The 55,353-nt window shown below is 69.3% G+C and carries 53 protein-coding genes and 3 pseudogenes (1 of these 56 only partly in view); 25 read left to right on the top strand and 31 right to left on the bottom strand.

What is annotated here, in order from left to right; genetic code table 11:
- Positions 1–2,206 carry the 5' portion of a catalase/peroxidase HPI gene (gene katG, locus ACIPWY_RS34280; RefSeq protein WP_393702373.1) on the bottom strand. 26 nt of this gene lie to the left of the window's left edge, so 2,206 of the gene's 2,232 nt are visible here — the first part of the coding sequence; its start codon is at positions 2,204–2,206; the stop codon falls past the left edge of the window.
- A 520-nt stretch (positions 2,207–2,726) separates the two neighbouring features.
- Between katG and ACIPWY_RS34275 the strand changes: the two genes are divergently transcribed.
- Entirely contained in the window at positions 2,727–3,137 is a 411-nt protein-coding gene (locus ACIPWY_RS34275; protein WP_362907951.1) for a Fur family transcriptional regulator, read from the top strand.
- On the opposite strand, the gene ACIPWY_RS34270 is transcribed toward ACIPWY_RS34275, so the two are convergent.
- Positions 3,107–3,592: a Ser-Thr-rich GPI-anchored membrane family protein gene (locus tag ACIPWY_RS34270; RefSeq protein WP_393702371.1), complete on the bottom strand. Its 486-nt coding sequence runs from the start codon at positions 3,590–3,592 to the stop codon at positions 3,107–3,109. The genes ACIPWY_RS34275 and ACIPWY_RS34270 overlap by 31 nt on opposite strands.
- A 224-nt stretch (positions 3,593–3,816) precedes the next feature.
- Here ACIPWY_RS34270 and ACIPWY_RS34265 point away from each other — a divergent pair, with 224 nt between their 5' ends.
- The 3 genes from ACIPWY_RS34265 (at position 3,817) to ACIPWY_RS34255 (ending at position 5,787) form a co-directional block, all read left to right on the top strand.
- Complete coding sequence (locus tag ACIPWY_RS34265) at positions 3,817–4,596, top strand: SDR family NAD(P)-dependent oxidoreductase (RefSeq protein ID WP_393702369.1); 780 nt, start codon at positions 3,817–3,819, stop codon at positions 4,594–4,596.
- Between the two features lie 140 nt (positions 4,597–4,736).
- Positions 4,737–4,973, top strand: a complete 237-nt coding sequence (locus ACIPWY_RS34260; protein ID WP_362907954.1) for a chaplin — start codon at positions 4,737–4,739, stop codon at positions 4,971–4,973.
- Positions 4,974–5,115: 142 nt separating this feature from the next.
- On the top strand, positions 5,116–5,787 hold the full coding sequence (locus ACIPWY_RS34255; protein WP_393702366.1) for a TetR/AcrR family transcriptional regulator: 672 nt from the start codon (positions 5,116–5,118) through the stop codon (positions 5,785–5,787).
- Here ACIPWY_RS34255 and ACIPWY_RS34250 read toward each other — a convergent pair.
- Complete coding sequence (locus tag ACIPWY_RS34250) at positions 5,784–6,410, bottom strand: TetR/AcrR family transcriptional regulator (protein ID WP_393702364.1); 627 nt, start codon at positions 6,408–6,410, stop codon at positions 5,784–5,786. The genes ACIPWY_RS34255 and ACIPWY_RS34250 overlap by 4 nt on opposite strands.
- A gap of 84 nt (positions 6,411–6,494) precedes the next feature.
- Between ACIPWY_RS34250 and ACIPWY_RS34245 the strand changes: the two genes are divergently transcribed.
- A complete protein-coding gene (locus ACIPWY_RS34245) occupies positions 6,495–7,439 on the top strand; it encodes an aldo/keto reductase (protein ID WP_393702362.1) in 945 nt (314 codons plus the stop codon).
- A gap of 116 nt (positions 7,440–7,555) precedes the next feature.
- Here the strand turns inward: ACIPWY_RS34245 and ACIPWY_RS34240 are convergent, their stop codons facing one another.
- Positions 7,556–8,656 (bottom strand): HAD family hydrolase, encoded by a 1,101-nt coding sequence (locus ACIPWY_RS34240; RefSeq protein ID WP_362907957.1) that lies wholly within the window; start codon positions 8,654–8,656, stop codon positions 7,556–7,558.
- A gap of 565 nt (positions 8,657–9,221) precedes the next feature.
- Here ACIPWY_RS34240 and ACIPWY_RS34235 point away from each other — a divergent pair.
- On the top strand, positions 9,222–10,094 hold the full coding sequence (locus tag ACIPWY_RS34235) for a class I SAM-dependent methyltransferase (RefSeq protein ID WP_393702521.1): 873 nt from the start codon (positions 9,222–9,224) through the stop codon (positions 10,092–10,094).
- 39 nt (positions 10,095–10,133) lie between these two features.
- Here the strand turns inward: ACIPWY_RS34235 and ACIPWY_RS34230 are convergent, their stop codons facing one another.
- A complete protein-coding gene (locus ACIPWY_RS34230) occupies positions 10,134–10,820 on the bottom strand; it encodes an SDR family oxidoreductase (protein ID WP_362907958.1) in 687 nt (228 codons plus the stop codon).
- Positions 10,821–10,952: 132 nt separating this feature from the next.
- On the opposite strand from ACIPWY_RS34230, the pseudogene ACIPWY_RS34225 reads away from it, so the two are divergent.
- A pseudogene (locus ACIPWY_RS34225) lies at positions 10,953–11,295 on the top strand (hypothetical protein).
- Between the two features lie 31 nt (positions 11,296–11,326).
- Here ACIPWY_RS34225 and ACIPWY_RS34220 read toward each other — a convergent pair.
- Positions 11,327–11,809: a MarR family winged helix-turn-helix transcriptional regulator gene (locus ACIPWY_RS34220; protein WP_393702359.1), complete on the bottom strand. Its 483-nt coding sequence runs from the start codon at positions 11,807–11,809 to the stop codon at positions 11,327–11,329.
- 118 nt (positions 11,810–11,927) lie between these two features.
- On the opposite strand from ACIPWY_RS34220, the gene ACIPWY_RS34215 reads away from it, so the two are divergent.
- Positions 11,928–12,530 carry a non-oxidative hydroxyarylic acid decarboxylases subunit B gene (locus ACIPWY_RS34215; RefSeq protein ID WP_393702357.1) on the top strand — a complete coding sequence of 201 codons (603 nt, stop codon included), beginning with the start codon at positions 11,928–11,930 and terminating at the stop codon, positions 12,528–12,530.
- Positions 12,531–12,581: 51 nt separating this feature from the next.
- A complete protein-coding gene (locus ACIPWY_RS34210; RefSeq protein ID WP_393702355.1) occupies positions 12,582–14,090 on the top strand; it encodes a UbiD family decarboxylase in 1,509 nt (502 codons plus the stop codon).
- A 73-nt stretch (positions 14,091–14,163) separates the two neighbouring features.
- On the opposite strand, the gene ACIPWY_RS34205 is transcribed toward ACIPWY_RS34210, so the two are convergent.
- The 7 genes and pseudogenes from ACIPWY_RS34205 to ACIPWY_RS34175 form a co-directional block, all read right to left on the bottom strand.
- Entirely contained in the window at positions 14,164–15,192 is a 1,029-nt protein-coding gene (locus ACIPWY_RS34205; RefSeq protein WP_393702353.1) for a S66 peptidase family protein, read from the bottom strand.
- A 161-nt stretch (positions 15,193–15,353) separates the two neighbouring features.
- Positions 15,354–15,515: pseudogene (locus tag ACIPWY_RS34200) on the bottom strand (cytochrome P450); the annotation flags it as partial.
- Positions 15,455–15,949, bottom strand: coding sequence for an Ada metal-binding domain-containing protein (locus ACIPWY_RS34195; protein WP_393702530.1), 495 nt, complete (start codon positions 15,947–15,949; stop codon positions 15,455–15,457). The pseudogene ACIPWY_RS34200 and the gene ACIPWY_RS34195, both read right to left, overlap by 61 nt.
- Positions 15,946–16,677 carry a 2OG-Fe(II) oxygenase gene (locus ACIPWY_RS34190; RefSeq protein WP_393702351.1) on the bottom strand — a complete coding sequence of 244 codons (732 nt, stop codon included), beginning with the start codon at positions 16,675–16,677 and terminating at the stop codon, positions 15,946–15,948. The genes ACIPWY_RS34195 and ACIPWY_RS34190 overlap by 4 nt, the downstream gene beginning before the upstream one ends.
- 103 nt (positions 16,678–16,780) lie before the next feature.
- Positions 16,781–17,290, bottom strand: coding sequence for a methylated-DNA--[protein]-cysteine S-methyltransferase (locus tag ACIPWY_RS34185; RefSeq protein ID WP_362907964.1), 510 nt, complete (start codon positions 17,288–17,290; stop codon positions 16,781–16,783).
- A 109-nt stretch (positions 17,291–17,399) separates the two neighbouring features.
- A complete protein-coding gene (locus ACIPWY_RS34180; protein ID WP_393702349.1) occupies positions 17,400–18,194 on the bottom strand; it encodes a 2OG-Fe(II) oxygenase in 795 nt (264 codons plus the stop codon).
- A gap of 226 nt (positions 18,195–18,420) precedes the next feature.
- The gene (locus tag ACIPWY_RS34175; RefSeq protein WP_393702347.1) at positions 18,421–19,074 is read right to left on the bottom strand and encodes a maleylpyruvate isomerase N-terminal domain-containing protein; all 654 of its coding nucleotides are present in this window, start codon (positions 19,072–19,074) and stop codon (positions 18,421–18,423) included.
- Positions 19,075–19,436: 362 nt separating this feature from the next.
- Between ACIPWY_RS34175 and ACIPWY_RS34170 the strand changes: the two genes are divergently transcribed.
- A complete protein-coding gene (locus tag ACIPWY_RS34170; RefSeq protein ID WP_393702345.1) occupies positions 19,437–20,345 on the top strand; it encodes a serine hydrolase in 909 nt (302 codons plus the stop codon).
- A 103-nt stretch (positions 20,346–20,448) separates the two neighbouring features.
- On the opposite strand, the gene ACIPWY_RS34165 is transcribed toward ACIPWY_RS34170, so the two are convergent.
- Positions 20,449–20,799 (bottom strand): hypothetical protein, encoded by a 351-nt coding sequence (locus ACIPWY_RS34165; RefSeq protein ID WP_362907968.1) that lies wholly within the window; start codon positions 20,797–20,799, stop codon positions 20,449–20,451.
- A 205-nt stretch (positions 20,800–21,004) separates the two neighbouring features.
- Between ACIPWY_RS34165 and ACIPWY_RS34160 the strand changes: the two genes are divergently transcribed.
- Both ACIPWY_RS34160 and ACIPWY_RS34155 read left to right on the top strand, forming a co-directional pair.
- Positions 21,005–21,481, top strand: a complete 477-nt coding sequence (locus ACIPWY_RS34160; protein WP_362907969.1) for a carboxymuconolactone decarboxylase family protein — start codon at positions 21,005–21,007, stop codon at positions 21,479–21,481.
- A gap of 107 nt (positions 21,482–21,588) precedes the next feature.
- Positions 21,589–22,392: a VOC family protein gene (locus ACIPWY_RS34155; protein ID WP_393702340.1), complete on the top strand. Its 804-nt coding sequence runs from the start codon at positions 21,589–21,591 to the stop codon at positions 22,390–22,392.
- A gap of 17 nt (positions 22,393–22,409) precedes the next feature.
- Here the strand turns inward: ACIPWY_RS34155 and ACIPWY_RS34150 are convergent, their stop codons facing one another.
- Positions 22,410–23,342, bottom strand: a complete 933-nt coding sequence (locus ACIPWY_RS34150; protein ID WP_393702519.1) for an NADP-dependent oxidoreductase — start codon at positions 23,340–23,342, stop codon at positions 22,410–22,412.
- A gap of 126 nt (positions 23,343–23,468) precedes the next feature.
- On the opposite strand from ACIPWY_RS34150, the gene ACIPWY_RS34145 reads away from it, so the two are divergent.
- Complete coding sequence (locus tag ACIPWY_RS34145) at positions 23,469–24,470, top strand: GlxA family transcriptional regulator (protein WP_393702338.1); 1,002 nt, start codon at positions 23,469–23,471, stop codon at positions 24,468–24,470.
- 22 nt (positions 24,471–24,492) lie between these two features.
- Here ACIPWY_RS34145 and ACIPWY_RS34140 read toward each other — a convergent pair whose 3' ends face one another.
- Together ACIPWY_RS34140 and ACIPWY_RS34135 are read right to left on the bottom strand one after the other, a co-directional pair.
- Positions 24,493–25,248, bottom strand: a complete 756-nt coding sequence (locus ACIPWY_RS34140; RefSeq protein WP_362907972.1) for a dienelactone hydrolase family protein — start codon at positions 25,246–25,248, stop codon at positions 24,493–24,495.
- A 13-nt stretch (positions 25,249–25,261) separates the two neighbouring features.
- Positions 25,262–26,278 (bottom strand): hypothetical protein, encoded by a 1,017-nt coding sequence (locus tag ACIPWY_RS34135; protein ID WP_393702335.1) that lies wholly within the window; start codon positions 26,276–26,278, stop codon positions 25,262–25,264.
- Positions 26,279–26,661: 383 nt separating this feature from the next.
- Here ACIPWY_RS34135 and ACIPWY_RS34130 point away from each other — a divergent pair, with 383 nt between their 5' ends.
- On the top strand, positions 26,662–27,036 hold the full coding sequence (locus tag ACIPWY_RS34130) for a DnaJ C-terminal domain-containing protein (RefSeq protein ID WP_393702517.1): 375 nt from the start codon (positions 26,662–26,664) through the stop codon (positions 27,034–27,036).
- A 191-nt stretch (positions 27,037–27,227) separates the two neighbouring features.
- Here the strand turns inward: ACIPWY_RS34130 and ACIPWY_RS34125 are convergent, their stop codons facing one another.
- Positions 27,228–28,694, bottom strand: a complete 1,467-nt coding sequence (locus tag ACIPWY_RS34125; protein ID WP_393702333.1) for a chlorohydrolase family protein — start codon at positions 28,692–28,694, stop codon at positions 27,228–27,230.
- Between the two features lie 347 nt (positions 28,695–29,041).
- On the opposite strand from ACIPWY_RS34125, the gene ACIPWY_RS34120 reads away from it, so the two are divergent.
- The 6 genes from ACIPWY_RS34120 (at position 29,042) to ACIPWY_RS34095 (ending at position 36,250) form a co-directional block, all read left to right on the top strand.
- A complete protein-coding gene (locus tag ACIPWY_RS34120) occupies positions 29,042–30,049 on the top strand; it encodes an ABC transporter permease (RefSeq protein WP_393702515.1) in 1,008 nt (335 codons plus the stop codon).
- A gap of 90 nt (positions 30,050–30,139) precedes the next feature.
- A complete protein-coding gene (locus ACIPWY_RS34115) occupies positions 30,140–31,858 on the top strand; it encodes an ABC transporter substrate-binding protein (protein WP_393702331.1) in 1,719 nt (572 codons plus the stop codon).
- Positions 31,859–31,920: 62 nt separating this feature from the next.
- Positions 31,921–32,922 (top strand): ABC transporter permease, encoded by a 1,002-nt coding sequence (locus ACIPWY_RS34110; protein ID WP_362907977.1) that lies wholly within the window; start codon positions 31,921–31,923, stop codon positions 32,920–32,922.
- Positions 32,922–33,944 carry an ABC transporter ATP-binding protein gene (locus tag ACIPWY_RS34105; RefSeq protein WP_393702329.1) on the top strand — a complete coding sequence of 341 codons (1,023 nt, stop codon included), beginning with the start codon at positions 32,922–32,924 and terminating at the stop codon, positions 33,942–33,944. Before ACIPWY_RS34110 ends, ACIPWY_RS34105 begins: the two co-directional genes overlap by 1 nt.
- Positions 33,941–34,945, top strand: a complete 1,005-nt coding sequence (locus ACIPWY_RS34100; protein ID WP_393702327.1) for an ABC transporter ATP-binding protein — start codon at positions 33,941–33,943, stop codon at positions 34,943–34,945. The genes ACIPWY_RS34105 and ACIPWY_RS34100 overlap by 4 nt, the downstream gene beginning before the upstream one ends.
- A gap of 93 nt (positions 34,946–35,038) precedes the next feature.
- On the top strand, positions 35,039–36,250 hold the full coding sequence (locus tag ACIPWY_RS34095) for an amidohydrolase (RefSeq protein WP_393702513.1): 1,212 nt from the start codon (positions 35,039–35,041) through the stop codon (positions 36,248–36,250).
- Between the two features lie 17 nt (positions 36,251–36,267).
- Here ACIPWY_RS34095 and ACIPWY_RS34090 read toward each other — a convergent pair whose 3' ends face one another.
- The 6 genes and pseudogenes from ACIPWY_RS34090 to ACIPWY_RS34065 form a co-directional block, all read right to left on the bottom strand.
- Positions 36,268–36,906: a GntR family transcriptional regulator gene (locus ACIPWY_RS34090; RefSeq protein ID WP_401536361.1), complete on the bottom strand. Its 639-nt coding sequence runs from the start codon at positions 36,904–36,906 to the stop codon at positions 36,268–36,270.
- A gap of 63 nt (positions 36,907–36,969) precedes the next feature.
- Positions 36,970–37,665, bottom strand: a complete 696-nt coding sequence (locus ACIPWY_RS34085; RefSeq protein ID WP_401536359.1) for an alpha/beta hydrolase — start codon at positions 37,663–37,665, stop codon at positions 36,970–36,972.
- 283 nt (positions 37,666–37,948) lie between these two features.
- Complete coding sequence (locus ACIPWY_RS34080; RefSeq protein ID WP_362907982.1) at positions 37,949–38,443, bottom strand: hypothetical protein; 495 nt, start codon at positions 38,441–38,443, stop codon at positions 37,949–37,951.
- A 170-nt stretch (positions 38,444–38,613) separates the two neighbouring features.
- Positions 38,614–39,852 (bottom strand): hypothetical protein, encoded by a 1,239-nt coding sequence (locus tag ACIPWY_RS34075; RefSeq protein WP_401536357.1) that lies wholly within the window; start codon positions 39,850–39,852, stop codon positions 38,614–38,616.
- Positions 39,853–40,142: 290 nt separating this feature from the next.
- A pseudogene (locus tag ACIPWY_RS34070) lies at positions 40,143–40,703 on the bottom strand (GNAT family N-acetyltransferase); the annotation flags it as partial.
- A 107-nt stretch (positions 40,704–40,810) separates the two neighbouring features.
- Positions 40,811–41,236, bottom strand: a complete 426-nt coding sequence (locus ACIPWY_RS34065) for a hypothetical protein (protein ID WP_362907984.1) — start codon at positions 41,234–41,236, stop codon at positions 40,811–40,813.
- Positions 41,237–41,377: 141 nt separating this feature from the next.
- On the opposite strand from ACIPWY_RS34065, the gene ACIPWY_RS34060 reads away from it, so the two are divergent.
- Positions 41,378–42,115 carry a class I SAM-dependent methyltransferase gene (locus tag ACIPWY_RS34060; RefSeq protein WP_401536355.1) on the top strand — a complete coding sequence of 246 codons (738 nt, stop codon included), beginning with the start codon at positions 41,378–41,380 and terminating at the stop codon, positions 42,113–42,115.
- Between the two features lie 73 nt (positions 42,116–42,188).
- Here the strand turns inward: ACIPWY_RS34060 and ACIPWY_RS34055 are convergent, their stop codons facing one another.
- Positions 42,189–43,478 (bottom strand): amidohydrolase, encoded by a 1,290-nt coding sequence (locus ACIPWY_RS34055; RefSeq protein ID WP_362907986.1) that lies wholly within the window; start codon positions 43,476–43,478, stop codon positions 42,189–42,191.
- 130 nt (positions 43,479–43,608) lie between these two features.
- On the opposite strand from ACIPWY_RS34055, the gene ACIPWY_RS34050 reads away from it, so the two are divergent.
- Together ACIPWY_RS34050 and ACIPWY_RS34045 are read left to right on the top strand one after the other, a co-directional pair.
- Complete coding sequence (locus ACIPWY_RS34050; RefSeq protein ID WP_401536352.1) at positions 43,609–44,658, top strand: Lrp/AsnC family transcriptional regulator; 1,050 nt, start codon at positions 43,609–43,611, stop codon at positions 44,656–44,658.
- A gap of 221 nt (positions 44,659–44,879) precedes the next feature.
- Positions 44,880–45,668, top strand: a complete 789-nt coding sequence (locus ACIPWY_RS34045) for an oxidoreductase (protein ID WP_393702313.1) — start codon at positions 44,880–44,882, stop codon at positions 45,666–45,668.
- Between the two features lie 110 nt (positions 45,669–45,778).
- Here the strand turns inward: ACIPWY_RS34045 and ACIPWY_RS34040 are convergent, their stop codons facing one another.
- A complete protein-coding gene (locus ACIPWY_RS34040) occupies positions 45,779–47,269 on the bottom strand; it encodes a hypothetical protein (RefSeq protein ID WP_401536435.1) in 1,491 nt (496 codons plus the stop codon).
- Between the two features lie 156 nt (positions 47,270–47,425).
- On the opposite strand from ACIPWY_RS34040, the gene ACIPWY_RS34035 reads away from it, so the two are divergent.
- Positions 47,426–48,019, top strand: coding sequence for a DinB family protein (locus ACIPWY_RS34035; RefSeq protein ID WP_393702311.1), 594 nt, complete (start codon positions 47,426–47,428; stop codon positions 48,017–48,019).
- A 112-nt stretch (positions 48,020–48,131) separates the two neighbouring features.
- On the opposite strand, the gene ACIPWY_RS34030 is transcribed toward ACIPWY_RS34035, so the two are convergent.
- The 5 genes from ACIPWY_RS34030 to ACIPWY_RS34010 all read right to left on the bottom strand — a co-directional run bounded on the left by ACIPWY_RS34030 (position 48,132) and on the right by ACIPWY_RS34010 (position 54,855).
- On the bottom strand, positions 48,132–48,911 hold the full coding sequence (locus ACIPWY_RS34030) for an SDR family NAD(P)-dependent oxidoreductase (RefSeq protein ID WP_393702309.1): 780 nt from the start codon (positions 48,909–48,911) through the stop codon (positions 48,132–48,134).
- A 56-nt stretch (positions 48,912–48,967) separates the two neighbouring features.
- Positions 48,968–49,501, bottom strand: a complete 534-nt coding sequence (cpt, locus tag ACIPWY_RS34025; RefSeq protein ID WP_362907992.1) for a chloramphenicol phosphotransferase CPT — start codon at positions 49,499–49,501, stop codon at positions 48,968–48,970.
- A gap of 145 nt (positions 49,502–49,646) precedes the next feature.
- Positions 49,647–51,959, bottom strand: coding sequence for an FdhF/YdeP family oxidoreductase (locus tag ACIPWY_RS34020; RefSeq protein WP_362907993.1), 2,313 nt, complete (start codon positions 51,957–51,959; stop codon positions 49,647–49,649).
- A gap of 343 nt (positions 51,960–52,302) precedes the next feature.
- Entirely contained in the window at positions 52,303–53,304 is a 1,002-nt protein-coding gene (cydB, locus tag ACIPWY_RS34015) for a cytochrome d ubiquinol oxidase subunit II (RefSeq protein ID WP_362907994.1), read from the bottom strand.
- 12 nt (positions 53,305–53,316) lie between these two features.
- Positions 53,317–54,855 carry a cytochrome ubiquinol oxidase subunit I gene (locus ACIPWY_RS34010; protein WP_401536348.1) on the bottom strand — a complete coding sequence of 513 codons (1,539 nt, stop codon included), beginning with the start codon at positions 54,853–54,855 and terminating at the stop codon, positions 53,317–53,319.
- A 199-nt stretch (positions 54,856–55,054) separates the two neighbouring features.
- On the opposite strand from ACIPWY_RS34010, the gene ACIPWY_RS34005 reads away from it, so the two are divergent.
- Complete coding sequence (locus tag ACIPWY_RS34005; protein ID WP_362907996.1) at positions 55,055–55,273, top strand: DUF1918 domain-containing protein; 219 nt, start codon at positions 55,055–55,057, stop codon at positions 55,271–55,273.
- Positions 55,274–55,353: the final 80 nt, after the last annotated feature.

The following is a 55,353-nucleotide window of genomic DNA, read 5'->3' as shown; positions in this document are numbered from 1 at the left end:
TCATGACCTTGTCCCACGTGGCGACGAAGTCCTTCACGAACTTCTCCTTCGCGTCATCGCTCGCGTAGACCTCCGCGACCGCGCGCAGCTCCGAGTTCGACCCGAAGACGAGGTCGGCACGGGTGCCCGTCCACTGGACCACACCCGCGGAGTCACGGCCCTCGAAGGTGTTCGCGTCGCCGGCCGTCGCGCTCCACGTCGTGTCCAGGTCGAGGAGGTTGACGAAGAAGTCGTTGGTCAGCGACCCGGGAGTCCTGGTGAGGACACCGTGCGTCGACTGCCCGTAGTTCGCCCCGAGGACGCGCAGGCCTCCGACGAGGACCGTCAGCTCGGGTGCGCTCAGGTCGAGCAGGTTGGCCTTGTCGACGAGCAGGTACTCGGCCGGCAGGCGGTTGCCCTTGCCGAGGTAGTTGCGGAACCCGTCGGCGGACGGTTCGAGCGCGGAGAACGACTCCACGTCCGTCTGCTCCTGCGTGGCGTCCGCACGTCCCGGTGTGAAGGGAACCTGGATGTCGGAGCCCGCGTCCTTCGCGGCCTTCTCGACGCCCGCGGCACCCGCGAGCACGATCAGGTCGGCGAGCGAGATCTGCTTGCCACCGGACTGGGCGCTGTTGAAGGTCTGGCGGACCCCCTCCAGCGTGCGCAGCACGGCCGCCAGCTCGTCGGGCTGGTTGACCTCCCAGCCGCTCTGCGGCTGGAGGCGGATGCGCGCACCGTTCGCGCCGCCGCGCTTGTCGCTGGCGCGGAAGGACGAGGCCGAGGCCCATGCCGTGGACACGAGCTGAGACACCGTCAGGCCCGAGGCCAGGATCTGGTCCTTGAGGGTGGCGACGTCAGAGGCGTCGACGAGCGGGTGCGTCACCGCGGGCAGCGGGTCCTGCCACAGCAGCTCCTCGCTCGGGACCTCCGGGCCGAGGTAGCGCACGATCGGGCCCATGTCGCGGTGGGTCAGCTTGAACCACGCGCGGGCGAAGGCGTCCGCGAACTCGGCCGGGTTCTCGTGGAACCGGCGCGAGATCGGCTCGTAGGTCGGGTCGAACCGGAGCGAGAGGTCGGTCGTGAGCATCGTCGGGGCGTGGCTCTTCGACGCGTCGTGGGCGTCGGGTACGGTGCCCGTTCCCGCGCCCTCCTTCGGCCGCCACTGGTTGGCGCCGGCGGGGCTCTGGAAGAGCTCCCACTCGTAGCCGAAGAGGATGTCGAAGAAGGTGTTGTCCCAGGTGGTCGGGGTGTTCGTCCAGATCCCCTCGAGACCACTGGTGATCGCGTCGTCACCCTTGCCGGTTCCGAACGTGTTCTTCCAGCCGAGGCCCATCTCCTCGATGGGGGCTGCCTCGGGGGCCTCGCCGACCTCCTCCGCGGGGCCCGCGCCATGGGTCTTGCCGAAGGTGTGGCCGCCGGCGATCAGGGCGACGGTCTCCTCGTCGTTCATCGCCATCCGGTGGAACGTCTCACGGATGTCGCGGGCCGCGGCGATCGGGTCCGGGTTGCCGTTCGGGCCTTCCGGGTTGACGTAGATCAGCCCCATCTGGACCGCGGCGAGCGGGTTCTCCAGCTCACGGTCGCCCGTGTAGCGCTCGTCGCCGAGCCAGGTGGTCTCGGGGCCCCAGTAGACGTCGTCGTCGGGCTCCCAGGCGTCGACGCGTCCGCCGCCGAAGCCGAAGGTGTCGAAGCCCATCGTCTCCAGGGCGACGTTGCCCGTGAGGATCATGAGGTCGGCCCACGACAGGTTCTTGCCGTACTTCTTCTTGACCGGCCACAGCAGACGGCGGGCCTTGTCGAGGTTCCCGTTGTCCGGCCAGCTGTTGAGCGGGGCGAAGCGCTGCTGACCGGTGTCGGCGCCACCGCGGCCGTCGCTGATCCGGTAGGTACCGGCGCTGTGCCACGCCATGCGGATCATGAACGGGCCGTAGTGACCGAAGTCGGCGGGCCACCAGTCCTTCGAGGTGGTCAGCACCTCGGCGATGTCCTGCTTGACCTCGGCAAGGTCGAGGGTCTTGAACGCCTCGGCGTAATCGAAGTCCTCGCCGAGGGGGTTGGCCACGGCGGGGTTCTTGGCAAGGATCTTCAGGTTGAGCCGCTGCGGCCACCACTGGCTGTTCGCGCCGTTGCCCTGCGTCGGGTACGGGGCGCTCCCGTGCACGACCGGGCAGCCTCCTCCGTCCTCTGTTTTCGCGTCTGTGACGATCGCATCTTGGTTCTCAGACATGGGGAATCCTTCCGGACGGGGCGGATCACACTGCTCAGGAACTACGGCGGTGGAGCGGGTGGGGCGTGGGCCCCGTGGATGGCCTCAGCCTCATCGATCCAGGCAATCCAGGCACTCGAGTCAATCTCGGCGATCGCCTCGATCTGCTGGACCCGGTCGATCGGGACGCGGGTGCCGGTCGAGCGGACCGCGTCGATCGCGAGGCCGCGGTCTTCCGGGACGGGTCGACACTACGGCTCAGAGTGCGGCGTAGCGGCACGAATCCGGTCGCGCCGCGGGCGCGGAGGGCCTCGCGCGGCGTGCGGAGAACAACGACCGACGCACGATCGCGCGCCCCTCGGAGGTGATCAACTTCTGTCTCCTGCCGCACTGGAGTCTTCCTGTCCCTTGGCTATCGCCATAACCGATCCTACGATGGACAGAATCCAAGTCAAGAAGTGCACCAACCACATTTCCGATGGGACCGGGAGCGCGCCGGTCAACCTCGGGTATCCCACCGAACCTGAAAAGGTGAACCGATATGAGTGGCCTGCTTGAGCGACTGCGGGGGCGTGGCTGGCGGATGACCTCTCAGCGGCGCGTAGTGGCGGAGGTTCTCGACGGTGATCATGTGCATCTCACGGCCGACGAGGTGCACGCCCGCGCGGTGCAGCGGCTGCCCGAGATCTCCAGAGCGACCGTCTACAACGCCCTGGGCGAGCTGGTCGCTCTGGGTGAGGTCGTAGAGGTCTCCACCGACGGCCGGGCGAAGCGCTACGACCCGAACGCGCACCAGCCGCACCAGCACTTGGTGTGCTCCAACTGCGGAATCATCCGCGACGTCCATCCGACCGGCGACCCGCTGTCCGGCCTCCCGGCGCAGGAGAGGTTCGGCTTCAGGGTGTCCAAGGTCGAGGTGACCTACCGCGGGCTGTGCCCGTCCTGCGCCTGAACCCGGCTGAGCGGCGCGGTGGCCTTTTCGGAGCCGGTGCCGGTGCGGACGGCCGGATCATCGTCTGGAACCGGGCCCACCCCGAAGGGGGCGCTGTACCCCCGTACGCCCGTCTCCCGGGTCGTGACCTCCACTGTGTAGTCGGCGCCGTCCGGCACCGAGGGCACCGCCGTGACCAGTTCACTCGTCGGCTTGCTGCTCGCTTTCGAGGCCAGCTTGAACAGGCGCTGCATCCCGCCCTCACCGTCCTCCTGGGCCAGCCATACGTCGACCTCCTGCCCGGTGTCGTTGCGCCACCCGACGAACAGACTGCTGTTCACGGGGTGCACGGAGTCGGCGGCCGGAGAGGTGACGGTGACCGTGGCAACGGGCGGTTCGGAGACCGCCGGGGCCGTCGAACCGAGCCAGACGAGCAGCGATGCGGCGGTGACGGACACGAACCTGGTGCGGAGCATGTGACGACCTCGTTCCGGTGGCGGGAGTACGGCCATAGCCCTCCCACATGTCCTCGGCGGTCAACGGGCGGGCCGCAAGCTTCACCCCATGGGGTGTGCCGCTCCGAGGAACGATCTGCCGGTGCGGCGATGAGTTCCGGGTACGGCGATGAGTTCCGGCGGACGATGAGTCATATGAAGCAGCGGACGCGCGCGGCGTCCGGCCGAGGAAAGGACGACGCCCGATGCTCACGGATGCGCTGAAGGACAAGGTCGCGGTCATCTACGGCGGAGCCGGCTCCCTGGGGGCGGGTGTGGCGCGGGCGTACGCGGACGCGGGCGCGCGGGTCTTCCTGGCGGGGCGCACGGAGGACACCCTGCGGAAGGCTTCGGCCGAGGCGGGCGCGGAATACGACGTCGTCGACGCCTTGGACGAGGCGGCCGTGGAGGCTCACGCGGACGCGATCGTCGAGCGGGCCGGCCGGATCGACATCTCCATCAACCTCGTGCCACGAGGCGACCTGCAGGGCATCCCGATCACGGACATGTCCGTCGATGACTACACGCGGCCGGTCGTGCAGGGCATCTCCTGTCAGTTCATCACCGCGCGAGCCGCCGCCCGGCGCATGGTCATCCAGGGCGGGGGAGTGATCCTCTCCCTCGACAGCGGCTCCAGGAACGGCACCCCGATGCTGGGCGGCACCGGCGCCGCGGACGGCGCGATGGACGCGCTGATCCGCCAGCTCGCCCAAGAGCTCGGCCCGTCCGGCGTTCGTGCCGTGGGCATCTGGACCGCAGGTGTCGCCGACACGCTGACGCCGGAGAAGCTGGCCGGGGCCGGGGCACCGGACATGGACGAGGCGGCCCTGCAAGGGGTGCTCGCGCACCTCGACAGCTTGCGCATGACGAAGCGTTCGCCACGGATCGCGGACATTGCCGCGCTCGCCACGTTCCTCGCATCCGACGCCGCCTCCTCGATCACGGGTACGTGGATCAACGCGACGGCGGGGATGTTCCCGAGCTGACCGCCCGGCCGCCTGAGCGCGAGCCGTCACAACTCCCTGAGGCCCGTCGCTACGCCCCTTATGGGTGTAATGAATAGCGTGTGCGGGGTGATAAGGGTGTTATTGGTCCGGAAGTAACGTCATCTCACTTGAGGAGAAGAATGCGTATCCGGACCTATATCGCCACTGCCGCCCTGGGTGCCGTCACCGTCCTCGCAGGGGCCGGCGTGGCCAGCGCGGACGACGATACGGACGGCCTTGCCGCCAACTCGCCCGGCGTCATCTCCGGCAACCTCGTTCAGGTACCGATCGACCTGGACGCCAACGTCTGCGGCAACTCGATCAGCGTCATCGGCCTGCTGGACCCGGCGCTCGGCAACGGCTGCTCCAACGGCTGATCGGACGCCGGAGCGCCACTGCTGGGCCCGCCCGGGAACCCCGGGGTGGGCCCAGCCCCGTACCAGTAGGGCCTCAGTCGGGCGACCTGGCCGCTTCCGCGTAAACTGGACCAGCAGGTCCACAGTGGTAGCGAGGGAATCCATGGTCGCCAGCGGGACGACAGCAGCGCGCCTGACCGCGAAAGGCGCCGCGACCCGGCTGCGCATCGTCGAGGGCGCCGCCGCGGAGATCAGGGAGCGGGGCGCCGCCACGACCACGCTCGACGACATTCGCGCCCGCACCCAGACCAGCAAGAGCCAGATCTTCCACTACTTCCCCGGCGGCAAGGACGAACTGCTCCTCGCCGTCGCCGCCCTGGAGGCGGACCGGATCCTGGCGGACCAGCAGCCCCACCTGGACGACCTCGGCAGGCTGGACACCTGGCAGGCGTGGCGCGACTGGCGCGACGCCGTTGTCCGGCGCTACGAACGGCAGGGCGTCAACTGCCCCTTGGGTGTGCTCATGACCGAGCTGGGCCGCAGAACGCCCGCATCGCAGCAGCTCACCGGGCAACTGCTCGCCCAGTGGCAGACCGCGCTGAGGGACGGAGTGCGGTGCATGCAGGAAAGCGGGCGGATGGACCCCGCGCTGGACGCCGACCGCACTGCGGCCACCCTGGTCGCCACGGTGCAGGGTGGGGTGAGCGTCCTCATGGCCACCGGCAGCGTCGCCCATCTGGAGGCGGCTCTGGACACGACGTTGAAGCTGCTCGGCAACTCCGAGGCGGATCCCCTGCGGAGTGACGATCCGGCCGGTGGCCCGCGCCTCCCCTAATGCTGCGACTTCGGGCGCACGGCATCGACGACGAGGTCGAGCAGTCGGCCGGTCTGTTCAGGCGTGCCGATTGCGGCAGTCGACAGGAACGTTCCGAGGACGATCGCGGTGACGTCGTCCGGGTCGACGTCACCGCGGAGTGAACCCGCTTCGGCTCCCGCGGTCAGGATCGTGCCGATCGCGGCCGTGATCCGTTCGCGCGTGGCCGGGGTCGTGATCCGCCCCGAGGCCCAGCCGGCCCGCAGCGCGTCGATCATTCCGCGCTTCGTAGCCGTGAACTTCGCGTACTTGTCCAGCCAGGCGCGGAGCGCGACATCGGGCGGGAGCTCTTCGAGCAGAGCGGGAGCGCTCGTGGTGACGGCGTCGAGCTCGGCGGCGTAGACGGCTTCGAGGAGCGCCTCGCGGGTGGGGAAGTGGCGGTAGAGGGTGCCGATCCCGACGCCGGCCTCGCGGGCGACGGCCTCCAGGGCGACGGAGCCCTCGGCGGCGGCGAAGGCTGCCCGCGCGACCGTCACGAGGTTCTCGCGGTTGCGCTGCGCGTCCGCGCGCAGGGGGCGTTCGCCGCGGTCGGCGGGTGGCTCGTCTGCGGGGGCGCCGGTGGGCGTCGGTTCCGGCGGAGTCAAAGCGGAGGTCCCTCCGGTAGTGGTACGGTCGATAGAGCGGAGGTTCCTCCGCTTACGCCTATCGTCCCACAGGAGCGACTTCCTATGACGACCACCGGCACTCCCCCCTCCGACCTCACGGCCACGGGCGCGAAGCGCCCCGGCGGCCCGGGACAGCTCGCGGGCCGCACGGTCTCTCGCGTCGGCTTCGGCGCGATGCAGCTCGAGCGCCTGCGCGACGACCGCCGCGGCGCCATCGCCCTCCTGCGCCGCGCGGTCGAGCTCGGTGTCGATCACATCGACACCGCTCATTTCTATGGCAACACCCTGGTCAACGGACTCCTGCGCGAGGCGCTCCGCCCCGAGGACGGCGTACTCGTCGTGAGCAAGGTCGGCGCCGACCCCGATCCGGGCGGTCGCATCCGCCTGCGCCCCGCTCAGCGGCCCGAGGAGCTCCGGGCGAGCGTCGAGGACAACCTCAAATCGCTGGGTGTCGACCAGGTCCCGGTGGTGAACCTGCGGCGGCTCGACTCCGGACCCGGGCTCCGGGCCGAGGCCGACCAGGTGGTCGACATCGACGACCAGCTCGCGGCCATGACCGCGATGCGCGACGAGGGCATGATCGGCGCGATCGGGCTGAGCAGCGTGACGGCCGAGGGTCTGCGCCGGGCGATTCCGGCGGACATCGTGTGCGTCCAGAACGCGTACAGCCTAGTGGCGCGCGACGACGAGACCATGGTGGAGATGTGCGCCGCCGAGGGCATCGCCTGGGTGCCCTACTTCCCGCTCGGCGGCGCGTTCCCGGGCATTCCCAAGGCGACGGAGGAGCCTGCGGTGCAGGCTGTCGCGCGGTCCCTCGGCAGCACGCCGTCGCAGGTCGGTCTGGCCTGGCTGCTCCACCACTCCCCGAACACGCTGCTCATCCCGGGGACCGCGGACCCCGGCCATCTCGAGGCCAACATCGCCGCCGGCGCGATCGTGCTCGACGAGGCGATGCTCGCCTCGCTCGACGCCGTTCCGTCGCGCTCGGCGGACGTGCGCCTCGGCTGACCGACGCACGCCCCGTCATCGGGCCACCGGACACCTGGGGCGAACTGCCGCGCCGCGACCACCGGTAGCTCTCGTGACGGCGCGCGGCACCGCAGAAACAGCAGAACGCGCCGGCGTCAGTGGATCTGTTCCGGCGTCACCGTCAGCCACTGCTTGTCCGCCGTGACCTTCTGCCCCAGCTCCTTCTGTCGTTTCGCCCCGGCGGCCTTCATGCCGTCGATCTCCTTCATGTAGCTGTCCTTGCGGTTGACCCACACGCGCACGCCGCCGTGTTCCACGTCCGTCGAGCGCAGCAGCATCGGGCCGTCGCTCTTCGGGGTGTCGCCCGCGGCCAGGATGGGCTTCCGCCAGGCGTCGATGTACGTGCTGATCGCGGCGGGCTTGCCCTCGTACCAGGTGGCCGGTGCCCAGAGGGTGGGCGTCAGTTCGTGGTCGGCCAGCTTCGCCTGGTCGTAGTGGCCGGCGGCGATCTCCTTGCGGGAGCTCGTCACTTCACCCGTCTTGCGGTCCTTGAGCAGGGCGGAGACGCCGAGTACGTTCTCGGGCCGGACGCCGTAGCCGTACTGGGGATCGGCGAGCACCATCCGTACGAGGTCCTCGCTCGCGGCGCTCACCACGTACACCTTGATGCCGTGCTTGCTCAGCGTGCGGTAGAGCTCCTGCATGCCCGTCGAGAACTGCGGCGGCTTCACCCCGCCCGGCAGCGGCTTGTCGTAGGCCAGCAACTCATCGATGTAGCCCTTGAGTTGCTTCAAGGTGAATCCGGAGAAGATCTGCGCGGCCCACGGATACGAGACCTGGTCGTCGATGTCGCACAGGCGGGTGTAGTACTCGGTCAGCGTCTCCTTGTGCGTGGCCGTGTCCTTGAAAGGAATGATCTTCAAGGACGGGTCCATGGTGTCGCGCGTCAGGACGCCCTTCATCTCCAGGAAGGGGAGCAGAGCCTCTTCGAGGTCGTTGCGGTACGTGGTGTTGTCCGCGTCGAAGACGGCGTACGCGCCCTGGTGGTCATGCGCTGCGATGACCTTCGCCAGCTTCTTCGCCGCGGGCGCCGGCCAGTGCTTGAGCTCCGCAGCCACGGCGCGCTGTTGTGCGCCGTCCGCCGCCGCCGTGGCCTCGGCGTCCGGCCACATGGCGCCGGCTGCGACCACCGTGCCGGTGAGGGCGCCCGCCACGCCGAGGAGGACGAGCTTCTTGCGCATCGGGTGTCTGTTCACGGCCCGCAATGCTAGGGGGAAGCGCTGGGATCACCCATGATCGAAATCATGGATTGGGGATGTGGGGTGGGGGTAGGCGCGATATCAGTTTCGCGGTGGTCAAGGGAGTTGGCGCAGCGGCTGCCACTCGCAGTCACGATGAACGCTCCCCAGGCCCGCCGGGCGGGCTCGTCGGCGCGCAGGTAGGCGCGAAACAGGGGCGCGTAGAGGGCGCCTACGCCTGCGCTCCCGGAGCTGGACATTGCAGGCCCTGGCGCCGACCGGAGGTGCGACGACGAGTTTGCGGCGCGGGATCCCGCCCGCCTCCGTGCGGTTCCACGGCTCGGGCCGACACCGGAAGCCGATCGCCGAGAGCAGGGCGACCTACCGCGCCTCGTCGATCGAAGGCACCCGGATCTGGATGTCGAAGCCGGCATGTGACGGCACGCCACCGTCCGGTCGTACGGCCCTCGCCTGTCAGGACACGAAGACCTCATCCTGTGTTCCGACGCTCCACCTGATCAAGCCGTGGAATCATCGGGCCGGCGAACAGGTGCCGGAACTCCGTGACGGGCGGTGGGTGGGGATGGGTGGCGGCTGGGAGTGGGACGACACCCTGTTCGCCGGGACGGCTCGCCACTACCGGCGCGGGCGACTGCCGTACGCCCCTGGGCTGGCGGACACGCTCGCCGACGTTCTGAAGCTTGACGGGCGGGGGCGGCTCATCGACGTCGGATGCGGCCCGGGCGTCATCGCCCTGACCTTGGCCCATCTGTTCGGCGAGATCGTCGGCGTGGACCCGGACCGGGGGATGATCGCCGAAGCCACGCGTGAAGCCGCCGAGCAAGGCGTGAGCGGGAAGACGCGGTGGGTCCAGGCCCGGGGCGAGGATCTGCCGGACGGCCTCGGCGCGTTCGACGTGGCGACCTTCGCCCAGTCCTTCCACTGGATGGACCGCGACCTGGTCGCGGCAACCATCAAAGGCATGCTCAGGTCCGGCGGGGTGCTCGCTCACATCTCCGACGTGAAGACGGAGACGGAAGCGGAAACGAAGACGGAGTCGCTGACCCGAAGTGTCGAGGGCCTTCCGTATCCGGCGGTGCCCTATACGGCCATGGACCAGCTGGTGAAGCAGTATCTGGGACCGGTCCGCCGGGCCGGCCGGGGAGTGCTGCCGCACGGGACACCGGGCGGTGAGGCCGCGGTGCTCACCAGGGCGGGGTTCTCCGGTCCGCAGCGCCATGTCGTGCCCGGTGGACAGCCACTGCAACGCACTGCTGACGATCTGGTCGCCGGGGTGTTCTCGATGTCGTTCTCGGCGCCGCCCCTGTTCGGCACGCGCCTCGACGTGTTCGAGACGGACCTGCGCCGACTGCTGCGGGAGGTCTCCCCGGCAGGCCGATTCTCCGAACGCCGGCCGAGCACCGAGGTCTTCATCTGGCGCAACGGCCCCCGCTGAGCGCGCGTCCCTGACCCCACACCACGTCACCTCTGGGACTCAGGCCGGATTCAGCGCCGTGGCCAGCCCCCTCTTGACCTGGCGGGTCACTTCGTCGGCGAGGATCTCGGGGAGGCCGTCCTCGACGGCGTTGAGCGCCTGAGCTGCCACATCCGCGGGGTCGACCTTCTGGTCGGCGGGAACGCGGGCGGCCATGTCGGTGTCCATGTACGCCACGTGCAGAGCGGTCACCGTGATGCCGTGGGGTGCCAGTTCCTCGCGGACCGCGTTCGTCTGCGCCCATGTGGCGGCCTTCGTCGCCGCGTAGGACCCGAGACCGGCCGGGTGCAGCCAGGAGAGCGCGGAGAGCACGTTCAGCACCGCGCCTGGACCATTGGCCTCGATGACCGGGGCGAAGGCCCGAGTCAGGGCGAGCGGCCCGAAGAAGTTCGTCTCCAACTCGAGCCTTACGGCGTCCAGTTCGCCGGTGATGAGCGTGGTGCCGGTGGAGATCCCGGCGTTGTTCACCAGCAGGGTCGCGTCCGATGCGACGCGGGCCGCCTCCCGGATCGACTCCTCGTCGGTCACGTCCAGACGGAGCGGGGTGACGCCCGCCAGGTCCACGGTCTCGGGGTGCCGCGCCGCCGCGTACACCTTGGCTCCACGCTGTACGAGCTGCTCGGCCAGATGGCGGCCCAGCCCTCGGTTGGCCCCGGTGACGACCGCGACCGCGCCCTTGAGTTCCATGTCCGCTCCCAGCGATTCGGGGACCCATCCGATCGGGTCGCCAATTAGATTACTAATATAATCTAAACGGAGCCTGGGGTAGATGGCAACCGACGTCCATGCCGGCAGCCCACGGGGAGAACGGGGGGGGCGATGGGCCGCGTAGCGCAGGCGCAGGCGCTGCTGAACCGCAAGCGCGTCGTGGAGGACGCCACCCGGCTGTTCCGGGAGCAGGGAACGCACGTCGGCGTCGCCGAGCCCATGAAGGCGTCCGGCCTGACCCATGGCTCGCGAGTCGGGCGACCGTGAGGCCCGCCGCGTGCGCGGCGAGGGGGTCGGCGACTTCGCCGACTGGCTTGCCGTCGACGATCGGGGCGGCACGGCCCGGCTGTGCACGATGGTCGGTGCACTCGCCCTGGCGTGCGCCGCCAGGGGATTCCCGCTGTCCGAGGAGATCCTGACCGCCGCGCGGGATGCTCTGAGGTCAGGCGATTGAGGGGGGGCTGGGGGAGTGTCGGGGAGCTGGGCTACTGCTGCGCTCCCTCTACGGCGCGCCGCAGGAGGCTCAGGAACTGGTCCCGCTCGACGGGATTGAAGTGGGCCAGGATCTCTTCGCTGACGGCGACGACGGCGGGGGCGAGGGCTGTGGCCAGCTCGCGGCCCTCGTCGGTGATGGTGACGAGCTTGCGCCGGCGGTCCTTGTCGTCCTTTGTGATCGCCACGAGACCGCGGCGCTTGAGGCGTTCCAGCATCGGAGCGGCAGTCGACTTGTCGAGGCTGGCGAGGGCGCCGAGCGTGCCCTGATCCATGGGGCCGTGTGTCCGGAGCAGGCCGAGGGCGGTGAACTGAGGGCCGGTCAGGTCCTGGTGGACCTGCTCGTGCCACAGGCGGGTGTGGATCTGGCCGAGCTGGCGCGCCAGGGGGCCGAGTCCGTCGAGCGCGGCGTGGATGGTGGCGGAGGTGCCGGACGTGACGGACGTGCCTTCGGTCGGAGTGTCGTTTCCGTTCATCGCTCTGCGCTGCCCTTCCGGATTGATTAGGACGTACACGTACTATACGCTCGAAGAAATAGGGCGTGTACGTCCTTATTTTCTGGCGGGAGTGCAGGCGCGGGACGGAGGTGGCGACGTGCGACTTGTCGTCGCGATGACAGGGGCGACCGGTGCGCCGTTCGGTGTACGGCTCCTGGAGGTACTGGCAGAAATGGGCGTGGAGACGCACCTGGTCGTCAGCCGCTGGGCCCGGGCGACTCTCTCCCAGGAGACCGGGCTCGGCGTGCGCGAGGTGCAGGCGATGGCATCGGTGTGCCACAGCCCCGACGACCAGGGGGCGTCGATCTCCAGCGGGTCCTTCCGGGTGGACGGCATGGTCGTCGTGCCGTGCAGCATGAAGACGCTGGCCTCCATTCGCACGGGATACGGGGAAGGGCTGATCGGGCGCGCGGCGGACGTGATGCTCAAGGAGCGGCGGCGCCTCGTCCTGGTGGCGCGGGAGACCCCGCTGTCGGCCGTACACCTGGAGAACATGCTCGAGTTGACCCGCATGGGCGCCACTGTCATGCCGCCGGTGCCCGCGTTCTACAACCACCCCGCCACCATCGCGGACCTCGTCGACCACATCGTGGCACGCGTCCTCGACCAGTTCGACCTGGACATGCCCGCCGCCAAACGCTGGCAGGGCATGGGAACGGCTGCGCCGAGTGCGCCCGTTCGGGACGCGACAAGCGTCTGAGGTGCCGCGCCGGTCACCACCCCAACTCACGTATACAGAAGAGGATGTCTCATGACTCAACGCGGCAGCGCGCTCAACTTCCGTGACTTTGTGCAGGAGTTGCTCGACACCGGAGACGCGGTCGACATCCAGGCGCCGGTAAGTCCGACCCTTGAAGTCGGTGCCGTCACCCGCCGCGTCTACGAAACCCGCAGTGCGGCCCCGCTGTTCGGCAACCTCACCGAGGGAGACGCGGGATTCAGGATCCTCGGCGCGCCCGCCGGTCTGAGCCCCCTCAAGGGTGGCGTCTACGGTCGGATCGCCGCGCACTTCGGACTGCCGCGCGACACGACCCCCCGCGCCCTGCTGGAACATCTCGTCTCCGCCATGCACGCCGACCCCGTCACCCCACGCGTCGTGCAGACCGGCCCCTGCAAGGAGAACGTGGTGCGCGGACGCGACGTCGACCTCCGTCGCTTCCCGGTTCCGCTGCTGCACGAACAGGACGGCGGCCGTTACTTCGGCACGTACGGCTTCCATGTGGTGCGCACGCCCGACGGCCGGTGGACGAGCTGGTCGGTCGCCCGCACCATGCTCAACTCCCCTGACACGCTGGTCGGCCCGGCCATGCCGCAGCAGCACATCGGAATGATCCACCAGATGTGGCGGGAGAGGGGCGAGCCCACCCCCTGGGCGATGGTGCTCGGCGCCCCGCCCGCAGCGCTCGCCGCCGCGGGCATGCCGCTGCCCGCCGGGGTCGACGAGGACGGCTACGTCGGCGCGCTGACCGGCAGCCCCGTCGAGGTGGTCCGTACCGAGACCAACGGCTTGTACGTACCGGCCAACGCCGAGATCGTCCTGGAAGGCTGGATCAGCCACGACGAGACGGCCCCCGAAGGGCCCATGGGGGAGTACCACGGCTACTCCTTCGCCGACAGCAAGCCGCAGCCCGTCTTCCACGTCGAGGCGGTGACCCACCGGAACGAGGCGATCCTGCCTGTCTGCGTGGCGGGTCTGCCCCCGGAGGAGAACCACACCATCTGGGGCACGATGATCTCGGCCACGTCCCTGGACGTCCTGCGTTCCGCCGGCCTGCCCGTGTCCATGGCCTGGTGCTCGTACGAGGCCGCGACCTGCTGGATCGCGGTGTCGATCGATACGCGGCGACTGGCGGCGACGGGGATGGGGGAGAAGGAGCTGGCGGACGCCGTGGCCGGGGTTCTCTTCGGCTCGCACACGGGCTGGCTGGTGCCCAAGGTCGTCCTGGTCGCGGACGACATCGACATCACCGACCTCGACCAACTGGTATGGGCCATGGCGACCCGCTACCACCCCGGCACGGGCGAGTACGTCTACCCGCAGGCGCCGGGGATTCCGATGGTCCCGTATCTCACGGAGGAGGAGGTGCGCACGGGCAAGGGCGGCAAGTCCGTCATGAGCTGTCTGCTGCCCGGACAGTTCGAGGGCCGGACCCCGGGCATCACGGCCTCGTTCGCGAACTCGTTCCCGGACGAGGTGCGGCAGCGGGTGATCGACAACTGGACCAACTACGGTTTCGGACGGTTGACGAGTGATGGGTGACCGATGACGGGTGACGGGTTGACGAGTGGCGGGTGTGCTGGGCCGAGAAGCCTGGGCCGTCCCGCCGACGTCGTCAGGCCAAGGTCTGTGTCAGCTCGCTCCGGGTCTGCGTGTGGACGATGCGGCCGAGGGCGCCGTTGACGATCGGCATGTAGGGCGGGACGTGGCCGCACTCCAGGTCGGCGACGATCGGCACGTTCAGGGAGCCGAGTGCGTCGAGCACGGCCTCGTGCTGGGTGAGGGTGCGGCGGTCCGGCGCGTACGTCCGGCCGACGAGGATCGCGTTCGCCCGGTCGAAGAAGCCCGCGAGCTTCATGCCGTGCAGGTTCCGGCAGATGGTGAAGGCGTTGTCCTCGCACGCCTCGACGTAGACGAGGAGTCCGTCGGGGGACTCGCTGCGGGTGAAGGCCGAGGCGTCGAGGTAGGGGGTTCCCGCGAGATTGCACAGCGTCTCGATGCAGCCCCCGATCAGCCGCCCCTCGGCCTCCACGTCACCGCTGCCGTCGAGCCGGGTCCAGGTGCCCGGGACGTCCAGCGTGTACTCGCGGATGTCCGGGAAGACGGCGAAGTCGTCGAAGCCTCCGGAACGGTGGTGTCCGGGCGGAGTCTGCGTGAAGCGGTGACCCGGGGGAGCGGCGACGATGTCGAGCCACGTCAGCAGCCCCTCGGGGACGCGATAAGGCGTGTCCATGAGGTTGTTGCCGTGGACGGTCGCCATGCCGGTGAGCAACGTCAGCGGTGTGATCAGGGACGAGACGTCGGAGAACCCGACGAACCAGGTGGGCTCGGCGTCGCGCAGCCTGGCCCAGTCGAGCAGCGGGAGCAGATCGATCGCGGTCTCTCCGCCCCACGGCGGGACGACCGCCCTGATGGTGGGATCGGTCAGCATCGACATCAACTCGCCCGCACGATCGGCGGCCGAGGCACTCATGTGCCGGGAACCGTCCATGCACTGCCCGACGACGACCTCGTACCCACGGGCCTGCACCTCGGCAACGGCGACCTGGAGGCGCGCACTCAGCTCCTTCGAGACACCGCTCGACGGAGAGGTGACACCGATACGGTCACCGGGACGCAGGGGGCGCGGGTATCGAAGGGGCATGCGCGGATTCTGGCATGAGGTACGGCGCGGGTGACAGTGATTTGCGAGCCTGAAGTCGCCTGCCAGGGCCGGGAATTGGCGCGTGAGTCGGGTGCTGCGGCTGCGCGGGTCGGCCGGTCTCGCGCAGCGCCTCGGTGGCTGACGGCAGGGGCGGCTCCTCGGGCGAGCGTGACTTCCACGGGCAGCTTCCTGATTCCGTTGACGAAGTTGGAGCGGACGCGTGGGACGTCGCCGGTGAGGCGGATGCCGGCCAGGCGCGGGATCAGCTCCTCGAACCTGATGCGGATCTCGGTGCGCGCGAGCAGGGTGCCCAGGCACAGATGAGCCCTATCAGGGCGGTGAGTTCGGGATCGGTGTGCGGCAAGGGCCGCGGCAGGTCGTCCTGCGCGGCCAGGTCCGCGGGGTTGATCAGGGGCGAGGGGGGCGGGTCGCGGTCGGGCAGGTTGTTCATGGCGTGGTGCCTGCTCTCTCGATCGGCTCTCCAGCGGGCGTACTCCTTGGGCAGGCAGACCGCACACGGTCGGTATCCGGCCGCGACGGCGGTGGCCTCGTCGGCGAAGAACACCCGGTGCTTCACGTAGTGGCCGCGGGAAATGGCCCGCAGCGCGGACGGGCAGTCCAGGCGCCCGTAGAGGCGCCCGCGACGATGCCCGCCCAGCGCTCCCGGAGTGGCGCTCAGGTAGGGCGTGCCGTCCAGGCCGAGCAGTGTGTAGGTGCGCCGGGGCCCGTGCGGGGCGGCCGGGCCGACCGGGCTCATGCCGCGTCGTGGAAGACGAGCCCGAGGGTGCGCCGCCGCCCGGAGCGCACGGTGCTCACGCCGTGCCGCATGGGAGCGTTGGACCAGCCGCGCTTGGAGGCGACGGGCCGGTCGCGGGTGGTGAAGATCAGCCCGTGGCCCTGGGGAAGGGTCGTGGACGATCCCCTCGACTGTGCGCGGGCGCGCTGTTCGGTCATCAGGAACTCGCCACCCGTGAAGTCCGTTCCCGGCACGTCGAGGCCGATGACGACCTGGAGCGGGAAGAGCATGTCGCCGAACACGTCGCGGTGCAGCGCGTTCCAGTCGCCGGGCCCGTACCGCAGCAGAATCTGCGCCGAGCGATCCTGTCCTGCCGCATGGCACATCGCGATCCACTCGTCGAGCGAGTCGGGCCAGGGCGCGGGTTGGCCGAGTTTTCCGGCCCAGTCCCGGGCGATGGGCAGCAGCCGCGGATAGAAGGAATCCCGCAACTCGCGTACGACATCCGGCAGTTCATGCGTGAAGTAGCGGTACTGCCCGGAGCCGAAACGGTGGCGGCCCATGTCGATGGTGGTGCGGAAGCGTTCGGCGTCGTCGTAGAGGTCCGCGATCCGCCGGCACTCCTCGGGTGTGAGGAGCCGGCCGGTCGGGGCGCTCCCGTAGGTGTTGAGCTCGCCGGCCAGGGCGCCCCACTCCTCGTGGGCGACGCGGTCCGTGACCGGGCCCGTCAGGCGGGTGGTGTCCAGCATGGTGGGGATCCTCGGGTCGTTGGTGGTGTCACCCCGGCTCGGACGGAACGGGTGCCGTCGGAGCCGGGGGAGGGGGGGCGGGCGTTGCTGGCGTCGTGGGAGTTCAGGCGGTCTGGTGCCGGCTCTCCAAGTCCAGGAGCTGCTGCTTGCGCTCGAGGCCACCCGCGTAACCCGTAAGGGTGCCGTTGGCGCCGATCACGCGGTGGCAGGGGCGGACGACGAGCAGCGGGTTCGCGCCGATCGCCGTACCCACGGCGCGTACTGCGGCCTTAGGGGCGCCGATGTGCGCGGCGACGTCGCCGTAGCTCAGGGTGCTGCCGTAGGGGATCGTTTCCAACGCCTGCCACACCCGCTGCTGGAATTCCGAGCCGCCGCTGCCGGTGTACTCGATGTCGAAGTGTGTGAGTCTGCCGTCGAAGTAGGAGCGCAGCTGCGCGGCGATCTCGGCGAACGCATCAGCGTCCTCGGTCCAGTCGTCCTTCACGACTGCGCCGTTCTTGTGGCCCGGCACGGTCAGCGCGGCAAGTGCGGTGCCGCCCGTCGCGGTGGCCGACTCCTCGCCCACGAGCAGCAGTTCACCCAGCGGGCTGTCGAGCGTCGTGTAGACGGTCATGGGTCTGTTCCTTCCAGGTCTCCTCGTACGGTGATGTCCTACTGACGACTCTGCGCCTTTTGCGCCGCTATGTCTGGCGGGTTTCGGACACCGCCCTGGCGTGGGGCGGTCAGCGGGCGTTGTGGAAGATGAGGCCGAGGGTGTTGCGGTGCCCGGACTCGACGGCGTTCGTGCCGTGCCGAACGGGGTGCCGGCGGAAACCGTTCCTGCCGCGGATCGGGCGATGCCGGACCGGGAAGATCATTCCCTGGCCGAGCTGCGGCTTGACCACCATGGCGCGGGACTGGAAGCGGGGGCGCTGCTCGACGAACACGTTCTCGCCGCCGGTGAAGTCCTCGCCGGGCTGGTTGAGCATGATCGCGATCTGCAGGGGGAAGACGATGTCGCCGTAGATGTCCTGGTGAAGGCAGGCGTAGTCGCCCTTGCCGTACTGCAGGATCAGCGGGGTGGGCCGCTTCTGCCCGTTGTCCGCGCACTCGTCGACCAACTCGTCCAGCGTGCCGGGGAAGGTGCGCTCGCCGAGCTGCGGCGCCCACTGGTTGGCCATCCACGCCATCGGTGGGTAGAGCAGTTCGCGAAGGGTCTGGACGAGCGGTACGGCTGCGGGGTCGGCGTAGTACTTGTAGGTGCCGTGGCCGAACTGGTAGCGCTGCATGACCACGGTGGACCGGAACAGTCCGGGCTCGTCGAACGTGTCGATGATCTCCTGGCACTGTTCGCGCGAGAGCAGTGGCGGCGTGACCGCTACACCTTCGTCGTTCAACTGACCGTACAGATCAGCCCAGTCGAGTTCGCCGAGCGCCGGGACGCTCGCGTGGTGGGGGATGCGGGGTGCCGCGTCGGCGAGCGCCTGGTCGCTGAAGAGTGTGTCCGGGGCGGGGGTGTGCTGGTTCAGCTGGTTCAAGGCAGGGGTCTCTCGCGCGGCGGTACGGGGCGGGCCCGAGGTGCTGCCCCGTGTGGCGCGGCCGAGCCACGTGTGGCGGCAGGCCGGCACCTTCGGTGTGACCGATGCTCGCCGCCTGCGTGAGCCGACGCCGGCGGGATTCGGACGTCGCGTTGGCGCGAGCCCATGTCTTCCTGGAGCGGTGCGCGCTGCCGGATCCGGCAGCGCCGGTCGCGCAAACTCTCGCTCAGCCGATGACGAGCGGGAGCCTCGCGGCGAAATCGCCCAGGGCGGCCCGCTCCTCGTCGGTCGGCGAGCGGCGTCCGGTGCCGACCAGGAGCGCGTCCTTGTCGGAGAACGAAGCGGGGAACGGGGTCCCGGCGATCTTCTCCAGCGTCGCGCGAACCGCCGCGAGCGCCTCGGCGGGCGGCTCGGCGGCCGACGGCAGGTGCGCGATCAGGTCGAGGTGGTGCAAGGTCCATTCGAGGACGTAGGCGGACAGGAAGTCGCCGACCGTCAGCGTCTCGTCGCGCGTGCTGACGACGGCGGCGGGATCGGCGAGTTGGGCGGCGCGACCTGCGGCGGAACCGACGTCGTCGAAGTGGAACTTGAGCCACCGCGGCTCGCCGTACGCGGCGGCCAGCCGGGGGACGAGCGCGTCGAGCGGGTCCTCGCCGGTCGGGGGTTCGACGATGCCCCAGTACGTGACCCCGTCCACGGTCGGTTCGGAATCCGAGGGCGTGACCAGGGTGATCAGTACGTCCTGGGCGCCGATGACCAGGTGGCACACCAGATCCCGTACACGCCAGCCCGTACAGCCGCAGGGCCGCTCGAAATCCTCGTCCGGGACTTCGGCGACGGCTGTGCGCAATGCCGTCCATGAGCGCGAGAAGAGATCCACCGCTGCACGGTAATGCGGTCAGGGAACGGTGGACAAGCGAATCCGGGCGGGTAGTGCGTGGGCGGGTCGTAGGTGTGGAGCTAGCGCAGGCACGGTGACGAATTCATTGATTTCACGGATGAACAACATCACACGTCACCGCAATGCCCATAAGGGACATAAAGACCCATTCTCAACCCGGCCGGCGCTTCCGGCCCTGTAGCGTCGCCGTCATTCGGGACCCGGGTCGCTCGTCCGGCGCGATGCCCCTGGTACGCAACATCGGCCGAAGCCCCGGCCGCGCCGTAAGACGTCGACCTCGCTGTCGACGGCGAGCGGCGCCTGCCGATTCGACCGCAGACACAGAGCAGGACGGAGCCTCCATGCTGGGAACGCACATGCCGCTGCCGCGACGCGCCAAGCAGGGGTTGGCCGCGGCCCTGGCCGTCGGCTCGGCACTCACCGCCTTCGCGGCCGCCACCCCCGCACAGGCGGGCACCGCGGGTGCGAGCCCGGCCGCCACGAGCGTCGCAGGCTCCCCGGTGGCGTGCACCTCGCAGTGGCCCGGACTCGCGGACCGGCTGGAGCGCGACATAGCCACCGCGCTCCACGGGCACGGCAAGGCCTCGGCACTCGCGCTCTACGACCGCACCACCGCCACCTCGTGCACGTTCCGGGCGAGCGCGGCCTTCGACTCGGCGAGCGTGGTCAAGGTCACGATTCTCGGCGCCCTGCTGCGCCAGACCGCGGAGGAGCACCGCCTCCTGACCTCGCGCGAGGTCGACCTGACCACCGCCATGATCACCAAGTCGGACAACGCCGCCACGAACGCCCTGTGGCACCAGATCGGCCATGCCGGCATCCAGCACTTCCTGAACCTGGCCGGAATGCGGGACACCGTCCCCGGCCCGAAGCACACGTGGGGTCGAACCCAGATCACGGCCGGCGACCAGGTGAAGCTGCTCCGCCTGCTCACCTCGGACAACCAGGTCCTCGGCACACGCGCCCGGACCTACGCTCTGCGCCTGATGAACGATGTCGTCCCGGACCAGCGCTGGGGAACGCCGGCCGGCGCGCCCGGGACGGCGACCGTTCACGTCAAGAACGGCTGGCTGCCGCTTTCGAAGAACGGCTGGCGCGTGCACAGCGTCGGCGTCTTCACGGGCGGCGGTCACGATTACGGGATGGCCGTGCTCTCCCACGACAACCGCACGATGAAGAACGGCGTCGCGACCGTCGAGCGCGCGGCCCGCGCCATCAACCGCGACCTGAGCCTGCCGAAGGCTTCCTAGCCCGCGGAAGGTTTCCTAGCCTGCGGAAGGTTTCCTGGCCTGCGGAAGGTTTCCTGGACGCTTGAGGTCCACGTCCCACGCGCCACTTTCGTGCCTGCCGGGCTCACAGCCGGCGCTGTGCCGCCTCGACGCTGTCGCCACCGCTCGTGTTGAACACGATCGCGGCCTGGGGCGCATGGCGACGGATCAAGTTCACGATCTCCTCGAAGAGCGGAAGTAGCTGCTCCGTCTTGCGGATCCCGCCGCCGACGACGACCACGTCCCAGGGACGCTCCGTCAGCGCCGCGACGAGGACGGACTCGGCGGAATCGCCGAACACGACCAGCGCCATGGCCGCATCGATGCCGTGCTCGCCGAACCGGTCCAACTCCTCGTCCAGAGCCTTGCGCAGGGCTCCCTTGTCGACGCCGGGAATCGCCTCCGGGTCGTAACCGACAACAAGTGCAGAGGGCATACGGCCAACCTACCGGGATCCGACCGGGTGCGGTCTGCCCTGCCCTCCTCGTGATCAGCGTTCCCGTCATGCGACACCTGGGCCGGACGTGCAGACTGCCTAACTGGAAGGACTGTGTGGCGCGCATCACATTTGGACTCGTCACATCTTGCCGAGCCGCTCCGTCAGAGGGATGTAGCCACCATCACGAACCCAGGAGCCCGCCATGGAAGAAGCACGCCTCAACCTTTTCGCCAACCACGTCGCGGCCAAGGTCCTGAAGCACATCAACTCGGGCGGCAAGGTGGTGACGGACTCGACGCTGCCGGCTGCCACGCAGGAGCTGGTGAAGATCCGCTCCAGCCAGATCAACGGCTGCAGCTTCTGCACCGACATGCACACCAAGGACGCCACGGCGGCGGGGGAGGACCAGACGCGCCTCAACATGGTCGCGGCGTGGCGCGAGGCCAAGGTGTTCACCGACGCCGAGCGTGCCGCCCTGGAGCTGACCGAGCAGGGCACCCGTATCGCCGACGCCGGCGGTGGTGTCTCGGACGAGGCCTGGGCGAACGCCGCCAAGTTCTACGACGAGGACCAGCTCGCCGCGCTGGTGTCCCTCATCGCCCTGATCAACGCCTACAACCGTGTGAACGTCCTCGTCCAGCAGCCCGCCGGCGACTACCAGCCCGGCCAGTTCGGGTAGCAGGCACGGCCTGTGACCTGCGGGGACCGTGCTCCGCGCGGCGATTGTCAGTGGGGGCTGCCATGCTGCGTTGCATCGGGATTCGTCAGTACACGAAAGGCCTGATCATGCTTTCGACGACGTACGTACCGGGCGCGCCGAACTGGCTCGACCTTGGTGTGCCGGATGTGGACGCGGCCGCCGCGTTCTACGGCGGCGTGTTCGGCTGGACGTTCCAGTCCGCCGGGCCGGAAGGCGGCGGCTACGGGTTCTTCCAGCTCGACGGGAAGAGCGTGGCCGCCGCCGGTCCGCTGACCGAGGAGGGCGCCTCCCCCTCCTGGACGGTCTACTTCCACACCCCGGACGCCGACGGTGTCGCCAAGGCGGTCGAGGCTGCCGGGGGCACGGTCCGCGTTCCGCCGGGCGATGTCTTCACGTCCGGACGGATGGCCGCGTTCACGGATCCGGCCGGCGCGCAGTTCGCGGTCTGGCAGCCCGGTGACGTCCAGGGGCTCGAGACAGTCATGCGGCCCAACGCCCTGTGCTGGACCGAGCTCTACGCGACCGACGCCGGCGCGGCCAAGGACTTCTACCGCCAGGTGTTCTCCTGGCAGTACCAGGACATGCCGACGGGCGACGGCGGCCCCCCGTACACCGTCGTCGCCCCGGCCGGTTCCGCGGACGTGGGCGAGGCGGGCCACGGCGGCATCATGCAGCTCCAGCAGGAGAACCTCGATGCCGGATCCGGCGCCGAGTGGCATCCGTACTTCGGTGTCGAGGACTGCGACGCGACCTACGCGGCCGCCGTCGAGCGCGGCGCCGCGACGCTCTTCCCGCCCATGGACGTGCCCGGCGTCGGCCGCCTGGCCATGGTGAAGGACCCGTTCGGCGCCGCCTTCGCCCTCATCAAGGGGGACCCGACCATGGGCTGACGGCGGCGCGGACGCGATCACCGCACGACGAGGACCAGCTTGCCGGTCGTACGGCCGGTCTCGCCCAGCTCGTGTGCCTTGGCCGCCTCGGCGAGCGGGAAGGTGTCGGCGATCGTCGCGCGGAGCCGGCCCGTGGCGATCAGGTCGGCGATCGCGTTCATTCCGGCGTGGTCTGCCTCCACAATCATCTCCGCGCCCCGCACGCCGAGCCGCTCGGCCTCTTCGGCCAGCTCCGTGGTGCCGGTCGGCAGGATGGAGACGAGCAGGCCGCCCGGGCGCAGCGTGGGCAGGGACCGGGTGCGGTAGTCGCCGCCGATGGTGTCCAGAACGACGTCGACGTCGCGGACGGCCTCGGTGAAGTCGGTCGTCCGGTAGTCGATCAGTTCGTCGGCGCCCAGACCGCGCACGAAGTCGTGCTTGGCCGCACTGGCCGTGCCGATCACGTACGCGCCGCGCGCCTTGGCGATCTGCACGGCGAGATGGCCGACGCCGCCGGCGGCCGCGTGGATCAGGACGCGCTGCCCGGGCTGCACCTGCGCGGTGTCGACGAGGGCCTGCCAGGCGGTCAGGGCGGCGAGCGGAATGGCGCCCGCCTGCACGTGGTCGACCTGGGACGGCTTGTGCGCGAAGGCGCGGGCGGGCGCGGTGACGTACTCGGCGTGCGAACCCACGCCGTGCGGGTACGGCAGCATGCCGAACACCTCGTCGCCCGGCTTGAACAGGCTCACTCCGAGGCCTGTCTGCTCCACGACCCCGGACACGTCCCAGCCGAGGACGAACGGCGGTTCGCCGAGGAAGATGCCGAGCTCCCGGTGCTTCCAGTCGGTCGGGTTGACGCCTGCGGCGTGGACCTTGATCAGCAGCTCGTTCAGACCCGGGGCCGGGCGTTCGAGTTCGACCTCTTTGAGTACCTCGGGGGCGCCGAGGATGTCCTGGCTGACGGCCCGCATGGTGGGGGCGGTGGGCTTGATGGGCGTGGTGGGTGCGGTGCTCTCTGATGTGCTCACGGATCCAGCGTGCCGTGGCCGGCCGCTCAAGAAAATGGCATGACGGCCACCATTCGATAGGATCGTGCCATGAGTGGTGGCGGTAGTAGCAGTGGCTGTGGCGGTAGTGGCTTCGGGGACGTCAGCGGTGTGCACAGGGTCGTGGTTCTGGCACTCGACGGGGTGCACCCGTTCGAGCTGGGCATCCCGCAGCGGATCTTCGGTGCCGCGGACGGCCGGTACGAGATCCGCACCTGCAGTGTCGACGGGGGCCCGGTCCGCACGGACGCCGACTTCCTGATCACCGTCGAGCACGGCCCCGAAGCGCTGGCCGAGGCGGACACCGTGGTGATCCCGCCGGTCGACGAGTACCCGCCGAACGGCACCACGCTCCCCGGCCAGGTGGCCGACGCGCTCGCACACATCCCGCCCGGCACCCGCATCATGTCCATCTGCACCGGCGCCTTCGTCCTCGCCGCGGCCGGTCTGCTCGACGGCCGACGGGCGACCACGCACTGGGTCCTGGCCGACCGTTTCCGACGCCTGTTCCCGCAGGTGAAGCTCGACCCCGATGTGCTCTTCGTCGAGGACGGCGACATTCTCACCTCGGCGGGCGCCGGAGCCGGCGTGGACGTCTGCCTCCACGTCGTACGCCAGGACCACGGCGCCGAGGTGGCCAATCAGGTGGCGCGCAAGTGTGTGGTGCCGCCCTGGCGCGAAGGGGGTCAGGCGCAGTACATCGAGCAACCCGTCCCCGAGGCGTCCGCCGCCGGTACGGCCGCCACGAGGGAGTGGGCGCTCGACCACCTCGACCTGCCGCTGACGCTGGCCGAACTCGCGGACCACGCGCAGATGAGTCTGCGGACGTTCGCCCGACGGTTCCGGGACGAGGCCGGGATGAGCCCTGGTCGTTGGCTCACCCAGCAGCGGGTCGCCAGGGCGCGTCATCTGCTGGAGTCCAGCGACCTGCCGGTGGACCGGATCGCCGGTGAAGTGGGCTTCGCGACGGCCGCGTCACTGCGGCAGCATCTGCACGCCGCGATCGGCGTGTCGCCGCTCGCGTACCGGCGCACGTTCCAGGCGACGCGCTAGGTGTGTGCTGCTCGGCGCGGATTCAGAGGTTGCGGCCCAGCAGGCCGAGCAGCGCGTCCCAGTGCCGTTCGGCCGCCTCGGCGTCGAAGGCGGTGGTGTCGGCCATGGTGAAGCCGTGGTGGGCGCCGGTGTAGACCTCGGAGTGGTGGCGGACGCCCGCCGCGGTGAGTGCCTTGTCGAGGCGTTCGATCTGCTCGGGCGGCATGGACGGGTCCTGGTCCGCGTGACCGAAGCAGAGCTCCGCGGTGATCCGGCCGGCGAGCAGGTGGGGGCTCGTGGGGTCGTCGGTGGCCAGGGCCGCGCCGTGGAAACCGGCCGCCGCCGCGACCCTCTCGGGGTGGTTGCCCGCGGTGAGCAGAGCCAGGCGGGCGCCCATGCAGTAGCCGGTGACCCCGACGGGTCCGGCGGCGGCCGCGGGGCTGTCGGCGAGCCAGGACAGGTAGGCGGCGGAGTCGCGTGCCACCGCGTCCGCGGTCAAGTCGCCCATGAGGGGGACGATCCGCTCGAACAGCGCCGGTCGCTCGGCGTCGGTGATGAAGTCGGGCAGGGGCACGACCGGTGCCCGGCCGTGACGGTAGAACACGTTGGGGACGAGCACGGTGTAGCCGGCCGCCGCGAGACGGTCGGCCATCGCCCTGAGCTGGGGACGCAGTCCGAAGGCGTCCATGTAGAGCAGGACGGCCGGGTGGGCGGCGTCGTCGTCGGGGTGCGCAAGAAAGGCGTCGGCCGTGCCGTCGCCGGTGGGGATCTCGACAGTGGTGCTGCGTGTGGCGATCATGACGTGCAGTCTCTCAGGTAGAGGCGTGAGGGACGTCACCCAGAGCGAGCCGATACCAGTTCTTGCCGGACAGGACGTGCAAGTCCGCGCCGCGGCCGATCACTTGTGTGCGCTCAGGGAGGGGCTGACCGTTCGGCAGCACGATCCGGTATTCGGCCGTGATGCGGAGGTCCTCGCTGCCGAGGGTGCCCACGCACAGCCGGTCGCGGTGTGGTCCGTAGCCGCCGAACAGGGCGACGCGTGAGTCCTGGACGGCGAGGGCCGTGGCTCCACCCACGCTGTTGCGCCATGCCCTCACCGCGCCGTCGCGTACGCGGACGACGGGGAAGTCCGTGTAGTAGCAGGCCCAGGCGGTGTCACCGTCGATGTTGAGTGCGTAGCAGTCACTGATCGCTCCCCACGGCTCGGACGTGTGTGACGGGAAGTGCCACTCCGCCTCAAGACCGGGGGAGAAGCGGGTCAGGCCGTACTCCCCGATGGGCGCCGGTGTGCCGGGGCTGCCCCAACCGAGGTTGCCGTAGACACCTTCGTCGAAGTAGCCCACCCAGATGGCGCCGGTGCGCGTGGTGAAGACGTGCGAGATCCCGTCGCCGAGGGTGGCCTCCGCGACCACGCTGCCGTCGGCGTCGTAGACGATCGCATTACGGTCGGCGCCCTCCGGCCGCCACCTGGCTCGGGCGCCCACCACGAGCGTCCGCTGCTCGGGCAGTGGCTGAACGGTGACGTGGGCGAGCTCCACGCCAGGGAGTTCGACGGAAGCCGTGAGATGCGGCGCGTGCACCGACACGCGGGCGTCCACAGCTGTCGCCGCGCGCGGTTCAGGGAACGTCGCGCCTCCGGCGTTGGTCGTGGTGGCCGAGAACCCGGGCAGATCACGGGGCTTGGACCACAAGGCGATGACCTGCCCGTCCGGACCGACGGACGCTGCCACCTGCTCTTCACCGGCGTCGCCCGCGATGACGGCGTGATGCCGGAGCTCCAGCGTGGGCAGTGCGAGCACGGCGGCCCGGCTCTCCTTGTCTTCGTTCATGCTCACACCCCACCAGGGGGTGGCGAGCCGCGCCAGCGAATATCGACGGGGGACCGGGTAGAAGACGCGGGGCACGAGTCGGTTCGAAGCGGTGGTCCCTGTCAGGCGCTGCTCATCAACAGAGCGGCGCCTCGGGGGGATTGGGGTGGGGCTCGTGGGGTTCGGTCAGTGGGCGGGTGGCTTGTTCGGATGGTCCGGTCGTCCGCCGCGTGCTCCCGTGGGCGCCGCGCACCACGCCGAGGGCACCGTGGTCCTGACCGCCGCCGAGGCGGTGACGGGCGTGACCAGGACGGTCAAGGTGAGGGCCCGACGGCTCTGCACGCGGTGTCAGGGGCGGACCCGGTGGCAGGGCGCACGGTGCCGTCGCTGCGGGGGCCACCGGCCTGGGCCGGACGGACCGCCGGACCCTGACCCTGCGCATTCCCGCCGGGACACGGGACGGCACCACCGTGCGGGTGAAGCGTAAGGGCACGCCCGGCGTCGCCGGTGTGCGGCCGGCCGGAGACCTGCACGTGCTGGTGCGCCTGCGCGGGACCGTCGAGCCCTCCCCGGTGCCGCCTCCCGGTCGCCCTACCACCGACGTCGCAGCAGGTGGCACAGCAGGCCCCCTTCAGAGCGAGCACGTGATCGTCACCGCGAACGCTCCGGATTCGAGGTCAGGCAATGCCGCCGGGTGGGCATCTGGGACACTGAACTCGCGCTGTTCTGGCCGGAGTTACGACGCCTGTCCTTCGATACCGCGCCACACGACAGGGTGATCGCTCCGTATGCGGGGACGACCGACGGCCGCCGTCGCTACGCCTTCGACGCCGGTCACCTCACGCGTCCCCAGTGGGGCACCCTGGCTGCGTACGTCGAGCAGGCATCCGGCGGCACCGTCCCACTCGACCTCGCCAGCCGCGATCACCCGTACCCAAGACGCCGGTGTTGCAGTGGGTGGCCAGACGCCCTACCTCCGCGGAAACACCGGAGGGAACAGTTCGTCCACCGGGCGACGCCGATGGTCCCGCTCGGGGTACGCGGCGCGCATCACGTCGAAGAGCTGCTGCCCCGCTCGCCTCAGCGCAGGCAGGTCGACGCCGGGGATCGAGCCGTCGCGCATGACCACCTTGCCCGCGACCATCGTCAGGACCGCGTCGCGCGCTGTGCCGTTGAGTACGAGGGTGCGCAGCGGATCCTCGGTCACGCCCATGCGGATGTCGTCGAGTGCGAACGCCGAGAGGTCGGCGGCAGCCCCCGCGGCCAGGCGGCCGAGGTCCGGCCGGTGCAGGGCGGTCGCGCCACCGGTCCAGAGCGCTTCGAAGTAGCCCGCGAGATGGCCCTGCCCCAGGTCACCGGCCTGGATCTTGGCGACCTGGGTACCCACGTCGATCCCGCGGATCAGGTCCGGCGGGAAGGAGTCCGTGCCGAGACACAGGTTCACCCCCTGCGCCCGGTAGCCGGCGAACGTGTGCAGGTTGTGGGCGTACCGGGCGTTGGTCAGCGGGCAGTGCACGATCGAGACACCCGCGTCGGCGAGCTCCGCGACATCCCCGGTGTCGGCACCGGACACTTCGGGGTGCACGTCCAGCACCACGCCGTGCGGAATGATCAGCCGGTCCGACAACATCCCTGATTCTGCGATGAGTTGAAGCGGCGTACGCCCGTAGGTGTGCTGGATGAAGTCGCGCTCGGAGATACCTTGCAGGGCATGCAGGCGTACCAGCGCGCCGCGTCGGTGCGCGGCCTGTGCGACGTCGCGGAGCAGGTCGGGAGTGAGGGTTTCGATCCGGCAGGGGAGCAGGACGCCGGTCACCAGCGGATCGGCGAGCTGCGTGGTGTGGTCCAGGAAGCGCAATGCGTCCGCCAGGCCGCGCCGGCCCGCTTCCTCGTCGAGCCGCACCGTGCGCTTGCCGTCCGCGCCGATCACGTTGACCCCGGACCGGAACGACGGCCCGAGGAAGGCACGTAGACCCAGCTTCGTGGACACCTCGGCCATCGCCACGAAGTCCTCGTACGTCTCGGCCCAGTCGCTGTGCACCTCGGACGCGATCGGCATGTAGCTGGTGACGCCGTGCAGGGCGAGCTGGGTCAGCGCGTACTCGCGCACCGTACGCCGTTGCGCGGCGTCGAACACCGCGCGGGGCGCGTCGAAGTGGTCGGTCGACCAGGTGAAGCCCGAGGCCAGATCCGGGGATGCCCAGGAGTCGAGGATCAGGTGGTCGATGTCGGTGAGGGCGTCCAGGTCGATGAGGCCGGGGGTGATCACCGCATCGCCGAGGTCGATGTGTTCGTCGGCCTGGTGGCGGGCGAGTTCGGCGCGCGCACCCACGTCGACGACGGTGCCGCCGTCGATCAGCACGGCGCCGTCAGGGAGCTCCACGTGTGAGCGTCCGTCGTGGGCGATCACCCAGGAAGCGGTCACCAAGGTTCTCATCGACATCCCTCTCAGATTTGGTACACCAAGTGCGCGAATCGGCCACAGGTGCCCCGGAGTGCGGGTGGCCGTGACGCAAGGCGGGCGAGTCACCCGGCACGGGATCGCACACGCTCGGCACGACCATAACCCGTCAATGACAAGGGAAGTAGGGGTGATTTGTGGTCTGTGGAACGGTGATGCGCCGGATGTCACTTCGCCCTGGTGGAAACCGCGATTCTTGGTATACCGTTCCGGCCACCCACACCCCCGAGCGCCGAAGGACCGACGTGCCGGATCCGTATGAGTCGTCGAGTCGGACGCGCCGCTCCAGCGCGCCGGAACCCTCCGAAGGGCAGGTGGCCACCCTGCCCTCACCGGAGTCCGAGGCCGCACCTACCGGGCGCGAGCCGACCGCCGAGGTCGCCACCGCGCGATCGCTGCTCGGCACGGCATGGCTTCGCATTCGGCGCAGCCGGATCGCCGTCGCCGCGCTGGTCGTGGTGGCCCTGATGGTGCTGTTCGCCGTCCTGGCCCCGGTGCTGGCGGCCATCGAGGGCTCCGACCCCTTCACCGCCAGGACCGGGCCCGACTTCCTGGACGACTTCGACACACCTGGTCTGCCGCTGTCGTACTACCGCTTCCCGTCCGGCGAACACTGGCTCGGACTCGAACCAGGGCTCGGGCGCGACATCTTCGCCCGCATGGCCTACGGCGCGAGGATCTCCCTCACCATCGCGCTGCTGTCCACGGTGGTGTCGGTGGTCCTCGGCACCGTGCTCGGCGCGGCCGCCGGATACTTCGGCGGCAAGGTCGACATGGTGATCAGCCGCGTGATGGACCTGTTCCTGGCCTTCCCGCACCTGCTGCTCGTCCTGTCGCTGACCCCGATCCTGCAGTCCCGGCTGCGGGGCACGGCCCTCGACTCGGGCAGCCTGGTGCCGATGGCCTCACTGGTGATCATTCTCGGCTTCTTCGGCTGGGCATACCTGGCGAGAGTCGTGCGTGGCCAGGTGCTCTCGATCCGGCAGCAGGAGTTCGTCGAGGCCGCGCAGGCCTACGGTGCCTCGCACCGGAGCATCATCTTCCGGCAGATCATCCCGAACGTGATGGGGGTGGTGCTGGTCTACGCGACGATGATGATCCCCACCAACATCACCGCGGAAGCGGCCCTCTCGTTCCTCGGCGTCGGGGTCAAGGACCCCACGCCCTCCTGGGGCCAGATGCTCAACGCGGCCCAGTCGGGGAACTGGTACCTCTCCGATCCATGGTTCCTGGCCGTCCCGGCCGGCGCACTGGTGATCACCGTGCTCGCCTTCAACCTGCTCGGCGACGCGGTCCGGGATGCCCTCGACCCCAAGTCGTCCCGAAGCTGAACCAGTTCCACCCCTCTCCGGCACACACGCGATCCGCCTCGGATCGGCCCTTGACGTGCGCCATCCCTTTCCCGTCCGCAAGGAGACGCAGTGAATCGAAGCACCAAGGCGGCGCTCGCCCTGACGGTGAGTGCCGGGCTGGCCCTCACCGCCTGCGGCGGACCCAAGCCCACCCCCGGTGACAGAGCCGGAGCCAAGGCGGACGCCTATGCGCCGGTGACGGTCGGCAAGGGCTACACCACCAAGGGCGGCAACATCAACGTCCTGATGTCCTCCGACTTCCAGACCCTGGACCCCGGCAACAGCAACTACGTACAGACCGCCAACGTCGGGCAGCTGTACTACCGCACCCTGACCATGGCCAAGGAGACCGCAGGCCGGCCGCCGACCATCGTGCCGGACCTGGCCACCGACCTCGGCAAGGCCTCCGCCGACGGCCTCACCTGGACCTACACCCTCAAGAAGGGGCTGAAGTTCGAGGACGGCACGCCGATCACCAGCAAGGCCGTCAAGTACGGCGTCGAGCGCACCTACGCCCGCGACGTCTACACCCAGGCCCCGCAGGAGCTGAACTCGGCCCTGGCCGACGACGGTTACAAGGGCCCCTACGCCGGCGGCGACTTCAAGGCGATCGACACCCCCGACGACCACACCGTCGTCTTCCACCTCAAGCAGCCGTTCGCGGAGTTCCCCGCGCTGGTGTCGCGGTCCAACACGGCGCCGGTGCCGAAGGCCAAGGACACCAAGCTTGACTACACCAACCACCCGGTCTCATCGGGCCCGTACAAGATCAAGTCGTACGACCGCGGACGCTCGATGAAGCTGGTGCGCAACGACCGGTGGGACCCGGCCACCGACCCCAACAGGCCCGCTCTGCCTGACACGTTCACCTTCTCCCTGTCCACGGCCCAGGCCACCATCAGCCAGCAGCTGCTCGCCGACTCGGACCCGACGGCGATCACGCTGGACAGCAACGGCGGACTGCAGGCGTCCGACGCCGCCAAGCTCAACGACCCGAAGGTCAAGGCGCGCACCGCCGCCGGTCTCCTGGGCTGCACCGACGTGCTGAACTTCAACACCGAGACCATCAAGGATCCCGACGTCCGCAAGGCGATGGCACTCTCCATCGACCGGGGCGCCATCCAGGTCCAGTACGGCGGCGCACGCTTCGGCAAGGTGGCCCAGTCGTACATCAACCCGGCCCAGCGCGGATACGTGGCGCAGCACACCGACCTGGACCCCACGGGCAAGCCGAAGCTGGACGAGGCCAAGAAGCTCCTGAAGGGCAAGAAGGTCCCCGGGAAGCTGGTCTACGGCTACGCGGACACCAACGCCCGCTACAAGAACGTCGGCACGGTGCTCCAGCAGAACTTCAAGAAGCTCGGCATCGACCTGCAGCTGCGCCCGATCCCGGCCGCCAACTACTACACCGTGCTGGCCGGCGACCAGATGCCCGACATCGCCCGCAGCGGCTGGTGCGGCGGCGCGGACAGCGGTTCGGTGCGTACCACCGTCGACCCGAACGTGGGGCCGAGCCTGGACGGCAAGACCTACGGCTTCTCCAACATCCCGCGCTTCCACGACCCGGAGATCTCCCGCGCCATGTACAAGCTCCGTGGCACCAACGGGACCAGCGAAGAACTGGGCAAGAAGTGGGCCGCGCTCTTCGACCGGACCATGCAGACCTACCCCCTGGTCCCGTTGGTGCGCAGCTACACGAGCAGCGTGGTCGGTTCCAAGGTCAAGGGCGCCCAGATGGGGTACTTCTTCGGCGCCGTAGACCTGTCGACCGTCGGCGCCGAGCACTGACGCCCGCTGCACAAGAGAGGTAATCGAACGGTGAGTTCATCCCGAGCCGGCAGGTCGCACCCATGACCAGTTTCCTGATGCGGCGCTTCGTCGCGATGATCGTGCTCTTGTTTGTCATCAGCTTCGTGACGTTCAGTCTGTTCCAGCTCGGCCCGGCGGATCCGGCCGCGGCGGCCTGCGGCCAGGAGTGCACACCGCAGCGCATCGCCGAGGCCCGCGTCGCGCTCGGGATGGACAAGCCGTTCCTCACCCAGTACTTCACGTACATGTCGGGGCTGGTCGGCAGCCACACGGTCGGCGCGCCCGGCGCCGAGACCCTGTGCAACTGGCCGTGCCTCGGCAAGTCGTTCCAGACCAACGAGGACGTCACCACGATCATCGGCCGGGCGCTGCCGTACACACTGTCGGTGGCCAGCGGTGCGATCGTGCTGTGGACCATCGCGGGTGTCGGCCTCGGCCTGCTCGCGGCGCTCCGCAAGGGCCGGTTCACCGACAAGCTGATCGTCGGCGGCGCCTCCGTCGGCGTATCGCTGCCCATTCCGGTGACGGGCCTGTTGCTGCTGCTCCTGTTCGTCAGCACGCTGGACCTGCTGCCGTTCACCACCAACGAGATCGCCACGCCGTTCGACGCGGCGGGGCCCGGCGGCTGGTTCCTCAACTATCTCCTGCCGTGGGTGGCGCTGGCCGTCCTGTTCAGCGCGCAGTACATCCGGGTCACCCGCAGCAACATGCTGGAGACCTTCGGCGAGGACTTCATGCGCACCGCCCGCGCGAAGGGACTGTCCCGGCGCAACGTCGTGTTCAAGCACGGCGCGCGGGCCGGCATCACCCCGGTGGTCACCATGCTCGGCCTCGACATCGGCGGTCTGCTGGGCGGCGCCGTACTCACCGAGCAGATCTTCTCGGTGCCGGGCGTCGGATTCACCGCGGTGCACGCCGCACAGGCCGGCGACCTGCCCGTCACCATGGCCATCACCATGATGGCCGCCTTCTTCATCATCGTCGCCAACGTCCTGGTCGACATCGCCTACGCGGTGATCGACCCCCGAGTGAGGGTCGCCTGATGACCACGCCCGAAGCCGCGCCCATGCTGGAAATCCGCGATCTACGGGTGTCCTTCCCGACCGACGACGGCGTGGTGCACGCCGTCAACGGGATGGACCTCACCCTGGCGCGCGGGGAAACCGTCGGAATCGTCGGCGAATCCGGCTCCGGCAAGACCGTCACGTCCCAGGCGCTCATGGGCCTGCTCAAGGACACCACGGCCGCCGTCACCGGACAGATCCTCCTCGACGGACAGGACCTCAACACCCTTACCGAGACGCAGATGCGCGCCTACCGCGGCAAGAAGATCGCGATGATCTTCCAGGACCCGCTGTCGGCCATGCACCCGTTCTACCCCGTCGGCGCCCAGATCGCCGAGGCCTACCGGGTGCACAACGACGTCTCCAAGAGGGCGGCGGCACAGGCTGCCGTCGACATGCTCGGCCGGGTCGGGATCCCCGACCCCAAGCGCCGCTACTCGGCATTTCCGCATGAGTTCTCCGGCGGCATGCGGCAGCGCGCGATGATCGCCATGGCCCTTGTCTGTGAACCCGAGCTGCTGATCGCCGACGAACCCACCACCGCGCTCGACGTCACGGTGCAGGCCCAGATCCTCGACCTGCTCAACGAGTTGCAGGACGAGACCGGGACCTCGGTGATCCTGGTGACCCACGACCTCGGCGTGGTCGCCGAGGTGTGTCACCAGGTCGTGGTGATGTACGGCGGGGAGTGTGTGGAGCGGGCGACCGTGGCGAACCTGTTCAAGGACCCGCGACACCCCTACACCCAGGGACTGCTCGCATCCATGCCGTCGCTGGCCGGCCGGTCCGAGCGGCTCAAGCCCATCCCGGGCTTCCCGCCGTCATTGTTGGCGCTGCCCGACGGCTGCCTCTTCGCCGACCGCTGCCCGAAGACACACCTGGTGCCCGACGACGCCTGCCGTACGCGCCGCCCGATACTGACCGGCCTCGACGGGCACCCGTCGCGGTGCCACCTAGAGACGCACGAGACGCTGCAACCGACCGGAGAGGTGGCCCGATGACGCCGCTGCTGGAGGTCACCGACCTGACCAAGCACTTCCCGATCCGCTCCCGTGGCTTCAGGCCCGGCGGCGGCGCGATCAAGGCCGTGGACGGCGTCAGCTTCTCGGTCGGCGCCGGACAGACGCTCGGCCTGGTGGGGGAGTCCGGCTGCGGCAAGTCGACCACCGGTCGCCTGCTCATGCGCCTCCTCGAGCCGACGTCCGGGAGCGTCCGGCTCGACGGCCGGGAGATCGCCGAACTGCGCCGTTCGGAACTGCAGGAGTACCGGCGCCGGGTGCAGATGGTGTTCCAGAACCCCTCGTCCTCGCTCAACCCCCGCCAGTCCGTGGGCAGCGCGATCGCCGCACCGCTCCTCGCCCAGCGGATCACTCCGGCCGGCGGGATCAAGGCCAGGGTGCGGGACCTGATGGACCGGGTGGGGCTGCGCCCCGACCACTACAACCGCTTCCCGCACGAGTTCTCCGGCGGCCAGAAGCAGCGCGTCGGCATCGCCCGGGCGCTCGCCCTGGACCCCCAACTGATCATCTGCGACGAACCGGTGTCCGCACTGGACGTCTCGGTGCAGGCGCAGGTCATCAACCTCCTGGAGGACATCCAGCGGGACACCGGGGTTGCCTACCTCTTCATCGCCCACGACCTGTCGGTGGTCCAGCACTTCGCCGACCGCATCGCGGTGATGTACCTCGGCAAGATCATGGAATATGGCGACACCGCACGGGTTTTCGGCGCTCCGGAACACCCGTACACGCGGGCGCTGCTGTCCGCCGTACCGCACCCGGACCCGGCGGCGGACCGGAGCGGGCGGATCCGGCTGAAGGGCGATCTGCCGAGCCCGGCCGACCCTCCGCCTGGCTGTGTGTTCCAGTCCCGGTGTCCCGTGCATGCGCAACTTGACCCACAGCGCCGCCAGTTGTGCACGGACAGTGTGCCGGGCGGCGACATCGCCTGCCACCACACCGACGTCACCGCCGAGACACTGGCCACGACGATGACCCGGTAACCCGGTTCCCAGCTGCATGAACAGCAGTACCGCGACCAGCGCACCACAAAGCACAAAGCACAAAGCACAAAGCACAACAGAGAGGTGACAGCAGTGTTGATCCGTGACGTCCGTCCGTGGGGCGGCGAGCGCAGCGACGTCGTCCTGTCCGGCGACCGCATCGCGGCGATCCGTCCGCACGACCCGGCCGCGCAACCGGCCGGCGAGGTGGTGGAAGGCCGCGGCCGGCTGTTGCTGCCGTCGTTCAGTGACGTGCACGTGCACCTGGACTCGACCCGCATCGGCCTGCCGTTCCGGCCGCACACCGGCGGCCCGGGAGTGTGGACGATGACCATGAACGACCGGGAGAACTGGCGCTCGGCGGAGGTCCCGCTCGTGGAGCGCGTCGCGGGCACGCTGGAGCGGATGATCGCGCGCGGCACCACCCGCGTGCGGTCGTACGCCCAGGTCGACGTGGACTGCAAGCTCGAGAAGTTCGAGGCGGTCGTGGCCGCGAAGGAGAAGTTCGCCGGTCGGACCGAGGTCCAGATCATGACGTTCCCGCAGGCGGGCATCCTCCGCGAGAAGGGCACCGTCGAATACCTGGAGGCCTCGCTGAAGGCGGGCGCCGACGTGATGGGCGGCATCGATCCCTGCACCTTGGACCGGGATCCCAAGGGGCACCTGGACGTCGTGTTCGGGCTGGCCGAGAAGTACCAGGTCGAGGTGGACATCCACCTGCACGAGCCCGGGGAGCTGGGTGTGTTCTCCACCGATCTGATCCTCGAGCGCACCCGGGCGCTCGGCATGCAGGGCAAGGTCACCATGTCCCACGCCTATGAACTGGGCTCGGTCTCCGAGTCGGTGAGCCGCCGCATCATCGACGACTTCGCGGAGCTGGACATCGCCATGGCCACCGTGGCGCCGTCGGCGCGCGGACAGCTGTCGCTGGTGGACCTGACGGAGGCGGGCGTCCGTGTGGGCCTGGGCGAGGACGGCCAGCGCGACTACTGGAGCCCGTACGGCAACTGCGACATGCTCGACCGCACCTGGCAGCTGGCCTTCACCAACAACTTCCGCCGTGACGAGCTGATCGAGATGTCCCTGGCGGTCGCGACGATCGGCGGGGCATCGATCATGAGCCACGACGTCGCCCGGCCGGCGGGGGTTGCCGACCGGCCCGGCCTGGCGGTCGGTGACCGTGCCGACCTGCTGCTGGTCGACGGCGAGACACCGTCGAGCGCGGTGATGGACCGTGGCACGGACCGCACCGTCCTGCACGACGGAGTGGTCGTGGCGGACCAACTGGAGCTGGTACGGGGCTGATCCGAGCCCAGCGGCGGTCAGCGGCGCTTGTCGGCGATGACGCGGCGGCTGTTCTCCAGGTGCTGGAAGACGAGTTCCTCGACGAGGGCGACGTCGCGCTCGGCGACAGCGGCGTAGAGGGCCTCGTGCTCCAGCGCCATGGCCAGGAGGTTGTCGTGCCGGCCGAGCAGCCACCGCATCCGGCTGCGCAACGTACCTTCGAGTTCGCTCAGCAACTCGTTGGCCGCCATCGACGTCACGGTCTCGTGGAAGTCGGCCGCCGCGCGCCGGGCGCGAACCGCGTCTCCTGCCCGGGCGGCCGCGAGTTCCTCGTCGAGGTCGGAGCGGAGCCGCTCGAGGCCGACGCGGTCACCCCGCTGCGCGGCCAGACGGAAGGTCATCACCTCAAGGGCCTCTCGGACCTCGTTCAGATCAGCGATGTCCGTAGGCGTGAACTCCCTCACGACCGCCCACGTCCGCGGTCGCGGAGTCACCAGACCCTCGGCGACCAGCACGCGCAGGGCATCACGAACGGGCACGCGACTCACCCCTATTTGTGCCGCCAGCTCGCGCTCGACGAGCTTGCTGCCGGGCGTGCGCACACCGTCGAGAATGTCGTCCCGGAGCTGCCGCGTAACCCGCTCCGACTCCGGCTCGAAGTCCCCAGAACCTGCCATGCCCCGAGTCTCGCACGGGAGCGGAACCATTTGGTGTGACGTCGAGGCGAGGTGGCTCACGCCTCAAGGTGTGCGGGCGAACTCGATGAGGATCCGGGCCGTGCCTTCGGGGTCGATGATCTGATGGAGGTGCTCACCCGGCAGGTGTCCCACGCGCCAGCCGCGTTCGCGCGCTTCGGTGGCGACATCCTCGTACTGCGGGGCGAACAGCAGGTAGGAACACGGGTGGTCGTCCCACCCGTCCGGGACCGGAATGTGCTGCTCGTAGAAGGACAGCGGCAGGGTGGGCTGCTCCTCGATGACGGTCCGACGCGTCGTCGGATCGGAGAACATGGGGGCCACGTCCGCCTCGTCCCACCAGTCGGTCCAGCGCGGCAGTGTGCCGTTCACGGCCATGGGGGTGAGGAACTCCAGTAGCTCCGGTGACGCGACAGGAGTTGGTCCGGTACGGGCCGGCAGCGCGGCATCGACGAAGACCGAGCCGGTCACCGGATGGTCGAGACCCGCGCGCATCACGGGGAGGAACAAGCCCGCGTTGCTGTGTGCCACCAACGTGACGGGGCTGCCGTCCGGGACCTGCCGGAGGTCGTCCCGGACGGCGCTGACGACGCGGGGCCAGAAGGGTGGGGGGCCGGCAGCGACGTGAAGCAGGGACGGCACCCGCACCTGGAGACCCGCCGCCTCCAGGTGTTCAGCTACAGGGTGCCAGGTCGAGGGACCCACGGACGGACTGTGTACGAGAACGAAGACCGGCTGCATGCGACGATTCTGCCGCCCGTCCCACCGGAGATGTGAGGTCTCGGCTGCGAGCAGAATGAAGTACGCGGCGGCCCGATACGGACGACTACCGCAGGAGCGGGTTCCTGGTCAGCTGCATGACGTCCCCGCGGCTGCGCGGGCCGTGATCGGCGGCGACGAGCAGCCGTCAAGCCGGTCCGGTACCTGGGCGTGTGTCCGGCACTCATTCGATCAATCGGACGCGAGTGGCAGGCCGGCGCGAGTGAACGCGGTGCGAGGTCCGCCTCGGTGAGGCGATGTGCCGTCAGGCGTACTTCCAGCGCCAGGCGTTGGAGCTGTACACGCACTTGATGCTCGTGCCGCCCTCGTTGGTGGTGAGGGCGCCGTGATCGCTGTTACGGCAGAACTGGCCCGCCGAGTAGCAGTTCCCTGAGTTGGAGACGATCGAGCAGGTGCCGGTGGTGTCCTGGCTGCCGCTTCCACTGCCGTTGTCGCTGCCTGTGCCGGCGGCGGCCTGGGCGGTCTTCGTGACGGTGACCGTGGGGCGCGGCTTCTCCTTGGCCTTGACGGTCTCGGTGACGGTCGGCGCGGGCTTCGGCGTGGCCGTCACGGTGGCGGTGACGGTCGGCCCGGGCTTGGCCTCGGCGGCGACGGGCTGCTGATCGCTGTTTCCGGCGCCCACTATGAGCGCACCGGTGAGCAGCAGGCCCGACCCGCCGAGCCACACGCGCTTGCGCTTACGCAGCGGACGGGTGTCAACCGGACGCGGTGCGGGCGGCGTTGTGTACGCGTTGGTCATGTTGTCCCCCCTGAGGTGTTACAGGCGGGATCAGGGTAGTACGTGAGTAGAGAACGTGAAGGAAATATGAATATTGAGTGATGCATTCGTGACTGCTATCCCGTGCAGCCGCTGAAGCCTCACTCGGATACGCGTGATGGGGGCCTGCTCGAGCGGCCCGCGGGAGCGGCTCACTGCCGCCGCCGAGCGTGGGCGGCGATGGCGCCCAGCACCTCCGGCATGTCTTGCTCCGGTGCTGCTATCAGTACCTCCGAGCCCCGGCCCGGGCCGTCGAGGACCTCGCAGACGGCGACGAGCGGGTGGGTCGGTTGGGTCTGCCGGTAGCGGGAGTTGTACCAGTGCGTATTCTCAGCTATGCGCGCGCGTGCTTCCTCGTCGAGGTAGGGCTGGATCGAGTACCGGCGTACTGCGCGCGGGTCGCTGCGATACGGGGGCCGTACGGTGACCACCCGCAGTGGGCCCGGCAGCGGCTTCAGCGCCACCTTCGCCGCCGGGTCCGGTGTCGTGCCGATGACGTCGGGTCCCACGTACAGCGGGCCCCTGATGGCGAGCTTCCACGGCCCTGTGCCGGAGACGGCGCCGTCCACCGCGTGCACCTCGACCGGTTCCACGGGCTCCACGTCGCACTTGCGCGGCAGCCGGGTGCGCGTCCACCACCGCAGCCAGAGCAGAGCGGGTGCCAGTAGGGCCACGGCCGCCACCGCGAAGCTCAGCACGACCGCTCGGGGCCGGGGTTCGATCAACGCCGCCAATGCCCCGGCGCCGCCCGCGGTGGCCAGGGCGAGTACGGGTGCGAGCCACTGCCATGCCATCGTCAGTGGGTTGCGCCGACCGCGCGTCAGCAGCCACATCGCCGCCCACAGCGGCCCGAGTCCGAGCCCCCACAGGACGGAGGCCAGGGCCGCGGGTGTAGTGAAGAGCCGGCCCGGGTAGCGGCTGGTGTGTACGACGGACCTGTCGTCGCCGCTGTCCTTCCCGGCCTGGATCATGCGAACCGAGCCGCGCCACCAGAACAGCGTCACCGGCTCCCCGGCCCGCGCCCGCCCGTACACCGAGTCCCGCTCGTCGTGGGAGCGGGTGTCGCTGTAGGCGAGTTCCATCGTGCGGCGGTGGTCGGCCCTGGTCAGTTCCAGGGTGTACTTGGTGCGGGAGCGTTTGAGCGTGTAGTCGGAGTCCCGCACGGTGACGCGTTCGCGCTGCAGGCAGTACGGCTTGCGGTTGAGGTCTCCACACACCTTCAACTGGCTCGTGCGACGACCGTTCTCGACGATGGCCACCTTCGAGAAGTCGACGTCGTCCTGTCGTGCCCGTTGCGCGGACTGCCACAGCGGCCAGGAGGCCCCGAGCAGTACCACGGCAAGCAGCAGGCACACTCCCGCGCGGACGAAGTCCCCGATTCCGGATCTCATATGCCCCTCGCTGCCCGAATCCCCACCCTGGGCCTCACCCTTCGGAGCGAGGTTCGGGAATCCTACTCAGCGGGTGCACGGGGCCCGTAGGCGGATGGGTCCGCCACGCACCGGCCCGATGGCGCCTCACAGCCAAGAGATCCGTGGACCGAGCGCTGACGACTCCCCGGTGCGGCTCGGGGATTCTGTTCTGAGGCGTACGGACACGACCAGGCCCTGGACTTCTCGCCGTACGCCGTCCGCCGCCTGGGCATCGAGCCACCGGCCGGGAGCCGCGACACGGCGTGGCGGAGTCGCATCAGGACCCTCGGGTGGGCGGCCAGCGCCGAGGTGGTCCGAGCGGCGACGGTGAACCCCGCGCGCTCGAAGTTCTTGCGCAGCCCCGCGTACGCCATCGTGAGGTCGACCTTCGCGTCGCCGTTGTCCAAGGGGTAAGCCTCGATCGCCGGTGCGCCCTGTGCGCGGGCGTACTCGACGGTGCCCGTGATGAGAGCGTGCGAGATGCCCTTCTTGCGGTGGCCGGGGCGGTCCCGGATGCACCACAGCGACCACACCGGCAGGTCGTCGACATGGGGGAGCCTGCGGTTGCGCGCGAAAGAGGTGTCCGCGCGTGGTGCGACAGCGGCCCAGTCGACGGGTTCGGCACCGTCGTAGGCGAGAACTCCGAGTGGGGGACCCGTGCGGCACAGCTCGGCGACGTACTCGCCGCGGGCCGGTCCACGGATCTCGTTGTTGAGTTTGGAAGGGATCCGGTAACTCAGTCACCAGCAGACGGTCGACTCGGGCGACTTCGGGCCGACGAGGGTACGGACATCCCCGAAGACCGAAGCCGGGCGAACCTCGATGGTCATGCGGCCAGAAGCTGGCCCGCCGCGATGCGCAGGGCGAGCGGCAGTCTGCCACGGCGTACGTACCGATGCCGCTCGACCTGCGGGGCGAACCGGGGGTGCCATGCGGCTCACCGGGCAGTGATCGCCGGGCGTCGCGGGAGCCGGGTGACGGCGGCCGTTGCCGCGAGGGCGAGTGTGACGCCGACGGCCGTGGCGATGGTCGTGGCCCAGGCCGGTTCGGGGGAGTCGGACAGGACGGCGCCGGTGAGCCGGCTCCCGCCGTACAGGAGGGCCACTGCCGCGAGTGCGGCCGGCCAACGGTGCCGCGCCCCTGTGATGATGTCGTCGATGACGTTCAGGACGACGATCACGGTCATGATGTCGGCGCCGCCGTACTCCTCGTCCCAACCGGCCGCGGTGACCGCCGTCCCGACGGCGATCGACGCCAGCCAGATCCCTGTCAGGCGCGCGTACGACGTGGGTTGACGCCGTTCCGTGCCGCGCGGAAGCCAGAAGAACCGCGTGATGTGCTGGGTGACCCTGTACTTCTCCATGGTCCGCGTCCCCGTTTCCCCGTTGCCGGCTCCTGCCGGCGTCCCGTGGTTGGACACATGACGGCGCGCCGCGGTTGTGCCGAGCGGAACTGGCCGAAAGCTAGCGGGGGTTCACGGATCGTGCCCGATACCTTCGGTCGCATGCCAGATGAGGGATTTGAACATCCACGGCTCGCCGCCGTGTACGACGCGCTCGATCCTGACCGCAGCGATCTCGACGCGTACGTGGGTATGGCGGAGGAGTTCGGAGCGCGTCGCGTGCTGGACATCGGCTGCGGGACGGGAGTGTTCGCGCTGCTGCTCGCCGAACGCGGGATCGAGGTCGTCGGGGTCGACCCCGCGCGGGCGTCCGTCGATGTGGCACGGGCCAAGACCGGCAGCGAGGGGGTGCGCTGGATCTGCGGTGACGCGACAGGGCTCCCGCCGCTGCGGACAGATCTCGCGACCATGACGGCGAACGTCGCGCAGGCCATCGTCGATCCGGTCCTCTGGCAGGAGACTCTGCGCGGGGCGTACGAGGCACTGCGGCCAGGGGGCCGTCTCGTGTTCGAGACCCGGGACCCGGCCAGGCGTGCCTGGGAGGAGTGGAACCGTGAGGAGTCGTACGCGGTGACGCGGATCCCGGGAGTCGGTGCGGTCGAGAGCTGGGTCGAGGTGACCGACGTGAGCCTGCCACTGGTGGCGTTTCGCTGGACCTACGTATTCTCGGCGGACGGTGAGGTGCTGACGTCCGACTCGACCTTGCGCTTCCGTGAACGGCCGGAGATCGAGGAGCAGTTGACCGCTCAAGGCTTCGTGGTCGACGGCGTTCGTGATGCTGCCGACCGCCCCGGCAAGGAGTTCGTCTTCGTCGCACGGCGTCCCGAGGGCCGCGGCTGAGCGCGTTGCCTTACGACCCGATGGCACGGCTCAGCTGCGGCTGACGGGCCCCGAACCGGCTTCGGTGCCGGGTTCACACCGGGTCGAGCCACTCCGCGGCGGCGTCGAGCAGATGCGTGACCCCGTTGTGCAGGGCGGGATCCGCCACCGGTGCGAAGAAGGGCGAATGGTTGCCGTGCACGGTGGACGGCTGTTCGCCGGCCGGATCGGCTCCCTCCCAGCTGCTGGGCTCCGTACCGCCGAAGAACCAGAAGACGGACGGACACCCGGCCGCTGCGGCGAGCAGACCGAAATCCTCGCTGCCCGACAGCGGGGAGCGCAGGGTGTGCACCTGGGCGCCACCCGCCCCGAGCGCCTGCATGACGCGCTCCGTCGCCCCGTCCGAATTGACCGTCAGGGGAAAGGAGTTGAGCTCACTGAACTCCGGGGGGTGAGGCGCTCCGGAGGTCGCCGCCTCACCTTCGACGGTACGGCGCACCGCGGCGAGCACCCGCTCACGCACGGCGGCGTCGAACGTCCTGATATTGATCTTGAGCTCGGCCTCGTCGGGGATGATGTTCTCCTTGGTGCCGGCCCGCAGCGAGCCCACCGTGACCACCGCCGACTCCGTCGGCGAGACCTCGCGGGCCACAATGCCCTGCAAGCGCATGACGGTCGCCGCCGCCATGACCACGGGGTCGACCGTGGTGTGCGGAGCCGAACCGTGCCCGCCGCGCCCGAGCAGACGCGCCCTGAGACTGTCCGCCGCGGCCATCACCACGCCGGGGCGCGTGGCCACCGAGCCCAGGGGAAGCGGCCCCACATGCTGTCCGAGCACCACGTCGGGCAGCGGGAAGCGCTCCAGGAGACCGTCGGCCAGCACGGCCCTGGCCCCGGCGGCTGTTTCCTCCCCCGGCTGGAAGACCGCCAGGACGGTGCCGCGCCAGAGGTCCCGGTGCGCCGCCAGCTGGCCGGTGGCGCCGAGCAGGGCCGCCGTGTGCAGATCGTGGCCGCAGGCGTGCATGAGCGGCACCTGGTCGCCGTCCGGCGACACCGCCGTATCCGTGGACGCGTAGTCGAGCCCGCTCGCCTCGCGTACCGGGAGGCCGTCCATGTCGGCCCGGAGCGCGACCACGGGTCCTTCGCCATTGCGCAGCAGCCCGACCACCCCCGTACCACCGACGCCCTCCGTGACCTCCCAGCCCTGCCCGCGCAGCGCCGCGGCGACGACCCCTGCCGTGCGGTGCTCCTGCATGGACAGCTCGGGATGGGAGTGCAGATCGCGGTAGATCAGGCCGAGTCCGGGCAGCCGGGCGTCGAGGCCGTCCCGCAGGGCAACGCCTTCGCGCGGCGCGGCAGCGGTCCGGGATCCGTCGGTCTCCATGTCAGTCCTCCCAGGTCTCCGGCGAGGTCCGGGGGTCGGGGGTCGACACCGGGGCCGAAGTGAGTCCAGGATGGGGATCGTTGATCACTCGACCGTGGCAACGCTGGAATTCGACGGAGACGTGTGCGTCATGCCCGATAGCAGCATTGAGGCCCCTCCACGCCGCCGGGATGCGGCGGCCGGTTCGCTTCAGGAATCGGACCTGGCGTTGATCGAGGCCCTCCAGCACAGCCCGCGTGCCCCCTGGTCACAGATCGGTCCTGCACTCGGCGTGGATGCCACGTCCGCGGCCCGGCGCTGGCACCGACTGGCCGGCCAGGGGCTTGCGTGGCTGACGGCCTACCCGTCCGCGAGCACGACGAGCTTCGCCTACGTCGACGTACGCTGCCGACCGGACACCGTCGACGAAGTCACGCGCCACCTGTGCGCGCTGCCGCAAGTCCTCAGCGTCGAGGAGGTGACGGGTGACTTCGATCTCTTCCTGACCGTGGCCGCCCCGACGCCGGCCGCCCTCGCGGCCCTGGTCCGCCGGGACCTGCCCACCGCGCCCGGCGTGGAGGCGACGGCCGTCCACCTCGGCCTGCGCCTCTACCAGGAGGGGAGCGGCTGGCGCATGCGCGCCCTGGACCGGCAGCAGCGCTCACTCCTGGTGCCTCAGCAGCAACCGCCGCATCGTTCCCGGACCGCGGCCACCGCCGACGCGGCACTCATCGCCGCCCTAGGCCAGGACGGGCGGCGAAGCCACCAGGATCTGGCCCGAGATCTTGATGTCAGCGAGGCGACGGTGCGCCGGGGACTCCAGCGGCTGGTGGAGACGCGGTCCGTCCACTTCCGCTGCGACTTCGCCCAGAGCGCCGCCGGCTGGCCGCTCACCGCCACCTACCGCATCGACCTTCCCGCCCACCGACTGACCGCGGCGGCACGCACGCTCGGCCTCATGCCCGAGGTCCGGCTGTGCAGCGCCGTGAGCGGAAGCGCGGGCTTCCTGGTCATCGCATGGCTGCGCACGACGGAGGATGTCACGGGGTTCGAGGCCCATATGTGTGAGCAACTACCGGATCTGCGCGTGGTCGACCGCACGGTCACGCTGATCACCGCCAAGCGCATGGGCCGACTGCTCGACCCGCACGGCCGGGCGGTGGGCCATGTCCCGTGGGACGGCCCGCGCACCACTGTGTGAGGGGAGGCGGCGGCGTGCTTCCTGCATCAGCCGGCCTGCATCAGCAGTGGGCCGCGATCGTGACCGATCCTGCCAGGGCAGACCGACTACAGCGCCATGTCCCCCATTTCGTGCCACACGGCGTTGCCGCGCGTCGCGCCGCGCGCGCCCTCGGAATCCGTATCGTGAAACGCCGTCCCGTTCGTGCGGTGGCCGGGCCGCTCGGCGCAGAAAGGCGTCCCATGGAATTGAAGCTGCAGGGCAGAACCGCGGTGGTGACCGGTGCGAGCAAGGGCATCGGACTGGCGATCACCAAGGCCCTCGTGGCCGAAGGAGTCCAGGTGACGGCCGGGGCGCGCCATGTGGGCGGCGAACTGGCCGACCTCGCCCGGGCAGGGTCCGTCCGGGCCGTCGAGGTGGACCTGGCGACTCCGGACGGGCCCGCCGCGCTCGTCGAGGCGGCGGCCTCCGCCTTCGGACCACCCGACATCCTCGTCAACAACGTCGGTGCGGTCCGGCCACGCACCGGAGGGTTCTCGTCCGTCACCGACGAGGACTGGACGACCACCCTGAACATCAATTTCCTCGCCTCCGTACGCGCCACCCGCGAGGTCCTGCCGCTGATGCTCCGGCGCACCGGCGGGTCGATCATCACGGTCGCGTCCATCAACGCCCGTCTGCCCGACCCGCTCGTGATGGACTACTCGGCGGCGAAGGCGGCCCTGCTGAGCTTCAGCAAGTCCCTGTCCAAGGAGCTGGGACCGCGCGGCATCCGGGTCAACACGGTCAGTCCGGGTCCTGTCGTCACGGACATGTGGCTTGCGAAGGACGGTGTGGCGGCAACTGTCGGTCAGGCCGGGGGTCTTGAGGCGGACGCGGTCGTCGAACAGGTCGCGGGCGGCGCCGCGACGGGCCGCTTCACCCGCCCCGAGGAGGTCGCCGAACTCGTACTGCTCCTGGCCTCCGACCGAACCGCGAACGTCACCGGCTCCGACTTCGTCATCGACGGGGGCATGATCACCACGGTGTGACGACACCGCGAACGGGCGGCCCTCGACCGCGCCGACGTCGGGTCAGTTCGACGCCGGCGGTCTCAGTCGGTCTCAGGTGGCTCGGGCGGTATCAGGCAGGCTAGTCGGTCTCAGGGGGCGATTCCCACCCCGTCGATCCGGCTCCAGGACCTCTCCTGGGCGGCGGTCATGGCCGGCCAACGCAGGCCGCCCGGCCGTGGGTTGACCCGTGACGCGTAGGAACTGGGAGAGAAGGCCGGATCGTAGAAGCAGCCGGTGCCGTACCTGCGGTCGAACGCGGTGCACGAGGCCGCGATCGAACTCGGTGCCGGCCTCTTCCCGGTCCGCACCCAGGAGTCCAGTGCGGAGATCGAGTTGGCGTACTCGGAATTGCTCAGCTCACTGTGTTCGCTCTCCCGCGTGAACGTCTGCACCAAGTGCCGTTCCCGATGGGCGCCTTGGAGCCCGGCCCGGTAGGCCGCCTCGTGCTCGACGAACGCGGTGGGGTCGTCGATCGCGTGCATGGTGAGAACGGGGATGGTCACCTTGCCGGTGAGGTCGCTGTCGTAGGACAGGTCACGCACGGCGCTCGGGTCGCCCGAGAACCGCTCGACCCCGGCGTTGAGCGCCCGGTCGTCGTGGGAACCGGAATACCGTACGCCCTGATTGCTGAACGGATTGCGCCCGCCCAGGCGGCTCTGCACGATGTCGCGGAACGTGAACGTGGCGAACCGCAGGTGTGACTCGAGGGTGCGCTCGGGGATCTTCGTGACCGCGAGGATGTCATCGAGGTTGCGCTGCTGAGCCGCCGTCCGCTCCTTGGGGTCCGAGGCGTACCCGGTGCACTCCTGAAGGCGCGCCCGCAGCCCTGTGGCCGTCATGGTCGAGTCGGGGCGCAGCCCTTCCCACAGCGGGTACTGAGGCTCGCTGGGCCGAGGATGGTTGCGGCAGTAGTACTGATAGACCACGCGCAGGTCGACCCGGTAGTCGTACCCGCGTGAGCCGCCCGCGAGAACGCCGCTGGTGAGCAGCGCTCCGTCGTACGGGCCGTGCTTCGCCGCGCCGTAGGTCTCGACGACCTTGGCGGCGACGTTGCCGCCCCAGGACTGGCCATGAACGTAGGTCCGCCTCGGCTTCCCGAATTCGGTCACGAACAGACGACGCAGATGCTCGGTGTCGGCGGCGGCCATCCGGGTCCCATAACCGCCACGCCGATACGACGAACCGGCCCAGGCGTAGCCTTCGTCCACCATCACCGCCCAGCGGCTCAGGTCGTCGACGCTGCGGTCCGGATCGGAGCCCGCGCCGAGGTCGGGGCCGCCGTGGGCGTGCACCACGAGCGAGCCGTTCCATGCTTCGGGGACGGCGATCGCGTAGTAGGCGCCGTTCGAGTCCTGGCCGGTGTAACAAGTGGCTTTCCCGGCCAGATTCGCGGGGCAGGCGGCGGACGCCGGTCCGCTCGTGGCGGTGGCCGGTGAAACGGAAGTCGAACCTGAAGCCGGTACGGGAAGTGCGCAGGCCACGAGACCCGCGATCCCCGCAACCGCCGCCGCGCCTCGGAGACGCCGAAGGCCCCAACGCCCGGACCTCCTGCGGAAACCCGATGCGATCCGTCTGGTCATGCCCATGCGGCTACTCCTCGTCCTGCGGCGCGCACCGTTGCGCGGCGGGGGAGATGCTAGGGACGGCGGAGCCGGAATCCCATGACGTGACCAGTAGCGTTCATAATGTTCGCCGGATAAGGGCGACGACGATCGCGTGGGCGGCAGACTTGCCCCATGACCGCATCGGATCCCAAAGCTGACCTTCACTTCTATCTGCAATCCGCCCGCGACGCACTGCTGTGGAAGCTCGAAGGGCTCTCCGAGTACGACGTCCGCCGCCCGCTGACACCCACCGGAACGAATCTGCTCGGCCTGGTGAAACACGCGGCCTGCGTGGAACTCGGCTACCTCGGTGACACCTTCGGGCGGCCGTCCGGCGAGCCGTTGCCCTGGGTCGAAGAGGGCGCCGAGCCCAACGCGGACATGTGGGTCACCGCCGAGGAGTCACGCGAGTTCGTCGTGGAGCTCTACCGGCGGGCGTGGGCGCATGCCGACGCGACGATCGACGCGCTGCCGCTGGCCACGGTCGGCAAGGTGCCGTGGTGGCCCAGCGGCAGGGACGAGGTGACGCTGAACCATGCCGTCGTACGCGTCATCGCCGATACGCACCGCCACGCCGGGCACGCCGACATCATTCGCGAACTCGTCGACGGCGCTGTGGGGATGAACAAGGGCAGCGACAACATGCCCCCGGGCGACCCGGCGTGGTGGAAGGACCATTGTGACCGACTGGAGCGCGCGGCTCGGGAAGCCGACCGCGATGCGTAGTTGATTTCAACTGGCGGGATTTCCAACCGGCAGGCTTCCAGCTGACGCGTTTCCAACTGGCGTGATGTCTACGGCAGTTGGGCCCGTCCTGGGCCGTTGGTGCCCCGGGCGGCTAGTGAACCGAGAATCCGCCGTCGACGAAGAGCGCCTGGCCGGTGACGTAGGCGGATGCCGGGCCGGCCAGGAACACCGCGGCTCCGGCGAAGTCCTCGGCCAGGCCGTTGCGACCGACCATCGTGCGGGCGGCCAGCGCGGCCACCTTTTCCGGGTCGGACGACAGGCGCGCGTTGAGCGGGGTCATGACGAAGCCCGGCACGAGTGTGTTGCAGGTGACGCCGTGCGGCGACCACGCCTCGGCCTGCGAGCGGGCCAGCGCCTCCAGGGCGCCCTTGGACACCCCGTACGCGCCGCTCTGGACGAACGCCCGGTGCGCCTGCTGAGAAGTGATGTGGATGATCCGCCCGAAGCCGCGCTCGGCCATGCCGGGGCCGAACCGTTGGCCGAGCAGGTGGGGCGCCTCCAGGTTCAGCGCCATCGTGGTGTCCCACACCTCGTCGCCGAGCTCGCTCATCGGGGGCCGCAGGTTGATCCCGGCGCTGTTGACCAGGATGTCGGGTTCGCCGAACACTCCGGCCGCCTGCTCCGCCGCCGCGCGCACCCCGTCGCGGGTGCTCAGGTCCGCGCTCACCCAGGCCGCCCGGCAACCTTGTGCCGTCAACTCATCGGCGGTGGCGACGAGTTCGGCCTCCTTGCGGGCCACGATCACCACACTCGCCCCGGCGCGCGCGAGCGCCCCGGCGATGGCCTTGCCGATGCCGGAACTGCCGCCGGTCACCACAGCGGTCCGGCCGTCGAGGGAGAACAGTTCGGAGAGGTAGTTCTGCGAGGTCATGACCGCACCCTAAACGGCGCCTTCATGGTGACAGCGCCCGGGCCGTCCCCCAGAAGTCACTTGACCTGGGCCGCGATGGCCCGCGCGCACTGCGAGGACTCGGTGTGCGTGGTGTCCACCTCCAGGTCGTAGACAACGCCCCGGTGGACCGTCTCCGCCTGCGATACGGCCATCCCCTGGGCCCGGTCCCCGCGGAGCAACTCGCGGCCCGCGGCGACCTCGCTGTCGCACCTGACGCCCACCCACAGCACGCTCAGTCCGCCCAGAGCCTTCTGCCACCGCTGTTGGGACTCCGACCCGCCGAGGAAGACGTCATCGATGACGATCCGGGCGCCTGCACCGGCTGTCGCCGCGACCCCCTGCATCCATGCTGCTTCCAGCTCCCGGAACACCGTCCCGATGCTGACCCCGCCGGCCGAGGCGACTTCGATTCCTTCCCCCGATTCCCGCATGGACGGGGGCATCGCCTCGATCAGCGAGTCGATCCCGAAGGTGAGCCACGGATCCGGGAGCACCGCCTGCAGACTTCGGGCGATCGCGGACTTGCCCGAGCTGGACCCACCGTTCAACACGATCACCTGAGTCGTCACCGAGTCAGGTTAGCGGCACCCGCCACGGCCGCCGGAGCGGATTTCTGCAACTGCGGCGGCATGGCCGAGTGCACGCTCATCGAACGCGGCGGAGCCCCGGTCGGTCGTCAGCCCGGCCGGCGCCCCGCCATCACGCGTTCTCCGGTCAGGTGGCGGCTTCGATCGTCACCTTGACGTGCTTCATGATCGGCTGGTCGCTCTGCGTGCTGTAGTCGACTAGGGCGCACAGCACGTTCATCTCGGGCATGTACCCGGCCGCGCAGCCGCGCGGGATGTCGTACGGGATGGCGAGGTAGCCGTTGAGGTAGCGGTGGCTGCCGTCCCTGGCGGTGCTGGTGATGTCGACGGGTTCGAACTCGGAGATGCCCCGCTCGCGCATGTCGGCCTTGTTCATGAAGACGAGCTCGCGCAGGTTCTTGATGCCGCGGTAGCGGTCGTTGTCCGAGTAGATCGTGGTGTTCCACTGGTCGTGGGAGCGCATGGTGCCCAGTGCCAGGGTGCCGGGCGCGGGTACGACGTCGGGCAGGGCGGCGTCGGAGAACTCCGCGCCGCCGGACGGGGTGAGGAAGACCAGTTCGCGGGCGGGCTGCTTCAGGCGGAACCCCAGGGGCAGGCGTACGCGGCGGTTGAAGTCCTCGAAGCCGTCGAGCGCATGGGACATGGTGTCGCGGATGCGGTCGTAGTCCTCGATGTACCACTCCCACGGGGTGGAGCTGGCAGGCAGGGCCGCGCGGGCCATCCCGGCGACGATCGCGGGCTCGGACAGCAGGTGCGGCGACGCGGGGCGCTTCATGCCGACGGACATGTGCACCATGCTCATCGAGTCCTCGACGGACGTGCTCTGGATGCCCTTGCGCTGGTGGTCCTTCTCGGTGCGGCCGAGGCACGGCAGGATGAGCGCCTGGCGGCCATGGACGAGGTGGCTGCGGTTGAGCTTGGTGCTCACCTGGACCGTGAGGTCGCAGTTGCGCAGGGCCTCGTACGTGATCGGCGAGTCGGGCGCGGCGAGGGCGAAGTTGCCGCCCATGCCGACGAACACCTTCACATCGCCCCGGCGCATGGCCTGGATGGTGCCGATGGTGTCCAGGCCGTGCTCACGCGGCGGGTCGATCTTGCAGCTCGCGGCGAGGCGGTCCAGGAACGCGTCGTCGGGGCGGTGATCGATGCCGCAGGTGCGGTTCCCCTGGACGTTGCTGTGACCACGCACGGGGGAGGGGCCCGCCCCTTCACGGCCCAGGTTGCCGCGCAGGAGAAGGAGGTTGATGATCTCGCGGACGGTGTCGACGCCGTGCTCGTGCTGGGTCACACCCAGACACCAGCTGACGATGCTGCGGTCGGCATCGCAGTACACGCGCGCCGCTTTGAGGATGTCGTCGCGGCTGACCCCGGACTGCCTCTCCAGCTCCTCCCAGGACGTGTTCTCGCACAGCTCCCGGTACGCGTCGAAGCCGGTGGTGTGGCGGTCGATGAACTCCTGGTCCAGCGCCTTGGGGTCCAGCTTGGACTCCTCGATCACCGCCTTGGCCATGCCGCGCAGGAGCGCCAGGTCGCCGCCGATCCGCACCTGGAGGTTCAGGGTGCTGGTCTTGGTGGTCTTGAACAGCGCCATGTCCAGGAAGTCGTGCGGGACGATGGTGCGGGTGGCGGCCGCTTCGACGAGCGGGTTGATGTGCACGATCTGCGCGCCGCGGTGGTACGCCTCGGCGAGGGCGGTGAGCATCCTGGGCGCGTTGGAGGCGGCGTTGACCCCCATGATGAACAGGGCGTCGGCGCTCTCCCAGTCCTTGAGGTCGACGGTTCCCTTACCGGTTCCCATGGACGCCGTCATGGCGCGTCCGCTGGCCTCGTGGCACATGTTGGAGCAGTCGGGCAGGTTGTTCGTGCCCAGCTCGCGGGCCATCAACTGGTAGAGGAACGTGGCCTCGTTCCCGAGCCGGCCGGACGTGTAGAAGGAAGCCTGGTTCGGGTTCTCGAGCCCGCGCAGCGTGCTGCCGACGAGCTCGAACGCGTCCTTCCAGCTGATGGGGACGTAGTGGTCCGTATCGGGGTCGTAGACCATCGGCTCGGTCAGCCGGCCCTGGTCCTCCAGCTCGAAGTCGCTCCACTCGAAGAGCTCGGTCACCGAGTGGGCGGCGAAGAAGTCGCGCTCGACGCGCTTGCGCGTCATCTCCCACGTGACGTGCTTGATGCCGTTCTCGCAGATGTCGAGCTTCAGGCCCTTGGTGTCGTCCGGCCACGCGCAACCGGGACAGTCGAAGCCCGTGTTCTCGTGGTTCATCTTCATGATCGCCCGCGGGCCGTCGACCAGTTCGCGTTCGCGCACGAGGAACTGAGTCACGCTCTTCGCGGCACCCCAGCCGGCCGCCGGGTGGTGGTAGGGGTGGTACTCCGGATCCTCCTTGGGGATCGGCCCGACCCTGGGTTCCAGTTCTTCCGGCGCCTCACTGTCGATGCTCAAGAGACTCAACCCTTCGACCATGCAATTAGGGGCATAAGCCGACAAAATTCCAGTTCCAGCCAGGCTATGCCGGTCGATCAATGGGCGCCACCTGCCCGGGGACACCGTCGCCTGCGGCAACCAGCTCGTCCGATTGCTCTTCACGTTGTCCTATGGCGCGGAGCCGTCCGAGGCGAGCGCCCGGGGGTGTCGCCGGCCCGCGGACGGGTGCCAGACACACAGAGCGGAGCGCACCACCGGCCACGCCATAGACGCCCAGCGCGGCCGTGCCGGTCACGGTCAGCCCCGCGATCAGGGCGTCAGGCCCGCCGAGCGTGCGGCGGCGCGGACCCGGCCCGCCTGGTCAGTGACCCACCGGGATGTGCTGGACGCCGATCCGCCGGCGGAAGACCCAGTACGTCCAGCTCTGGTAGATCAGCACGATCGGTGTGAACACCACCGCGACGATCGTCATGACCTTCAGCGTGTACGTCGACGAAGCGGCGTCGGCGACCGTCAGGGACCAGTCGGGGTTGAGCGTCGACGGCATGACGTCCGGATACAGGGCGAGGAAGAGCATCGCGAACGCCGCCACGACGGTCAGCCCCGACAGCATGAATGCCCAGCCGTCACGCCCGAGCCGGGTGACGACGAGCGCCCCGGCCAGCGCCGCGAGCGCCACGATCATCACGGCCAGACTCCAGCCGTTGCCCGAGTCCACCTGCGTCCAGATCAGGAAGGCCGACGCCAGCATTCCGGCCAGCGCCCCGAGTTGAGTCGCCCGCGTCCTGGCCCGGTCACGGATCTCGCCGAGCGTCCTCAACGCGGTGAAGACCGCGCCGTGGGCGACGAACAGCACCAGCATCATGAAGCCGCCGAGGATCGCGTATCCGTTGAACAGGTCCCCGAGGCCGCCCACGTACGACTTGTCCGCGTCGATCGCGAGACCGCGGACCACGTTCGCGAAGATCAGGCCCCAGAGGAACGGGGGCACCAGCGAGGTCCAGAAGGTGGCCCCCTCCCAGTTGCGCTGCCAGCGCGCGCCGGACTGCTTGGCCCGGTATTCGAAGGCCACGCCCCGCACGATCAGACAGAACAGAATGATCAGCAGCGGGATGTAGAAGCCGCTGAACATCGTGGCGTACCAGTCCGGGAAGGCCGCGAAGGTCGCACCGGCGGCCGTGATCAGCCAGACCTCGTTGCCGTCCCACACCGGACCGATGGTATTGATCAGGACCCGGCGCTCGGTGCGGTCGCGGGCCAGCAGCTTGGTGAGGACGCCGACCCCGAAGTCGAAGCCCTCGAGGAAGAAGTAGCCGATCCACAGGACGGCGATCAGGATGAACCAGAGATCGTGGAGGTGCATGACGATCCGTCCTCAGTACGCGTGGGCAAGGGGCCGGTCGGCGTCCTGTGCGGAGGGCCCGCGCAGGGTCGGGTCCTTGGTCGGCGGCTGTTCACCGGAGTCCGGGCCGGCCATGGCGTACTTGGCAATGAGCTTCACCCAGATCACCGCAAGTACCGCGTAGAGCACGGTGAACGCGGTCATGGAGCCGATCACCGTGCCGGTCGTCACGTGGGGGGAGTCGGCTTCGGAGGTGCGCATCAGGTGGTAGACCACCCAGGGCTGGCGGCCCATCTCGGTGAAGATCCAGCCGAAGCTGTTGGCGACCAGCGGGAACGCCATGGTGAGGATGCCGACGCGCCAGCTCCACCTGGTGAAGAAGGCGTTCATCTCGACCTTGTCGGTGAGCATCAGCATCGGCGGCTCGTCGTCGTCGGTCTTGCGCGCCTGCGTCAGCCAGAACCTCCGCCGCGTGGTCCACAGACCGATCAGGCCGACCACGAAGCTGGTCATCCCGAAGAAGATCATCAGGCGGAAGCCCCAGTACGTCATGAAGATGTTCGGGATGTAGTCCGCCGGCTCACCGCCGAACTCGGCCGCCTGGTCACGGGCCCTGTCGTTGATGCCGGGGACGGGGGAGTGGAAGTTGTCCTTGGCGAGGAAGGACAGCAGGCCCGGGATCTCCAGCGCGACGGTGTTGTGCCCCTCGGAGACGTTGCCGATCGAGAAGATCGAGAAAGGGGCCGGACCCTGTGTGTCCCAGAGCGCCTCGGCGGCAGCCATCTTCATCGGCTGCTGATCGAACATGACCTTGCCCAGACGGTCGCCGCTGAGCGCGGTGCCCAGCCCTGCCACCACCGCGATGATCAGACCGACCCGCAGCGAGGTGCGCATTGGCGCGATGTTCTGGCGGTTCGTCTCCTTGCCGCGCTTGGCGCGCAGCAGGTGGTACGAGGAGATGCCGATCACCAGAGCCGAGCCGGTGAGGAACGCCGCGGTCACGGTGTGGAACATCTGCACCTGCGTGGTGTTCTGGAACAACACCCGGCCGATGTCGGTGAGTTGGGCCCGCCCGGACTCCTTGTCGATCCGATAGCCGACCGGGTGCTGCATAAAGGAGTTGGCCGCCAGAATGAAGTAGGCGGAGAGCAAGGTGCCGATGGCGACAAGCCAGATGCACGCGCAGTGCAGTTTCTTGGGAAGTCTGTCCCAGCCGAAGATCCACAGGCCGATGAACGTGGACTCGAAGAAGAAGGCGATCAGTGCCTCCATCGCCAGCGGCGCACCGAAAACATCACCGACGAAGCGCGAGTAGTCGGACCAGTTCATGCCGAACTGGAACTCCTGGACGATGCCGGTGACGACCCCCATCGCGATGTTGATGAGAAAGAGCTTTCCCCAGAACTTCGTGGCGTGGAAATACTTCGGTTTGGCCGTCCGCACCCAGGCCGTCTCGAATCCCGCGACGATGGAAGCCAGACCGATCGTCAGCGGGACGAAGAGGAAGTGGTAGACGATGGTGATGCCGAACTGCCATCGTGCCATGGTCTCTTGAGCGACTGCTAGTACCACTGCACCTTCTCTCGGCCGGATTTCCCCGCATTCGGGCAAAAGCTATCTTTAGCACAGAGCGGCATCGGGCTGGATGGAGCTGAGGCTGGGCACGAGTGGGGAATTCCGCTCCGCTTGCGGATCGACAACCATCGGGATTGAGTGGATACGGTGCCCCCATCCGAGGCGTCGGAAGCTGTCAGCATTAGAGGCTGATCACATGGAAGCCAAGAAGGGCGATTATCTGACCCTGCACAGCCCGAGGGGCGACAGGACCGTGAGAGTCAATGAGATCATTCCTGGCGGGAGCAGGGTTCTCTATCAAGTGACCTTCGCGGACGGCCATACCGCTGTGGTCGCACCGGGCCCGAGCGTGGAAAAGACAGGTGGCAAGCGCCAGACACACGTGGTTGATGTATCCGGGTCGCCATATCTCTGACAGACGATCTCTCACAGACGCGTCTGACAGACGATCTCTCACAGACGCGAGAGTCGGGAGCCCTTGATCATCAAGGGCTC

This window comes from Streptomyces sp. NPDC090032 (assembly GCF_044748025.1).
Lineage (GTDB): Bacteria > Actinomycetota > Actinomycetes > Streptomycetales > Streptomycetaceae > Streptomyces.
This window is presented reverse-complemented; position numbering and strand designations above follow the sequence as displayed.

Bases quoted from the DNA above. Each gene is read 5' to 3' on its own strand.
- ACIPWY_RS34170 (WP_393702345.1), top strand. From the start codon at position 19,437: ATGCTGGGAACGCACATGCCGCTGCCGCGACGCGCCAAGCAGGGGTTG.
- ACIPWY_RS34210 (WP_393702355.1), top strand. From the start codon at position 12,582: ATGACTCAACGCGGCAGCGCGCTCAACTTCCGTGACTTTGTGCAGGAG.
- ACIPWY_RS34105 (WP_393702329.1), top strand. From the start codon at position 32,922: ATGACCACGCCCGAAGCCGCGCCCATGCTGGAAATCCGCGATCTACGG.
- ACIPWY_RS34045 (WP_393702313.1), top strand. From the start codon at position 44,880: ATGGAATTGAAGCTGCAGGGCAGAACCGCGGTGGTGACCGGTGCGAGC.
- ACIPWY_RS34100 (WP_393702327.1), top strand. From the start codon at position 33,941: ATGACGCCGCTGCTGGAGGTCACCGACCTGACCAAGCACTTCCCGATC.
- ACIPWY_RS34145 (WP_393702338.1), top strand. From the start codon at position 23,469: ATGAGTGGTGGCGGTAGTAGCAGTGGCTGTGGCGGTAGTGGCTTCGGG.
- ACIPWY_RS34050 (WP_401536352.1), top strand. From the start codon at position 43,609: ATGCCCGATAGCAGCATTGAGGCCCCTCCACGCCGCCGGGATGCGGCG.
- ACIPWY_RS34165 (WP_362907968.1), bottom strand. From the start codon at position 20,799: ATGCCCTCTGCACTTGTTGTCGGTTACGACCCGGAGGCGATTCCCGGC.
- ACIPWY_RS34060 (WP_401536355.1), top strand. From the start codon at position 41,378: ATGCCAGATGAGGGATTTGAACATCCACGGCTCGCCGCCGTGTACGAC.
- ACIPWY_RS34040 (WP_401536435.1), bottom strand. From the start codon at position 47,269: ATGACCAGACGGATCGCATCGGGTTTCCGCAGGAGGTCCGGGCGTTGG.
- ACIPWY_RS34155 (WP_393702340.1), top strand. From the start codon at position 21,589: ATGCTTTCGACGACGTACGTACCGGGCGCGCCGAACTGGCTCGACCTT.
- ACIPWY_RS34125 (WP_393702333.1), bottom strand. From the start codon at position 28,694: ATGAGAACCTTGGTGACCGCTTCCTGGGTGATCGCCCACGACGGACGC.
- ACIPWY_RS34075 (WP_401536357.1), bottom strand. From the start codon at position 39,852: ATGAGATCCGGAATCGGGGACTTCGTCCGCGCGGGAGTGTGCCTGCTG.
- ACIPWY_RS34065 (WP_362907984.1), bottom strand. From the start codon at position 41,236: ATGGAGAAGTACAGGGTCACCCAGCACATCACGCGGTTCTTCTGGCTT.
- ACIPWY_RS34245 (WP_393702362.1), top strand. From the start codon at position 6,495: ATGACGACCACCGGCACTCCCCCCTCCGACCTCACGGCCACGGGCGCG.
- ACIPWY_RS34195 (WP_393702530.1), bottom strand. From the start codon at position 15,949: ATGAGCCCGGTCGGCCCGGCCGCCCCGCACGGGCCCCGGCGCACCTAC.
- ACIPWY_RS34135 (WP_393702335.1), bottom strand. From the start codon at position 26,278: ATGAACGAAGACAAGGAGAGCCGGGCCGCCGTGCTCGCACTGCCCACG.
- ACIPWY_RS34110 (WP_362907977.1), top strand. From the start codon at position 31,921: ATGACCAGTTTCCTGATGCGGCGCTTCGTCGCGATGATCGTGCTCTTG.
- ACIPWY_RS34080 (WP_362907982.1), bottom strand. From the start codon at position 38,443: ATGACCAACGCGTACACAACGCCGCCCGCACCGCGTCCGGTTGACACC.
- ACIPWY_RS34150 (WP_393702519.1), bottom strand. From the start codon at position 23,342: ATGCGGGCCGTCAGCCAGGACATCCTCGGCGCCCCCGAGGTACTCAAA.
- ACIPWY_RS34090 (WP_401536361.1), bottom strand. From the start codon at position 36,906: ATGGCAGGTTCTGGGGACTTCGAGCCGGAGTCGGAGCGGGTTACGCGG.
- ACIPWY_RS34275 (WP_362907951.1), top strand. From the start codon at position 2,727: ATGAGTGGCCTGCTTGAGCGACTGCGGGGGCGTGGCTGGCGGATGACC.
- ACIPWY_RS34270 (WP_393702371.1), bottom strand. From the start codon at position 3,592: ATGCTCCGCACCAGGTTCGTGTCCGTCACCGCCGCATCGCTGCTCGTC.
- ACIPWY_RS34055 (WP_362907986.1), bottom strand. From the start codon at position 43,478: ATGGAGACCGACGGATCCCGGACCGCTGCCGCGCCGCGCGAAGGCGTT.
- ACIPWY_RS34235 (WP_393702521.1), top strand. From the start codon at position 9,222: ATGGGTGGCGGCTGGGAGTGGGACGACACCCTGTTCGCCGGGACGGCT.
- ACIPWY_RS34030 (WP_393702309.1), bottom strand. From the start codon at position 48,911: ATGACCTCGCAGAACTACCTCTCCGAACTGTTCTCCCTCGACGGCCGG.
- ACIPWY_RS34205 (WP_393702353.1), bottom strand. From the start codon at position 15,192: ATGCCCCTTCGATACCCGCGCCCCCTGCGTCCCGGTGACCGTATCGGT.
- ACIPWY_RS34160 (WP_362907969.1), top strand. From the start codon at position 21,005: ATGGAAGAAGCACGCCTCAACCTTTTCGCCAACCACGTCGCGGCCAAG.
- ACIPWY_RS34035 (WP_393702311.1), top strand. From the start codon at position 47,426: ATGACCGCATCGGATCCCAAAGCTGACCTTCACTTCTATCTGCAATCC.
- ACIPWY_RS34260 (WP_362907954.1), top strand. From the start codon at position 4,737: ATGCGTATCCGGACCTATATCGCCACTGCCGCCCTGGGTGCCGTCACC.
- ACIPWY_RS34140 (WP_362907972.1), bottom strand. From the start codon at position 25,248: ATGATCGCCACACGCAGCACCACTGTCGAGATCCCCACCGGCGACGGC.
- ACIPWY_RS34190 (WP_393702351.1), bottom strand. From the start codon at position 16,677: ATGCTGGACACCACCCGCCTGACGGGCCCGGTCACGGACCGCGTCGCC.
- ACIPWY_RS34005 (WP_362907996.1), top strand. From the start codon at position 55,055: ATGGAAGCCAAGAAGGGCGATTATCTGACCCTGCACAGCCCGAGGGGC.
- ACIPWY_RS34230 (WP_362907958.1), bottom strand. From the start codon at position 10,820: ATGGAACTCAAGGGCGCGGTCGCGGTCGTCACCGGGGCCAACCGAGGG.
- ACIPWY_RS34265 (WP_393702369.1), top strand. From the start codon at position 3,817: ATGCTCACGGATGCGCTGAAGGACAAGGTCGCGGTCATCTACGGCGGA.
- ACIPWY_RS34085 (WP_401536359.1), bottom strand. From the start codon at position 37,665: ATGCAGCCGGTCTTCGTTCTCGTACACAGTCCGTCCGTGGGTCCCTCG.
- ACIPWY_RS34185 (WP_362907964.1), bottom strand. From the start codon at position 17,290: ATGACCGTCTACACGACGCTCGACAGCCCGCTGGGTGAACTGCTGCTC.
- ACIPWY_RS34255 (WP_393702366.1), top strand. From the start codon at position 5,116: ATGGTCGCCAGCGGGACGACAGCAGCGCGCCTGACCGCGAAAGGCGCC.
- ACIPWY_RS34220 (WP_393702359.1), bottom strand. From the start codon at position 11,809: ATGAACGGAAACGACACTCCGACCGAAGGCACGTCCGTCACGTCCGGC.
- cydB (WP_362907994.1), bottom strand. From the start codon at position 53,304: ATGCACCTCCACGATCTCTGGTTCATCCTGATCGCCGTCCTGTGGATC.